Origin of the sequence: Streptomyces sp. NPDC005963 (assembly GCF_040638655.1) — a bacterium.
In the GTDB taxonomy this organism is placed as follows: Bacteria; Actinomycetota; Actinomycetes; order Streptomycetales; family Streptomycetaceae; genus Streptomyces.
In genome coordinates, this window is the sequence record NZ_JBEXVD010000039.1 from 1 (window position 1) to 56786 (window position 56786).

A 56786-nucleotide genomic window follows, 5' to 3' on the forward strand; every position below is an offset into this window, starting at 1 on the left:
GGGGTGGGGTGCGGGTGGTGGGGGTGCTTTCGGGCGTGACTCCTCACCGTCGGCGGCCCGAAGCTGATCCGTAGGCGTCAGCTCTGGATGCCGCCGACGCTTCCGGGGACACCCCCTGCGCGCCCCCAGAACACCAGCCAACAGCTATCGGGGTCCTCGGCCCGATCCACGAGCAGAGGTTCGGAAGAGTAACAGGGGCTCGCGTGGATGGAACCGGAGCCATCGGCCATGACCGGCTGGGCAGTTCGACGGTTGCCTTCCAAGGACCGTACGACGGGCAACGTGGTCGAAACGTGTCCTTGCACCGAACCGTCGACCAGACACTCGTGGTCCTGTTCACTGCGTGTCTCCGTGCGTGATGCGCACTGAGGGAGTTCGGGCTTGCGCTTTCCGCCGCGTCAACTTCTACGGTCGTCTGTGTGGCCGGAGAGACCGGCCGGGCGATGGGAGGCATGGCGATGGCCTGGTCAATCGCGGACGTGGCCCGGTTGTCCGGGGTGACGTCCCGGACGCTGCGGCATTACGACGAGATCGGCCTGCTTCCGCCTGCATGGATCGGGACCAATGGGCACCGCTACTACGAGGAGAGCGATCTGCTGCGGCTGCAGCAGATCTTGTTGATGCGGGAGCTGGACCTGGGACTGCGCGAAATCGCAGCGGTCCTGGACAGTCAGGTGGACCAGGTTGCCGTGCTCCGGGAGCACCGCCGGCGTCTGTTGGTAGAGCGGAACCGGCTGACCACGCTGGCCCGCACGGTCGGCCGCACCATCGCTGAGTTGGAGGAAAGAAAGGACGAGGACGACATGGCAAAGATCAACAGGCCGGAGAACCTGTTCGAGGGCTTTGACGTCTCGCGCTATGAGGCCGATGCACGCGAGCGGTGGCCGCAGGAGTATGAGCAGTCCCGGCAGTTCACCGACACGCTCACCGACCAGGACCAGGAGCGGATGCAGCGCGAGTCGACGGCGCAGATGATCCGCATGGCGGAGTTCATGGCGGCTGGTACACCCGTCTTCGACCCGGCAGTACAAACCGAGACGGATGCCCACTACCAGGGGATCTGCAGGTTTTGGACCCCGAACGCCGCCGCGTACAAGGGACTGGGGCAGACCTATACCGACGACCCACAGTTTCGCTCGGCCTACGACAAGGTCGCTGCCGGGCTGGCCGAGTACCAGCGCGATGCGATGGCGGCCTACGCCGATGCCCGGCTGAGCTGACCAACGGCTCACCCCGCCGGGGGCAACCCCGAGGACCCGGTAGTTGTTCAGGACCACCCTGACGCCAGCTCGGGGATCAGCCGGGGGGTTCCGGGCGCCGTGAGTGGTGTTCGGAGGCGAGAGCCCCCATCTCTCCCATACCTCTGCTCATGGATCGGGCCCGTGGGCAGTTCAGCCCTGGTGGGTGTGCCAGCCCATTTTGTGTCTCTTCCGTACCTCTGCTCGTGGATCGGGCCGAGGACCCCTGAGCCCTTGGCTGGTGTTCTGGGGGCGCGCAGGGGGTGTCCCCGGAAGCGTTGGCGGCATCCAGAGCTGAAACCAACGGACCAGCTTCGGGCCGCCGACGCTGAGGAGTCACGCCCGAAAGCACCCCCACCACCCGCACCCCACCCAGACCCGCACCCGGACCCCCCAAAGCCCAGCACCCCCAAACCCGAGCACCCCCAGCCTGTCCGGCGTTTGAGGACGGAACCCTCAGGTCCCCAGGGCTGGGCTCAAGGAATGGGCCTCGCCCGGAGCAAGTGAAGTGCCGCACCATCCGTACCTCAGCCCGGGCAAGGGCAAAACCCGAGCACCCCCAGCCCGTCCGGCGCTTGAGGACGGAACCCTCAGCCCCCCGAGGCTGAGCCCAAGGAACGGGCCCCGCCCGGAGGAAGCGAGAAACCAGCACCCCATACCCCAGCCCGGGCAAGGGCACACTCCGAGACACAGCTAAACCCTGTACCCCTCCAAGAACTCCCTCACCCGAGGGTTCCCCCTGTGCACCCGCAGCGTCGTCGCAGTGCTGGTCAGCGTTGATGCGATGCGTGTCGACTGGACCCCGTCCAGCAGTTCCAGTGCGCGGAGTCCGGCCCGTGCGGCTTCCTCCGGGGCGCCGGCGCGGGAGAGGTGGGCCGCCAACTCCGCGCGGTACAAGGCGAGATTGCGGGTGAACCGGCGGTCCTGGAGCGAGGATGCCCGGCGGGCGTGGTTGACCGCCTGTTGCCAGTCGCCGAGGGCTGCCCAGCACTGGCCTTCCAGCGCCTCCATCTCCGGCTCGCCGAAGAACGACATCCATTCCGGATCCTTCTCCACGGTGTCCTGCCCGAAGTGCTCCCAGGCCTGTCCGAGGGCTCGGGAACACTCGGATCGGTCACCAAGCCCCGCCCAGCCCCCGGCCTCGCGCAGTGCCAGCAGGGCGAGCAGCCGTGGCGATCCCAGGCCGCGGGCGGCGCCCTGCCCGGCCTGGGCGGAACGGACCGCTTCTCGATAGCGCCCGGCGTCGCGCGCCAGGAAGGAGGTGTTGGAGAAGGCGTGTGCTTCGAGCCCCCGGTCACCGGAGACGCGTGCGGTCGCCAGCGCCTCCGCGTAGTGGGAGCGGGCGTCGTCGAAGCGGCCCGAGTCATGCGCGAGCCACCCCACGGAGAGGGCGAGTTCACCGGCGCCCGAGTGCAGTCGGTCGGCGGTGGCGCGTCGGGTGGTGATGCCCGTGTCGAGCAGGGCGTACGCGGCGCGTAGCGGCTGGGCGGCGCGCTGGTAGAGCCCTTCCGCTCCGTACCGGTCGTCGAGCAGTCGAATGCGGCGTACCGCCTCTTCGAGGGCGGCGGCCTCGGGTTCACCGATCCTGCGGGGTGGTGGAGCGGATTCGGGCGTGCCGTCGTCCGCGGATCTCAGGAGGGCGCCGAGCCCGAGCCCGGCGCCCAGCCCGAAGGACGCGGCTGCCACGGTGGCCGAACCGCCTGTCATGAATGCGCGACGCAACACGTCGTTCTCCTCGTCGCCGTCGCTGTCGGTCTCACTGTCGATCGCCGTGCCGAACGGGTCCTGCTGTCGGCCCGGTTCGGCCGCGGGCTCTTTGCCGCGCCTTCCCCCGCGTACGCGTTCCCGCTCCGTGAACCCCAGGTCCTTGAGGGTGAGTCCGGGGTACATGTGCAGGAACACTCGTTCGTACGCGTAGTTGGGGCAGCGGATCTCGCCCGCTTCGACGCGCCCGATGTAGCGCGCGTCGCAGGACACCCGTTCGTTGATCTCCCGGGCGGCCTTGCGCACGGTCGCCGCGAACTCCCCCGGGGAGAGCTGCCCCCGCAGCCGTCGGAAGACGGAGTTGGGAACTGCCCCCGAGGTCTGTGACGACGCCATGGCCGAGCCCTCTCTTGCGTGCGGCCTTGCTCTCGGCGAGCCAAGAACGTACCGGCTGTCTCCAGTGGTCCACGCTGAGTTTGGCTACAAAAGGGATAACTCATCCCTGATCTGCCATGAACTGCCATCGTTTGGGCGGTGTGGCGCCGTAGCCCTTGACGCGAAGGCGCGTTGGACTCCTTGGAGGCGCAGTCCGTGTCCTTCAGCTGAGCGAGGAGGGGAGTCCCCGTGTTGGAGGTCGGCTTGGAGACCAACGCCGGTGACGGCGCCCGGATGCCCGCGACATCTGCCACGACGGCCGAGGTGGTGCCGTGCGGCACTTCCGTGCCGGCGACGGCCCCGCCGACACCCCGATCCACCGGAGCTCCTGTAGCCGGCTGCCCCCTGTCGCCGGGAGCCGTAGCCGCGCCCGTATCGGCGCCCGTGCCCGCGCCCGTACCGTGCGATCTGGTGACGGTGCCCGCTCGGCAGGGCCTCGAAGCCGTGGACATCCTGCGTCGGGCCGCCGCGCCGGCCGTCGGTCCGGTCCTCCACGACGGCACCTGCGACACCTTGGGATTTCTGGTGCCCCCAGGGACCGCGGATGCCTGGAACCTGCCGGGCAGTGCCTGTACGCAGACCTTCGGCCGCGGGTTGCGCGTCCCCGCGGAGCCCCCGGTCCGGGGCACCCGCTGGCTCCTGCCACCCGGTGAGGTGGACGAGGTCACCGATCCGGTACTGCTGCGGAGGGCACTCGGCGAGGCGGCCCGCCTGATCGAGGCCGCTGACAGCCGCTTCTGAGACCCCGCGACAGCACGGCGATGCGGGACCGGGGGCCATCAGGGACTGGGCGGCGGCCCTCGGCGGGGAAGGGCCGCGCAGCCTCTTGCCCACTGCCCCGCACCGCCCCTTGCGCACCCCTCCCGTCCGCCCCGGATCGGCCCCACGGGCGAAGGCCCTGCTCACCCGCTCATAATGGGCGGGTGAGCAAGAGCAAGCGGCGGCGCGGTGGCGGCGGCGAACCGGTCGTTGCACGGGTGGACGGCGGGATCGCCGAACTCGTTCCCGACCCCGAGCGCCCCCGTGCCTGGTCGCTGCTGATCGACGGAGCTCCTCAATCCCATATCGATCTCGACGATCCGGAGTACCTCTCCTTCGAGTACCAGCGCCGTATCGGCCATATCGTGGATCTCATTGCGCCACCCGGACGTGCGCTCAAGGTTCTCCACCTCGGCGGTGGCGCCTTCACCCTGGCCCGATACGTGGCGGCGACCCGCCCCCGGTCCACTCAGCAGATCTTCGAAATCGACGCGCCCCTGGTGGAGTTCGTCCGGGAGCGGCTCCCCTTGGACCCCGGGGCCCGCATCCGTGTGCGGACGGCCGATGCCCGCGCCTCGCTCGGTCGGATCCAGGACGGCTGGGCGGACATGGTGATCGCGGACGTGTTCAACGGGGCGCGTACGCCCGCCCATCTCACCAGTGTGGAGTTCATCGCGGAGGTGCGTCGGGTGCTCGACCCCGCCGGCCACTACGTGGCGAACCTCGCTGACGGACCGCCCCTCGCCCATCTGAGGGCTCAGATCGCGACGGTCGCGACCGTCTTCCCGAAGCTGGCGCTCGCCACGGACCCGGCGGTGCTACGGGGGCGGCGCTTCGGCAATGTCGTTCTGCTGGCCTCGGCCGTTTCGCTGCCGATCGCCGAGTTCACCCGCCGGGTGGCGGGCGATCCGCATCCGGGCCGGGTGGAGCACGGCCGGGGGCTCATCGACTTCACCGGTGGTGCGGTGGCCGTCACCGATGCCGACGCCAAACCGTCCCCTGCGCCTCCCCCCGACATCTTCCGCTGACCGCGGGACCGGGTGGGAAGGCGAACAACGGGCGGGCGCTTTCCGGCTACTTGTCGAAGAACTCAACGCTCGGCGCGCCGGATTCCCAGCGGCAGAAGACCGATGACTCCCGGCCTTCCTTGGTGAAGACCACCCTGATCCAATGGGTGTCCTTGTGCACTTCCATCCGCCAGCCGGCCTTCGGCATCGCCGACGCCAGTGTGGCCGAGGTGGGGCCGATGTCGAAGATGACCTTGCCGCCGTCGCGCGGGTACACCTCGGCACGCCGCGACGGATCCGAGGACGAGGGGCTGGTCGGCGGCTCGAACGACTCGGACGGCGTCGTCGTCTCGGGAGCGGGCGTGACTTCCTCGGACGTCTCCCGCGCATGGTCGTAGGGCGGTTCGGGGTCTTTCTGCGTCGGCTCGTCAGGCCGATCGTGGGAACTCGGCTCCGCCTTGTCCTCGGGCGGCTTTCCCGACGACGACACCTGGGGCTTCGACCCCTGTGTGGTGGGGGTGTCCGCATTGATGGGCAGAGCCCGCGGGCGGTCGTACACGGTTCCAGACATCACCGTGTGGACGCCCCACCAAGACAGCGTCACCGATGCCCCCGTGGCCAATGACCACGCGATGGCATGTACAAGTCCTCTACGCATCGAGGCCAATACTGCACCACGCACCGGCCATCTGTCCCCGGTGGAGACCAGCTGCTCGGCATCACTCGGTGAATTGCCACATCAGCGGTGGTGGAAGACTGTCTTCAGGGGTGCTGAGGGCCTGCCCGGGAGCGAGCGTATGCCGGCCTGGCTCATGTGCTGACTGCGGTGGCGACCGGGGCACTTCGCATGGCGTACGGTGCCGCTCATGGCAAGTGTGCTCGTCGTCGAGGACGACCAGTTCGTGCGCTCCGCCCTCATCCGGCACCTCACCGAGGCTTCCCACACGGTGCGAAGCGTCGGTACGGCTCTTGAGGCGTTGCGCGAAGTGGCCCATTACCGGTTCGACGTGGTCATTCTCGACCTCGGGCTGCCGGATCTGGACGGTTCTGAGGCGTTGAAGATGCTACGGGGTATCACGGATGTACCCGTGATCATTGCGACGGCGCGTGACGACGAGACGGAGATCGTCCGGCTGTTGAACGACGGCGCCGACGACTATCTGACCAAACCCTTCTCGGTTGAGCATCTGTCCGCAAGGATGTCGGCCGTACTACGCCGTTCGCGCGCAGCGGTGGGCGAAGCCCCGCCCTCGCGCGTCCTCCAGGTCGGCGGGCTGTCCATCGACCCCTTGCGCCGGCAGGCCGAACTGGACGGGCGAGCACTCGACTTGACACGACGCGAGTTCGATCTGCTTGCCTTTCTCGCCGGGCGCCCGGGAGTGGTCGTCCCGCGCAAGGAACTGCTGGCCGAGGTCTGGCAGCAGAGCTACGGCGATGACCAGACCATCGACGTCCATCTGAGCTGGCTGCGACGCAAACTCGGTGAGACCGCCGCACAACCGCGCTATCTGCACACGCTTCGCGGAGTCGGAGTGAAGCTGGAACCGCCGATCGGCCCCCGCCAGTGATGCCGGGGCCGCCGTACGGCACCCAACCCGGACACCAACGAGGACATCAAAATGAGATGGGCGCTGGTCAAGGTCTCCCTGGCCGTCACGACGATGGTCGTGGTTGCCTTCGCCGTACCACTGGGGCTCGTCATCAAGGAGATGGCCCGTGACCGGGCCTTCTCCAACGCGGAACGCCAGGCGGCGGCCATCGCTCCGGCTCTTTCCATCACCACCGACCCCCACTCCTTGAAGGTAGCCCTGCTGTCCACCCAGGCCGGTGAGGCGGGCCGGATGGCGATCCACCTCCCCGCGGACGCGCCGGGTGAGGAGATCGGAGAGATCATCGAGGTGGGCATCGGGCGTGCCCGGCAGGCCGACCTGCAAACCGCAGCCGGTGGGCAGGGCTCGATCACCGAGGTGCCCGGGGGGTCGTCGCTCCTGATGCCGACGGCTTCGCGCACCGATCCCATCGCGATCGTGGAGGTGTTCGTTCCCGCCGCCGACGTCACGCGGGGTGTGACCACGGCGTGGCTGGTGCTCGCCGGTGTCGGTGTCGCCCTGGTCGTCGGATCGGTCGCGGTCGCCGACCGGCTCGGGGTCCGGATGGTTCAGCCCGCCCAGCGGCTCGCCGGAGCCGCCCATGACCTCGGCGAGGGCGAACTGGGCGCGCGCGTCCCCGAGGAGGGCCCGACCGAGCTGCGGTCCGCGGCCATCGCCTTCAACGCCATGGCCGATCAGGTCGTACAACTCCTCGCCAACGAGCGCGAGTTGGCCGCTGATTTGTCCCATCGGCTGCGTACCCCGCTGACCGTGCTTCGGCTCAATGCCGCATCGCTGGGCGAAGGGCCGGCCGCCGACCAGACCCGGTCGGCGGTCGAGCAGTTGGAGCGCGAGGTGGACATCATCATCCGCACGGCCCGTGAGGCAAAGCCGCAGACCACGGCGCCGATCGGTCCCGGCGCCGGCTGCGATGCATCCGAAGTCGTACGGGAGCGCATGGACTTCTGGTCCGCGCTCGCCGAGGACGAGGGCCGCAAGGTCCGGGTCGCCGGCGTCGATCGTCCCGTACGCATCCCGGTGGCCCGTCCCGAGCTGGCCGCCGCGCTCGACGCCCTGCTGGGCAACGTCTTCCGGCACACGTCCGAGGGCACCGCGTTCTCCGTGGACGTCCACAACGGCGAGGACGCGGTCATCGTGCTCGTCTCCGACGCGGGGCCGGGCATCGCCGACCCGGCGGCTGCGATGGCCCGGGGCAACAGCGGCAACCGGGACGGTTCCACCGGTCTCGGACTGGACATCGTGCGTCGGGTCGCCGAGTCGACGGGCGGCGACGTTCGCATCGGCAGATCGGTGTTGGGCGGCACGGAGGTGCGGGTCTGGCTCGGCCTGGATGCACGCGGCCCGGGCGTGGAGGAGCGGCGCCGTGGCCACCGCGGCACCGAGAAGCGGCGCCAGCGGGTGCCGTCCCGGGCCAAGTCCCGGGTCGGCGGGGGCAACGACTCCTGATCACCGCGCCCCGGGCGTACGAGCGGATCGCTCATGCGCCCGGGCGGGCCTCGCAGCGCCCTTGAGCGGTCAGGGGCCCGACGGCCCCGGAGACGACGGTCTCGCCTCCTCCTGGTGCCTCCTGGGGCCACAGAGGCTGTTGAGGCGCAGGGCAGGCCCTCTGTGCGAGGCGGCGCCGCCCGCCCCATCGCGAAGACGCCGGGAAGTGACTGCGTCATGAAAGAAATATGACGCGAGCATGACGTGGCTATGACGCCCCCCTGATGGGCCCCAGGGTTAATCGGTTCCGATGCTGTCCTTAAGAGCGTCCTAAGAAGTACGGCTCAGACGTCGAATTAGTGTTTTGTCCCGTCCGGGGTCGCTAGCGTGCTCCCGCACCCAAGTTCCGTACGGACCCCACTCCGTACACCCCGCGCTGGTTCCGTGCGGACCCCACTCCGTACACCCCGCGTTCATCCCCCATACGTACTCCCAGAGGCAGGCGCAATGGCCAGCAGGACCGACCGACGCAGAGCGAGCGGCAGGGCGAACGCCCTCCGCGCGCTCTTCGCCGGTCACCCTGCGGGCACGGGCCCCACCCCGCAGCCCATCGGCCAGCCTGCCGCACAGCGCACACCCGCGACTCCTGCCCCTGAGCCGAAGGCGATTCGTTCGTCCACGCACAGGGCCCCCACGCAGGAGACCCCCACGCAGGAACCCCCCGCGGGGTGCGCGCCGTCCGGCCCGGTGGTCGGGATGGGCTCCAGGCCCTCCCGTAAGGCTCGCACCGTCACCGGGCCGGACGGCATTGCCGTGACCGAGTACGTCGGCAGGCCGCCGTTCGCGCCGTCCCTGCCCGCAGCTCAAACTCGGTGTTCCGGTGGCGGGAGGCCCGTTGCTCAGTCGGGCACTGCTGCCCTACGGACGTCCGTCGCGATCGCCAAGGCGCACGCGGCGGGCCCGTAGATCCCCCAGGCAACTCCTGCCCCCCACACGCGCGCCCCGGTCGGCTCCCCCCAATCCGACCGGGGCGCGCTCTTTCGTTTGGCAAAGGTTGCTCGCATTCCATGGTCACGGAGGCGGGTGAAGGGGTAAAAGAGCAGTCGGCCGCCCCCTCGCCACGTCACACCGAGTACGAGGAGTTGTGATGAACAGCCTGCCGACTGCACCCGTCGACGATGACGGCCGTCTCGCCCACGACATTGCGGGCGAGGGGCCGGCCGTCGTCCTGCTGCACGGCGATCTGCTCGATCTGACCATGTGGGACGAGGAGTTCGAGACGCTGGCTGCCGACTACCAGGTCATCCGCTACGACGCCCGGGGACACGGCAGATCCTCGTCGGTGACCGGCGACTGGTCGCACGCCGAAGACCTCTACGACCTGCTGTCCCACCTCTGCGTCGAACGCGCCCGGCTCGTCGGGCTCTCCCTCGGCGCCCGCACCGCACTCGACTTCGCCCTGCTCCACCCGGAACTCACCGAGTCCCTGGTGCTCGCCGCGCCGGGGATCAGCGGCCGGCCCTTCAGGGACCCGTATGTCATCCAGCACACCGCGGCCCAGGTGAAGGCGGTGAACAGGGGGGACTGCGGGGAGCTCTTCGTCGAGGAGTTCCTGCGCCTGTGGGTCGACGGTCCGTGTCGCAGTCCCGAGGACGTCGAGCCGGGCCTGCGGGGCAGGATGCAGGCCGCCGCCGCGGCGAACCTCCGCGCGCATCCCGGCGGGCTGTGTACGGGGCGACCGCGGGAGGTGGGGGCGGCGCAACGGCTGCACGAGATATCCGTGCCGGTACTGGCCCTACTGGGTGATCTGGACAGTACCGACATCGAGGGCAATGTGACGGCGCTGGCGGATGCCGCCCCGCAGACGCGGGTGGCACGCGTGCCAGGAGCCGGTCACATGGTGAACCTGGAGGCCCCGGAGGCTTTCCTCAAGGAGGTGTCGGCCTTCCTGGCCGCCTGAGGGCACCACGGGCGGCCTGTGGACCTCCTGGGCCCCACGGGACACAGCGGCTCACTCACGGCCGCCAGGAGCCTGCCGCCCGGCTGTTCCCACGGGAACCGCACATGACGAAGGGGCTGACCTGTCTTCACAGGTCAGCCCCTTCGGCCATCAGGGTGAGTGACGGGACTCGAACCCGCGGCATCCTGGACCACAACCAGGTGCTCTACCAGCTGAGCTACACCCACCATGACCGGCTTTTCCGACCGGCCGAGAAAAAGTGTACAGGGTCCGAGAGGGTGCTCGCGCCACAGTTTGTGAGCCGTTGTGACGGGGCGGTTCTCCGCCCGGGACCGACCTGACGGCAGGCCGTCTCCGGCCCACCCTCACGTCCGTCCGAGCGTGCCGAGCGGCCCTATTCCGCAGCTACGACGTGCTTGGCGGCGATGGACTTCGCCGTCTCGGAGTCGGGACCCGGCTGGGGGACGAAGACCGCCTCCCGGTAGTAGCGCAGCTCCGCGATGGATTCGCGGATGTCCGCCAGTGCCCGGTGATTGCCGCTCTTGTCCGGGCTGTTGAAGTACGCCCTCGGATACCAGCGGCGCGCCAACTCCTTCACGGAGGACACGTCGACGATCCGATAGTGGAGGTAGTCCTCCAGGGCGGGCATGTCACGCGCGAGGAAGCCGCGGTCCGTGCCCACGGAGTTCCCGCAGAGCGGTGCCTTGCCCGGCTCCTTCACATGCTCCCTGACGTACGCGAGGACCTGGGCCTCGGCGTCGGCGAGGGTGGTGCCAGCGGCCAGCTCGTCGAGGAGGCCCGAGGCGGTGTGCATGGTGCGCACCACCTCGGGCATTGTCTCCAGAGAGCTCTCCGGGGGGCGGATCACGATGTCCACCCCGTCGCCGAGCACGTTCAGTTCCGAGTCGGTGACCAAAGCGGCCACCTCGATCAGTGCATCGTCCGTCAACGAGAGCCCGGTCATCTCGCAGTCGATCCACACCATACGGTCGTTCATGCGCCTACCTTATGGCGCACTCCGCTGACCGGGCAGGCTCGGGCGACCGTGGCCCGCCGCATAGGGCTGGGGCGCGGGTCGGCCCAGCTCCGGTGGACCGAGCGAGGAGCCCGGTACGCCCGCCGTGGCGGCCCGCCGTGCCTGGATCGGCACCACGGAATCCACCACCGAGGCCGGTGCCGATTCGCTCTGGGGGCGTCGCACCCGGTAGGCGGCCCGGTACGCAGCCGGGGAGGAGCCCAGCTGTCTGCGGAAGTGGCCCCGCAGTGCGACGGGGGAGCGGAAGCCGCAGCGGCCCGCCACCTCGTCGACCGAGTAGTCCGAGGTCTCCAGGAGTCGCTGGGCCTGGAGGACCCGCTGGGTGATCAGCCACTGGAGCGGCGCGCTGCCTGTGAGCGAGCGGAATCGCCGGTCGAACGTGCGTCGACTCATGTATGCCCGTGCCGCCAGCGTCTCCACGTCGAATTGCTCGTGAAGGTGCTCAAGCGCCCAGGACACCACTTCGGCCAAGGGGTCCGACCCGATTTCCTCAGGTAAAGACCTGTCCAGATAGCGCTCCTGCCCGCCACTGCGGCGCGGCGGTACGACCAGCCTGCGGGCGAGTGCCCCGGCGGCCTCCGTACCGTGGTCGGTGCGCACGATGTGCAGACAGAGATCGATTCCAGCCGCTGTTCCCGCAGAGGTGAGCACATCGCCGTCGTCGACGAAGAGCTCGCGCGGGTCCACATGGACGGATGGGTAGCGCTTCGCCAGTGTCGGCGCGTACATCCAGTGGGTGGTCGCCGGACGGCCGTCCAGCAGACCCGCCGCTGCGAGTACGAATGCGCCGGTGCACAGACCGACTATCCGGGCTCCCTCCTCGTGCGCCCGGCGCAGTGCGTCGAGTGCCTCCGGTGGTGGCGGGGAGGTGATCGACCGCCAGGCCGGTACGACGACCGTGCCCGCTCTGCCGATGGCCTCCAGGCCGTACGGTGCGGTCAGTTCGAGCCCGCCGGTGGTCCGCAGCGGGCCTTCCTCGCCTGCGCAAACGAGCAGTCGATAGCGAGGAACTCCGGCGTCCTGACGGTCGATTCCGAACACCGAGAGCGGGATGGAACTCTCAAAGATGGGGCCGCCGCTGAACAGCAGTACCGCGACGACTTCCCGGCGCCGGCGCCCCGAGAGCTTTCGTGCTGCCTCCGGTGCGGCGGAGTCCTGATTCATGACGCTAAGCCCCCCTCGGTATTCGCGTCTCCCCGTTCGTTTCGGGCCTTTCGCTCCTGCACGTTTCCCCTCGGTTTTGCACGAGTCCCGAGCCTTCGATACTCATGATCGAATCTACTGCGTCCCGTGACGCCGCCGTGACAAGTTCGTCATGCCCCGCTATGTCTGCATGAGAACTTGGCGCGAAGCATTCGATCACGAAGGGTTCCACTCACGAGGCGCTCAGGGAAGTGCGTCTCACACGCATGGCCCGTCCCCGTAGGGTGCAAGCGCCGCGAATAGTCCTTTCTTGCCAGGTGACAAGGGGGTACACAGGCCATTTCCCCAAGGGAGGGGTGGTAGCGCGAAGTTGGCTGAAACTATACGGGTGCGCACGTGCGAACAGGTAAGCCCCCGGCCTGTATCGGGCCGTTCGAACAGCCCCCGACCCTGGCGGTGACCGCCTCAGCGTCGAACCCTCCCGGAGGGCCTACCGGCATGCGCCCGGTGCGCCTGTCCATCACCCTCGCGGACCCCTCGATCGCGCCCCGCCGGGCGCGCCTCGGCCGCGGCGGCGGTGCGCTCCGAGCGCCGGAGGAGAACCCGGCAGACCGCGGTCACGGCGACCAGGCCGAGTGAGGCTGCTGCTGCCCCGCCCAGGGAGGTTCCATACACGACGAGGACCACCGGTACGACGAGGCAACTGAACGCCGCCCAGCGGACCACGTCGGTCGCGGGGTCGTCGGGGCGGCGGGCTGTGTTCCGGTGGGCGCGGCGGGTCGTCCGGGGCGCAGGGGCGGGCGGGCGTGCGGACACGGAAGCTCCCTCGGGGCTGCGGGGTGACCGTGGTCCCAACGAGGCACCCGGTCCTGCGGTCACTGTGGGCCGGGCTCGGATCGGCTGGACCAGAGGCGGGGACCCAGTGGCGGGGACTCGGAGGTGGACCCAGAGGCGGGGACCCGGCTCACGGGGCGGCCGGAGGATCGGGGAGTGGTCTGCGGGTGTGGCCGTGACGGGGACGGCAAGGTGATGCGGGCCGTATCGTCTCGTCTTGATCGGCCGAGGCGCCAGCCGTGCGGGCCGGTGGCTTCACCGCTCGGCTCCGCCGGGGCCTATGCGTCGGTCGCGCCGCAGGAGCACCAAGTGCGCCCCGGACGCACGGTTCGGGAAGCGCGGACGTTAGGGAAGCGGCGACGGTTCTGGCGGGCCCCTTGCGGTCGACGGGTCCTCGGCCCGGGCCTGGTGCCCGGTGCTCGGGGCGGGCGCACGCCTCACACCAGACTGCTGTAGGCACCATCCGGCATTGCCATATGGGGACGGCTCAGGCATCCTCCCTTGAGCGCCCGAGTGAGGTATCGGGTGCTGGGCAGAAGAGGAGTGTCGCCGTACCCTTACGGGTATGGGCCAGGGAAGATGATTCCCGGACACAGCATCCGTCGCCAAGTCGTTCCCTCTCATTGAGGACTTCCTTCGCCGAGACACCCATGGCCGGTCACGAGATCCCCGAACCCGCGGACCGCAAGCAGGTAGCCGACCCGCTGTCGGACCCGCAAGCGGCGGAAGACGCGCGCCCGTCGTGCGACCCCGCCTTCCGGCACGGTGTGGTCGTCGGCTTCGACGGCTCCACTTCCAGCGAGCGTGCGCTGGCGTACGCCATCGGCATGGCTCGCCGTTCCGGCTCCGGTTTGATCATCGTCCATGTCGCCAACAGGCTGCCGACCACCGTGTGGGCGGGCTGTGAGCCGCCCGTGTTCGTGGACGTCCCGGACCACCGCACCGAGGTGCTCGGTCTGGAGTTGGCCTGTGCGGACTACCTCGCCGAAGTGCCGTGGATCCTGGTGGAGCGCGGCGGCGACATCTGTCATGAGTTGGAAGAGGTCGGTCGCGAGTACTCGGCCGATGCGATCGTGGTCGGCTCGACGCAGGGGATCGTCGGCCGCATCTTCGGTTCGGTGGCCGGTCGGCTGGCGCGACGGGCGCAGCGCCCGGTCGTTGTGATCCCGTAGCCCGTAGCCCGTAGCCCGTAGCCCGTAGCCCGTAGCCCGTAGGCAGGGTGGCGTGTGTCCCGAGGGTGGGGACTGCATCAACTCCCTTGGAAAGCAAGGAAATCTACCGGCGCGTAGAGGTGAATTGTTACCTTGTGAAGGGTACATAAAGGTCGTTGGTTCGCTCCACAACTGCCTTTCTCACAACTGCACAGGAGACGAAGGGAGCCCCGCCGTGGACAAGGAAGTCTCTGCGGGAAGCGCTACTACTTCCACTCTCGGCCATCTCGCCCTCGGGCTGACTCTGCTGGCGTTCGGCATCGCCAACACCGATGTGATCGACGGCGTGACGGTCCTGGACGCCACCGGTCTCGCCACCTGGGTCGGTGGCGTCGCCCTCTTCATCGCCGGACTACTCGAATTCCGCGCCGGCAACGGCGGTTCGGGTACCGCGTTCGCCGGTCTCGGCGCGTTCTGGTTCACCTGGGGTACCGGCGCGGGGCCCGGAGTCTCCTCGGAGGCAGCCGGACTGTTCCTGCTGCTGTGGGCGCTGCTCGCGCTGACCCTGACGGTCGCATCGGCGGGCAGCGGGATCTTCACCCAAGGGGTGTACGGCCTGCTCACGGTCTCACTGCTGCTGTTGGGCATAGCGGCGCTCGCCGAGAACAGCGGACTGACGAAGGCGGGCGGCTGGGTCGCCGTGGTGACCGGTCTGGCCGCTTGGTACGGGGCGACGGCCGCACTGGCGAAGTGGCCGACCTTCTCCGGACGCGCTGCCGGCCGGGGAGTGACGGCCACCGGCTGAGGCCGCGCCGGTCGGTGCGCTCTGGGCCGCGCGCCGACCACTGAAGTCCCCTCGCGCACAGGTGGCACGCGCGAGGGGACTGCGCTGTTCAGGGGCCCTTACGGGTGGGCCGCGCCGGGTCGGTAGGGCTCCGGTGGGCGCGTACCGACCCTCGGTCGGCGGACTACTCCACGGTCACGGACTTCGCCAGGTTGCGCGGCTTGTCGATGTCCCGACCCATGGCCAGCGCCGTGTGGTACGCGAAGAGTTGCAGCGGGATCCCCATCAGGATCGGGTCCAACTCGTTCTCGTTCTTCGGTACGACGATGGTGTGGTCGGCCTTCTCCTGCTCGCGGTGCGCGACGGCGAGGATGCGACCGCTGCGGGCCTTGATCTCCTCCAGCGCCGCCCGGTTCTTCTCCAGCAGGTCGTCGTCGGGCACGATCGCCACCGTGGGCAGCGCGGGCTCGATCAGGGCGAGGGGCCCGTGCTTCAACTCGGAGGCCGGATACGCCTCGGCGTGGATGTAGGAGATCTCCTTGAGCTTGAGGGACGCCTCCAGCGCCACCGGATAGCCGCGCACCCGGCCGATGAACATCATCGACTGCGCGCCGGCGTACTCCTCCGCGAGCTTCTTGATGTCGGCCTCGGACTCCAGGATCTCCGTGATCTGGGCGGGCAGCCGGCGCAGTCCGTCGATGATGCGCTTGCCCTCGGACACCGAGAGGTCGCGGATGCGGCCCAGGTGCAGGGCGAGCAGCGCGAAGGCGACCACGGTGTTGGTGAAGCACTTGGTGGAGACGACGCACACCTCGGGCCCGGCGTGGACGTAGGTGCCGCCGTCGGCCTCGCGGGCGATGGCGGAGCCGACCACGTTGACCACGCCGAGGACGCGGGCGCCCTTGCGCTTCAGCTCCTGCACGGCGGCCAACACGTCGTAGGTCTCGCCGGACTGGGAGACCGCGATGTAGAGGGTGTCCGGGTCGACGACCGGGTTGCGGTAGCGGAACTCGGACGCGGGCTCGGCGTCGGCCGGGATACGGGCCAGCGACTCGATGAGGCCCGCGCCGATGAGTCCGGCGTGGTACGAGGTGCCGCAGCCGAGGATCTTGACCCGGCGGATACCGCGGGCCTCGCGGGCGTCCAGATTGAGGCCGCCGAGGTGCACGGTGGAGAACCGGTCGTCGATCCGCCCGCGCAGCACCCGGTCCACGGCGTCGGGCTGCTCGCTGATCTCCTTGTGCATATACGTGTCGTGGCCGCCCATGTCGTACGACTCGGCCTCCCACTCCACGGTGGTCGGCGTGGCGGTCGTCGTGGAGCCCTCGGTGGTGTACGTACGGAAGTCGTCGGCCTTGAGGGTGGCCATCTCGCCGTCGTCGAGGGTGACGATCTGGCGGGTGTGGGCGACGAGCGCGGCGACGTCGGACGCGACGAACATCTCCTTCTCGCCGATGCCGAGGACAACGGGGGAGCCGTTGCGGGCGACGACGATGCGGTCGCTGAATCCGGCGTGCATGACGGCGATGCCGTAGGTGCCCTCGACGGCCTTCAGCGCCTGGCGGACCTTCTCCTCCAGGGTGTCGGCCTGGGAGCGGGCGATGAGGTGGGTGAGGACCTCGGTGTCGGTCTCGGACGCGAAGACCACGCCGTCGGCCTCCAGTCGCAGCCGCAGTTCGGAGGCGTTGTCGATGATGCCGTTGTGGACGACCGCGACGAGCCCGTCGGGGCTCAGATGCGGGTGGGCGTTCTCGTCGCTGGGTGCGCCGTGCGTGGCCCAGCGGGTGTGGGCGATCCCCGTGGTGCCGGTGAACCGCTTGGGGACGCGCGCTTCGAGGTCGCGCACGCGGCCCTTGGCCTTGACCATCTTCAGCCCGGACGCCTTCGGACTCGTGATCACGATGCCCGCGGAGTCGTACCCCCGGTACTCCAGGCGCTGGAGCCCTTCCAGCAGCAGCGGTGCCACATCACGCCTGCCGATGTATCCAACAATTCCGCACATAGGGTTGTTGCCCCTCCATTGATCGGGTGTGTGCCCGAGCCACGGCCGGCCCTGATCGGCCGTGGACGGCGCTGGGTCGCACGACCCTCAGCCGTAGACGATGCGGCGCAGCTGCCGGAGCGAGAGCTCCGGAGGCGCCACCGCGCGGTGCGGGAGCTCGTCCGCGATCCGCTCGAAGATCTCCGTGTTCACCAGGCCGCCCGACTGGAGCTCGCGGTGGCGGCGGCGTACGTAGTCCTCGGTTCTCTCGTCGAAGTACGCCAGCACATCGAGAACCACCCGGGCCGCTTCGCCGCGCTGGAGGGCGCTGCTGCGGACCAGGTGGTCGATGAGGTCGTCGTATGAGGGTGGACGACCGGGCCGGCGTTGTTCGAGCACCAGTAGATATTGGGGGGCCGAACGGGGCTAATGCAAGATTTCTGCCCGAATCCGGGCAGAATCTAAGAGGTGAGGACGGCTTTTCAGGTCGTGCGCGCCCTAGAGGCGTCGGAGGACGGCTTGCTTGGCGGTGGTGAACTCCTCCTCGGTCAGCACCCCGCTCTGATGGAGCTCGCCCAGTTCGCGCAGTCTCCGCAGCAGGGCGTCATGGTCGTCGTCCTGGTCCCGGGGTGCCTTCGCGATGCTCGGGGCGGGGGGCGTCGCGGCGGCCTCGGGCTTGACCGGGGCGAACGGATGGGGCATCCGGGCCACGACCGCCGCGGCCACCAGTGCCATCAGCGGATCCTTGCGGAAGCCCCACAGCTCCACGGCGTGCGGGTCGTACTTCGGCGGCGCGGTGGGTGCCGATCGTCCGACGTGGAAGCGCAGGTGACCGTTGCCCAGTCCGGACGAGGGGAGCCACTCCACCTCCTGCACCTCGCGCAGGAGGATCGTGCGGGGGCCGCCGGAGGACTTGGACTCCTCGGCCGTCCAACTCCAGGTCAGTTTGATCTGCTCCCCGTCGAAGGCCGCGGTTCCATCGCCCGCGCTGACGGTGATCGGAAGGCTCGGACCCGGCAGTAGATAGCGGTCGACGGGATCGGTGCCGATCTGCTCGATCAGCAGGGAGTTGCGCACCTCGTCGACGAAGTACTCGGCCACTCCGGTGCGGTCCCCGGACACGGTCAACTGGTAGGGGTCCGAGCCCTCTTCGAGCTTGCCGCCGGTGATCTGGAGGAGCGGATCGGCGCCGTCGCGCAGCCGTAGGCGCAGTTTTCCGCCCTTGCGTCCGGTGGCGAACGAGATCCCGGCAACCGCCCGCAGCGGTACGGCGAGTTCCCCCAGGGTCCTGCGCAGCAGACTCACCCCCTTGTCGGAGCCGGGCACGATCCGCACGGTGTCTCCGTCAAAGGTCCAGGTGCCGTCCTTCTGGATGATTTCTGCCATGGGGGGATTGTTCCACTGTGCTCGCGGTCCCCGGCGGGGTCGGTTCGGCGGCCGAGCGGTCGGCAGCGCGGTCGGCAGCGCGGCGGCTTGCGGGGTAGCGCCGGGGGCGCTCCGGCGCGTACGGCGATGAGCTGCGGTTTTGCGGCGATCCGGGGGCCGGGGGAGTGGTGGGGGCGGCGTCCGAGCGCGGTGAATGTGACCGTAAGCTCGGTTATTGGTCTATACCTTGACCCCCGTCTGAGGGCACGATACCCATGGTGGGCGTCCTCGTCGCGACGTCCTCGAAGGGAATCAGCCTGTGATAATGCCCGGAACGCTTCCCCGTCTGTTCGGTGCGCTGCTTCTCCTCGGAGGGGCGGGTGTCGGCTGCTCCAACAGTGATGACGATGCCAGCCCCTCGCAGAGCGAGGGCAAACCCGTGCACGCGCTCGGCCGGGTCATTCCCGCCCCCGCCTCGGTGGAGCCCGGCGGCAGCCCCTACACCCTGACCAACACCACCGCCATCCGCATCGACGACACGCAGGAGGTGCGGGCCATCGGCGAGTACCTCGCCGGGGTCCTCCGCCCCTCCACCGGCTATCCGCTGCCCGTCACCCCCGATCAGGGAGCGGACGGCATCGCGCTGCGCCTGAGCGAGACCGACGAGTCCCTCGGCGAGGAGGGCTACCGGCTGGAGTCGACGGGTGACCGGCTCACCCTGACCGCCCGCAAGCCCGCCGGTCTCTTCTACGGCGTGCAGACGCTGCGCCAACTGCTGCCGGCCGCAGTGGAGAAGGACACCGAGCAGGCCGCCGTGTGGGAGGTCCCCGGCGGCACGATCACGGACTCGCCGCGGTACTCGTACCGGGGTGGGATGCTCGACGTGGCACGGCACTTCTTCACCGTCGACCAGGTCAAGCGCTACATCGACCAGCTCGCCCTGTACAAGATCAACAAGCTGCACCTCCACCTCACCGACGACCAGGGGTGGCGTCTGGCCATCGACTCCTGGCCCAAGCTCACCACCGTCGGCGGCTCCACCCAGACCGGCGGCGGCGAAGGCGGCTACTACACCAAGGCGCAGTACTCGGAGATCGTCGAGTACGCGGGCTCCCGGTTCCTTGAGGTGGTTCCGGAGATCGACATGCCGGGGCACACCAATGCGATCCTCGCCTCGTACGCCGAGTTGAACTGCAAGGACACCGCCCCGCCGCTGTACACGGGCATCGACGTGGGCTTCAGCTCGCTGTGCGTGGACAAGCCGGCCACGTACGACTTCGTGGACGACGTGATCCGCGAGGTGGCCGCGCTCACTCCGGGCAAGTACATCCACATCGGCGGCGACGAAGCGGACAACACCAGCCACGAGGACTACGTCACGTTCATGGACCGGGCGCAGGCCGTGGTCCTCAAGTACGGCAAGACGGTGATGGGCTGGCACCAGTTGGCGGGTGCGGAGCCCGTCGCGGGTGCGGTCGCCCAGTACTGGGGCTACGACCGGACCGAGGCCGCCGAGCGCGATCTGGTGGCAGGCGCCGCGAAGAAGGGCACGCTGCTGGTGCTGTCCCCGGCCGACCGCACCTATCTCGACCACAAGTACACGTCGGAGACCGGGCTCGGACTCCAGTGGGCCGGTCTGGTCGAGGTCGACCGGGCCTACGACTGGGACCCGGCGACCTACCTCAAGGACGAGGGCGTCGAGGAGGACTCGGTGCTCGGGGTCGAGGCCCCCTTGTGGACCGAGACCCTCGCGACCAGTTCGGACCTGGAGGTCATGGCCTTCCCTCGGCTGCCGGGAGTGGCGGAGCGCGCCTGGTCGCAGGGCGGCGAGTGGGACGAGTACAAACTGCGGCTCGCGGGGCACGCGGCCCGCTGGGAAGCCATGGGGATCAAGTTCTACAAGTCCCCGGTGGTTCCCTGGCCCAAGTCCTGACCCGCTCCTGAGCCGGCCCGCTCCTGACCTGACCTGTGATCTGGGCGGTCCGGCTTCCTGATCGGGTCGGCTGAGGCCCCGGGCCACAACGGGCCCGGCGTGATCCGGAAGACGGGCCCGAGGCAAGGGCCGATCGAAGAACGGGCCGATCGAACACACCGGGCCCCGGCCACTGCCGCGGCCCGGTGTCGTTCCCGGGGCCCAGGTGTCAGTTCGGCAGCCCCAGTTCCCGGGCGATCAACATGCGCTGGACCTCGCTCGTGCCCTCGCCGATCTCCAGGATCTTGGAGTCGCGCCACATGCGGGCCACCGGGTACTCGTTCATGAAGCCGTAGCCGCCGTGGATCTGGGTGGCTTCGCGGGCGTTGTCCACGGCGACCGTCGACGAGTAGAGCTTGGCGATCGCCGCCTGCTTCTTGAACGGCTCGCCCTGCACCAGTCGGGACGCCGCGTCGCGCCACCCGATCCGCGCCATGTGGGCCCGCATCTCCATGTCGGCGATCTTGAACTGGATGGCCTGGTTGGCGCCGATCGGGCGACCGAAGGCGTGCCGCTCGCCCGCGTACTTCACTGACTCGTCCACACACCCCTGGGCGAGGCCCGTCGCCAGGGCCGAGATGGCGATGCGGCCCTCGTCGAGGATGCGGAGGAACTGGGCGTAGCCGCGGCCCTCCTCGCCGAGCAGGTTCTCCAGGGGTACGCGGACGTCGCTGAAGGAGAGTTCACGGGTGTCCGAGGCGTTCCAGCCGACCTTGGAGTAGGCGGGGGCGACCGTGAAGCCCGGTGTGCCGGACGGGACGATGATCGAGGAGATCAGCGGCTTGCCCTCGGGGGTGCGACCGGTGACGGCGGTGACCGTGACCAGGCCCGTGATGTCCGTACCCGCGTTGGTGATGAAGCACTTCGAGCCGTTGATCACCCACTCGCCGGCCGCCTCGTCGCGTGCGGCGGTGGTCTTGGTGCCGCCCGCGTCGGAGCCGCCCTCCGGTTCGGTCAGTCCGAAGGCGCCCAGCACCTCGCCCGAGCAGAGCCGGGGCAGCCACTCCTGCTTCTGCGCCTCGGTACCGAACCGGTAGACCGGCATCGCACCGAGCGAGACGCCCGCCTCCAGGGTGATCGCGACCGAGGAGTCCACCCGCGCGAGCTCCTCCAGGGCGATGCCGAGGGCGAGGTAGTCGCCGCCCATCCCGCCGTACTCCTCGGGGAACGGCAGTCCGAACAGACCCATCCGGCCCATGTCCCGGACGATCTCGTAGGGGAACTCATGGCGTTCGTAGAGATCGCCGATCTTGGGGGCGATCACGTCGTGGGCGAACTCCTCGACGGTACGCCGCAGTTCCTCGTGCTCGGATGCGAGCCGGTGGTCCAGGGGCATGGTCACTCCTTGTGGGAGAGGGCGCGAACGGTACGGGAGGGGCTGGGGCGGCCCAGCCGGTCGGCCATCCACACGCTGGTGGCGGTGAGACGGTCGAGGTCGACGCCGGTTTCGATGCCGAGGCCGTGCAGCATCCAGACGAGGTCTTCGGTGGCGAGGTTGCCGGTGGCGCTCTTGGCGTAGGGGCAGCCGCCGAGACCGCCCGCGGAGGCGTCGACGGTGGTCACGCCGTGCTGGAGCGCGGCGAGGGTGTTGGAGAGCGCCTGGCCGTAGGTGTCGTGGAAGTGCACGCCGATCACCGAGACCGGCACCCCTTCGGCCACGAGCGCGGTGAGCAGCGCCCCCACATGGCCGGGGGTGGCCACGCCGATCGTGTCGCCCAGGGAGAGTTCGTCACAGCCCAGTGCGATCAACTGCCGTGCCACGGTCACCACCTGGGCGACGGGGACCGGGCCCTCCCACGGATCGCCGAAGCACATCGAGAGGTAGCCCCGGACCCGTACGTCCTGCTCTCGGGCCCTGGCGACGACCGGGGCGAACATGGCGAGCGACTCGGCGACGCCGCGGTTCAGGTTCTTCCGGGCGAAGGTCTCGGTCGCCGAGCCGAAGACGGCGATGCGGCGCGCACCGAGGGCCAGGGCGCGGTCGAGTCCGCGCTCGTTGGGGACGAGGACGGGGAGCGCGATGTCCGCGAGGTCGTCGAGCAGGGGCAGCAGGTCCTCGGCGTCGGCCAGTTGCGGCACCCAGCGGGGGTGGACGAAGCTCGTCGCTTCGATGGTGGTGAGCCCGGCGGCTGCGAGCCGATGGATGAACTCGGCCTTCACCTCGGTCGGTACGACGGTCTTCTCGTTCTGGAGACCGTCGCGCGGCCCGACTTCATGGATGCTCACCCGGGCGGGCAGCCCGCCCGCCGGGATCTGCATGGGCAGTCCGTCAGCCATGGTCGGCCTCCCCGGTAGGGGACTGCTCGGCTGCGGGGGAGTCTTCGTCCGGGGCGACCACGGCCAGGACCTGATCCATGGCCACGGTGGATCCGGGGGTGACGTCCAGTTCGGTGACCGTGCCCGCGTGGGGTGCGGACAGGACGTGTTCCATCTTCATCGCCTCGACGACCAGCAGGCTCTGGCCGGCCTCGACCCGGTCACCCACGGCGACCTTGACCACGGTGACGGTGCCGGGCATCGGGGCGGCCAGGGTGTCCGCGCCGCCGTGCGCACCACCGCTGAGAGAGGCCGCCACCGGGTCGAAGTCCTGTACGCGCCAGGAGTCGCCGTCGCGCCCGAGCCAGTCGCCCGCGTGGTGGAAGGTGTGGACGATGCCGTCGGCGGTGATCGTGACGGTGTTCCCGTGGACGGTGGAGTCCATGGGCGCCTCCTGGACGACGGGGTCGAGCCCGGCGATGCGCAGCGGGAAGGCCAGGGGAGCCGGGGTGCCGCCGAGCCGCCAGCCGTTGGGCACCGAGAACGGGTCGCTCCAGCCCTGGCCGTTGGTGGGGGAGAGCCGCGCCCTACGCAGGGCAGCAGCAGCCGCGTACACCTCGTCGGGGACTTCGGCCGGGACGAGTTCGGCCGCATCGCGCTCCACCAGCCCGGTGTCCATCTCGCCCGAGACGACATCGGGGTGTGCCAGGAGCCGACGGAGGAAACCGGCGTTGGTGGGGACGCCCAGCGTGACGGTGTCGGCGAGCGCCGCGCGCAGTTTGCGCAGGGCGGTCGGCCGGTCGGGGCCGTAGGCGATGACCTTGGACAGCATGGGGTCGTAGAGGCTGGAGACCTCGGCGCCCTCGCTCAGCCCGGAGTCGGTACGGATGCCGTGGCCCCGGGGTTCGTGCAGGGCGAGGACCGTACCGCCGGAGGGGAGGAAGCCCCGGGAGGGGTCCTCGGCACAGATCCGGGCTTCGACGGCGTGCCCGGTGAGGGTGATGTCCTCCTGTGCGTACGGCAGCGGTGCTCCGGCGGCGACGCGCACCTGCCACTCCACCAGGTCGATGCCCGTGATCAGTTCGGTGACCGGGTGTTCCACCTGGAGGCGGGTGTTCATCTCCATGAAGTAGTAGGCGCCGCGGTCGCCACCGGGGACGATGAACTCGACCGTGCCCGCGCCCACGTAGCCGCAGGAGCGGGCCGCTTCCACGGCCGCCGCACCCATCGCCGCCCGCGTCTCGTCGTCGAGCAGGACCGAAGGGGCCTCCTCGATGACCTTCTGGTGGCGGCGCTGGAGGGAGCACTCCCGCTCGCCGAGGTGCACCACATGGCCGTGGGCATCGGCGAGCACCTGGATCTCGATGTGCCGGGGCCGGTCGATCCACCGCTCCACCAGCAGGGTGTCATCGCCGAATGAGGAGCTGGCCTCACGGCGGGCCGCCGCGATCTCGTCCAGTAGCTGCGACTCGTGCCGGGTCAGCCGCATCCCCTTGCCGCCGCCCCCAGCGGACGGTTTGAGGAGTACGGGCATCCCGATCCCGCGTGCCGCGGCGGCGAGTTGGTCGTCGGTCAGCCCCGAGCCCGAGGAGCCGGGCACGACCGGTACGCCAGCGGCGCGGACGGTCTCCTTGGCGCGGATCTTGTCGCCCATCAGCGCGATGGCCTCGGGCGGCGGGCCGATGAAGACCAGTCCCGCATCGGTGCAGGCGCGGGCGAAGGCGGCGTTCTCGGCGAGGAAGCCGTAGCCGGGGTGGACGGCCTGTGCGCCCGTCCGTGCGGCGGCTTCCAACAGTCGGGGTACGGACAGATAGCTCTCAGCGGCGGGCGCCGGTCCGATGTGGACGGCGGTGTCGGCCTCGCGGACGTGGCGTGCGTCCGCGTCGGCGTCGGAGAAGACGGCGACCGAGCGGATTCCCAGCTCTCTGAGGGTCCGGATCACCCGGACCGCGATCTCACCCCGGTTGGCCACCAGGACCGTGTCGAACAGGGCCGGTGCCGTCGCCTCGGTGCGGGCCGGTCGGGCCGGGCGGGCCGGATCGTGCGGGTGCTGCATCGTCACGGTGTGTCCTCACATCCGGAAGACGCCGAAGCCGGGCTCACCCAGCGGCGCATTGGCACAGGAGGTCAGGGCGAGGCCCAGCACCTGACGGGTCTCCATGGGGTCGATCACGCCGTCGTCCCAGAGTCGGGCGGTGGCGTAGTAGGCGCTGCCCTGCTGTTCGTACTGGGCGCGGATCGGGGTCTTGAAGGCTTCCTCGTCCTCGGTGGCCCAGGACTCACCGCGCGCTTCCAACTGGTCCCGTTTGACGGTGGCGAGGACGGACGCGGCCTGCTCGCCGCCCATGACGGAGATCTTGGCGTTGGGCCACATCCACAGGAAGCGGGGGGAGTAGGCGCGGCCGCACATCGAGTAGTTGCCGGCGCCGTAGGAGCCGCCGATGACGACGGTCAGCTTCGGCACGCGCGCGCAGGCGACGGCGGTGACCATCTTGGCGCCGTGCTTGGCGATGCCGCCCGCCTCGTAGTCCCGGCCGACCATGAACCCGGAGATGTTCTGGAGGAAGAGCAGGGGGATGCCGCGCTGGTCGCACAGTTCGATGAAGTGGGCGCCCTTCTGCGCCGACTCGGCGAACAGGATGCCGTTGTTGGCGACGACACCGACGGGGTGACCGTGGATCCGGGCGAATCCGGTGACCAGCGTCTGCCCGAACTCGGCCTTGAACTCGGCGAACCGTGAGCCGTCGACGATCCGTGCGATGACCTCGCGCACGTCGTAGGGCGTACGGGAGTCCACCGGAACCGCGCCGTACAGTCCGGCGGGGTCGGCCTTGGGTTCGTCGATCGCCGTGACCGTCCAGGGCAGGGGACCACGGGCGGGCAGGGTGGCGACGATGTTGCGGACGATCCGCAGGGCGTGGGCGTCGTCCTCGGCGAGGTGGTCGGTGACTCCGGAGATCCGGGAGTGGACTTCGCCGCCGCCGAGTTCCTCCGCGGTCACGACCTCCCCGGTCGCGGCCTTCACCAGGGGCGGACCGCCCAGGAAGATCGTGCCCTGGTTCCGTACGATCACGGCCTCGTCGCTCATCGCGGGCACGTACGCGCCGCCCGCCGTGCAGGAACCGAGGACGGCCGCGATCTGGGGGATGCCGGCGCCGGACAGCCTGGCCTGGTTGTAGAAGATCCGGCCGAAGTGGTCGCGGTCGGGGAAGACCTCGTCCTGGAGGGGCAGGAAGGCACCTCCGGAGTCCACGAGGTAGACGCACGGCAGCCGGTTCTCCAGGGCGATCTCCTGGGCGCGGAGGTGCTTCTTCACCGTCATGGGGTAGTAGGTGCCGCCCTTGACGGTGGCGTCGTTGGCGACGACCAGCGTTTCGCGCCCGCTGACCCGCCCGATCCCGGCGATCACTCCGGCGGCAGGGGCCTGGTCGCCGTACATTCCGTGGGCGGCGAGCGGGGCCAGCTCAAGGAAGGGGGAGCCGGGGTCGAGCAGGGTGTCGACGCGGTCGCGCGGGAGCAGTTTGCCGCGGGCGGTGTGCCGGGCGCGGGCCTTCTCCCCGCCGCCGAGCCGGGCGGCGGCCAGCTTGTCGCGCAGTGTGTCCACCAGCTGTCGGTGCGCCTCATCGTTGGCCTGCCAGGCCGCTGAGGAGGGGTCTGCCGTGCTGGTAAGCACGGGTGCCTGCTGCATCGTGTCGAGCCCCCTTGCCCGGACGACGGGCCCGTACGCCTCCGTACGCCGTCGTTCGACCACAATCGAAAGGATCATTGTGAATTTGGTGGGTCTGTACTGGCCTGTTCCATGGAAATGCAGTTAATGAGCGTTAACGTCACCTGTTAGGTTAACGATCGCTAACAGCGTTGTCTAGAATCTGATGCATGAGCACCAGGACGGATGCCACGACCCGCCGTGAGCAGATCCTCAAGGAAGCTGCCCGCCTCTTCGCGGAGCGCGGCTTCCACGGCGTCGGCGTCGACGAGATAGGGGCGGCCGTCGGCATCAGCGGCCCCGGTCTCTACCGCCACTTCGCCGGCAAGGACGCCATGCTCGCCGAACTCCTCGTGGGCATCAGCGAGCGACTCCTCAGCGGTGGCCGCCTTCGGGTCGAGGAGTCCGCCACCGACGCGGAGGCGCTCCTCGCATCGCTCATCGACGGCCACATCGACTTCGCCCTCGACGACCGCCCCCTGATCACGCTCCACGACCGGGAGCTCGACCGGCTGCGGGAGCGTGACCGCAAGCTGGTGCGCCAGCTCCAGCGGCAGTACGTGGAACTCTGGGTGGCGGCCGTACGGGAACTGCACCCGGGGATCGAGGAGGCCGAGGCCAGGGCTGCTGTCCACGCCGTGTTCGGCCTGCTGAACTCCACCCCGCACCTGGGGTCCTACGGCGACGGGCTCCCCGGGCGCGCCGCCACCGAATCGCTGCTGCGCCGCCTGGCGCACGGCGCCTTCGCCGCCCTCACGCCCTGAGTGCCCACACCGGACGTCCTTCCGCCGTGGTGATCCATGCCCCAAGCCCTGTGGGGGCGTGTCATCCGGGGTCTGACGGCACAATGGGTCCATGCCGATACCGAGCCGTGCCGCCCTCGTCGAACACCTCGTCCGCACCCGTATCGCAGGGAACGTCGCGACTCCGCGCGACAACAACCTCTCCCACTACCGCTTGCTCGCCAACGGCGATCGCCACTACTGGCTCGGACTGGAACTGGGAGACCGTTGGACCGACGAACAGGACGTCCTGGCGGTGATGGCCGAGCGGTGCGGGGTCAACGACGACCCGCAGCACCGCAGCGGGCAGGACACCATCGATCCGGAGCTCACCGTCGCCGCCCTCGACCGCTTCGCCGCGCGACTGCGCAAGGCAGCGGCCGGCCGGGAGCGGGTGCTGTTCGCGACCGGCCATCCCGGGGGCCTGCTCGACGTCCACCGACAGACCGCGGACGCCCTGCGCGCCGCGGGCTGCGAGATCGTCCGCATTCCCGGGGGAGTACGGGCGGACGAGGGCATGGTGTTCCAGTTCGCCGACGTGGCCATGTTCGAGAGCGGGGCGACGCTCTGGCACACCCACTCGCCCGCGCCGATGGCCGCCATCCTGGACGCGTTGGAGCACGAGGGCAGACCCCAGCCCGATCTGGTCGTGGCGGACCACGGCTGGGCCGGTTGCGCAGGTCAGCGCGGACTGGACGCCGTGGGATACGCCGACTGCAATGACCCGGCCCTCTTCATTGGAGAGGCGGAGGGCACCCTCCAGGTGACGATCCCGCTCGACGACCATGTGATGGACCCGCGGTACTACGACCCGATGGCGGACTATCTGCTGGATGCCGCGGGGCTGCTGTAGGGCGCCCGTCGAGCGCGACATGACCCCGGGAGGGTGCCGGTTGCCCGGACCGCCCTCCCGTACGGTCACGGTGGTCACGGTACGGAACTGCGGAGGGAGTCGTGGTGCAGCGGAACCAGAGCGGGTCCGATGACCGCGCACGGCGGGCACGGGCCCTGCGGCGGGTGCAGTTCGGGCTGTTCGCGCTGGTCGTGGGCCTGGTGGCCTTCCGTCTCACGAACGACGATCTCGCCCCCGCCGACGAGTCCGCCCTGTTCGGTCTGACGGCCGCGGCCGGTCTGCTGATCGGAGTCCTGGAACGCTACCGGGCGGGTCTGGCGAAGCGGCCCCGATGACGCCTGTGCTCTCCCGATGACGCCCGTGCCCTGCCAGGCCCCGGCGCCCGGTAGCGGTCACTCCTCCGTGACCGTCCAGCGCTCGGAAGCGACCGGCAGCCCGAGGTAGCGCTCCGCCAGTCGGGTGACCACGCCCGTGAGCAGGGACCCGTCGTCCACCGCGTCAGGTCCGCTCTCCGACGGCCCCCAGTCGATGGTCACGTACTTCTCGGCCGCCCAGCTCTCCACGGACCACGACATGTTCCCGAACACCTCGAAAGCGGGCAACACCTCATCGGGCGGGTCCGTGTGCGGATAGGGCAGGTTGATCGAATTGCCCCGCAGTTGCAGCCATCGTGACTCGTCCTCGCTGTCGCTCGCGGTGACGGTGAAGTCGAAGTGCTCCGCCGCGACCTCCTCGAAGAGGCGAGCCACGAGGTGTTGGGGTTCCAAGGCCATGTCGTTCGTCCGCTCAGTTCGCCGGGTCGGGAGTGATCGCAAGCCAGGGGTGATCGCAAGCCGGGGGTGTCAGACGTTCTGCTCCGCACGTCGGCGCAGACCGACGTGGCGGCGCCAGGCCACCCAGGGAAAGAACGTACCGGCGACGAACAGCCCCAGGGAGAGGATGACGGACCCCTTCGACGTGCCGTTGGCGAGGGCCGCGACGATGCCGAAGGGTGCGCCGATCGTCAGCCCGAGCACGTTCCGCCAGTCCCGGGTGTACGCCTTCCACAGGAAGCCGCCGCACAGGACGAGACCGGAGATCATGACGGCCGCGAAATAGCCGTGGCCCCCTTCCGGTACGCCGCACTCGTTGGGTTGTGAGGGCTCACAGCCCAACTCCACCGCGCCGGCCGCGCCCCAGCCGAGGACGGCCACGGCCACGGCGTTGATCGTCGCTCCCACCCATATCCGATGCACCCGTCGATCCTAGAAGGCCCGTCGACGGTGGCCGATAGTCATGGGGTGAATGCGCCGTCCGACTGCGCTTCCGCGTTCGCACTCCTATGCTGAAACCGAGCGTGGAGACTACCTGGGGGGCATGTCCCATGAGGGCAGCAAGCAGGAGCGCGTCACTCGTGAAGTCCGGGGTCAAGCGGCTCTTGGGGCGTGTTGGGTTCGACATCGTGCGCAGCACCAACAACCTGGGGGGCGTCGACGACTTCATCCCGTTCGAGGCGACGATGCGGGCGGCCCGGGCGGCCGGGATGTCGGTGGGCGACCACATCGACGCGGTCATGAACGGGACACCCGGCGCGACCCAGTCCACCATCGACGAACTGCGTGACCTCGGCGTCTTCGCTGACGCCCCGAGCACCTTGCTGGAGATCGGCCCCGGGTCCGGGCGGTATCTGGAGAAGACGCTGAAGGAGTGCTCACCGGACCGCTACGAGATCTACGAGACGGCAGAGCCCTGGGCCAACTACCTCGTGGACACGTTCGGCGTGGTCGCCCGGCCGACCGCGGGATCCAGTCTTGCGCCGACCGCCGACGACAGCGTCGACCTCGTCCAGGCCCACAAGGTCTTCAACACCGTGACCTTCCTCTGCGCCTCCCGCTACTTCTTCGAAATGGCGCGCGTCACGCGCCCCGGTGGCCGGATCGTGTTCGACGTCATGACCGAGACCTGTTTGGACCCGGCCGCTGTACGCACCTGGGCGACGGAGGGCGGCACGGGGCACGGCTCGTACCCGGCGGCCATGCCCCGCCGGACGTGCGTGGACCTCTTCGAGACCCTCGGATGCAGCCTGGAGGCCAGCTTCCTGGCACCCATGGGCATCGCGTCCACGGAGGTGCTCGTCTTCCGTAAGACGGCCTAGGTTCCAAGCCTAGGTTCCCAGAGGAGGGGCTCGGCTTCCGGGAGTCGATCGGAGCGGCCGTGGGCGCCCCCGAGTTCCGTCCCGCGAGCGGATGCGACCGCGTACGAGACCGGTCTAGCGGATGGTGGATTCGGGGTGGCGCGCGTCCCACTCCTCGCGTGAGCGGGCGATCGAATCGCGGTGTGCCGCCGACCAGTCGGCGAGGGCCTTCACCAGATGAGTGAGGCTGTGACCGGTCTCAGTGAGCGCGTACTCGACCTGTGCGGGCACTGTCGGATACACCGTTCGAGCCACCAACCCATCGCGTTCCAGCCGCCGCAGGGTGAGCGTCAGCATCCGCTGGGAGATACCGGGGACGGCCCGTTGGAGCTGCCGGAAACGGCGTACGCCCTGGGCCAGTTCCACCACGGCGAGGACCGACCACTTGTCGCCGATCCGGTCGAGTACCTCACGGATTCCGCAGTCCTCGTGTTCCGCACCGCAGCTGACGACCGGTTCCCCGGTTACCTCCGTGTGCCCCACTGACATCGAAGTGCCTCCTTATGTCCGGGTGAACATCCACCGCACGATGTTCCAGGTTACTGAAGAGAACCTCTAGCCATCGGAGAAGCGATGATCTTGGTTACCGGTGCTACCGGCGCCCTGGGCTCCCTGGTCGCGGCGCGGTTGGCCGACCGCAGCGACACCATCCTCGGCACCCGCGACCCCGACCGGACGACGACCGGCCTACCGGTTCGCCACATCGACTTCGACGAACCGGACACCCTGGCCCGGGGCTTCGACGGGGTGGACGTACTGCTGATGATCTCCGCCGGAACCGGCGAGGACGACACCGTCATCGCCCGACACGGCGCCGCGATCGACGCAGCCCGGAAGGCGGGCGTGGGGCATGTGGTCTATACGAGCCTGACCGCGGCGGGTGACCACCTTCCCTACGCCCTGCCGCACCGATGGACCGAGCGGAGGTTGCTGGAGAGCGGCCTGGAGTGGACGCTCCTGCGCAACGGTCTGTACGCCGAACTGCTCGGCGGGCTCGCGGCGCCGTCAGCGGACGGACGGATCACGGCTCCGCTGGGTACGGGCGCGCTGGCCGCAGTCGCCCGCGCCGATCTCGCCGAAGCGGCGGCCGAAGTGGTCGTGAACGCGTCGGAGCACATCGGGCGCGTCCATGAACTCGTCGGCGAACGGGTGGTCAGCGGCGCCGAACTGGCCGCGGCCCACGGCCCGCACATCAGCTATGAGCCGATGACGCTCGCCGAGGCTCGGGCGGGCCTCGCCGCCTCCTCGGCCGAACCGTTCCAGGTGCCGATGCTCGTGGGCACCTACTCGGCCATCGCCGCCGGAATGCTCGCGGCCACCGGCGGCGATCTGCGCGCGCTGCTCGGTCGCGCCCCGAGCTGCCCGCTCTCGGCGGCGCTCGCCCAGCATCGGGCGGGATGACCGGGGCCGGTCCGACAGCCCCTCAGACGGCCGGTTCCCCGCTGGGGGGCTGCTCCGAGGTCGCACCGGGGGAGAGCTCGGCCAGTTCGACGTAGGTGGCGAGCTCGGTCGCGGAGGTGAGCAAGGCCAGCCGGCGGCGGGTGAGGCGCTCGTGCCAGCCGCGGAGGGCGACTTCCAGGGCGGCCACTCCACCGGCGTTGCGCACCTGCTCCAGCAGGGGCGCGATCTGTTCCAGCGGATAACCCCCGCGGCGCAGTTGCCGAACGAGATGGGCATCGCGCACATCGGCCGCCGCATACGTGCGGTAGCCGGTGGTCCGGTCCCGGCCCGGCCGGACCAGTCCGGCCCGCTCCCAGGCGCGCAGGGTCGCCGGCCGTACGCTCAACTGCCGGGCGAGCGGGCCGATGAAGCTGTCCGAGCCTTCGGGAGTGCGCTCGGGATCGGTGCCTTCGGGAGATCGCCGGGGATCGGTCGACGTCAGATCGACCAGGGCGACTTCGACCGCGGCGAGCGTCGCCCGGTCCTGGCGGAGTTGGCCGTGGGTGTCGTCGACCAGGGTGAGGGCCGCATCGAGGTCCCCGGCGTTGAGTTCCCGCAGGATCTGAGCGGCCTGCTGGTGACCGTGGCCGGGGACGAGCGCCATGAAGGTGCGCAGCGCCTGGGCGTGCAGTCGGGTGTAGAGGCGATAGCCGTGCACGGTGCGCCGGGCGGCGGGCAGGATGCCTTCGTCCTCGTAGTTCCTGACCGCCTGGGTGGACAACCCGTGCTCGCGCGCCAGGTCCACCGGCCGTAGCCCCTGCTTGCCCATCGGTTTCCCTCTTTGAAGGTTTCATTCCATCGATGCAGCTGAAAAGAGTGCTGGAGAGAGTAAAAGTCTCCAAACGGTTTCAATAGTGGGGTTGATGGTAGCGAGATCGGGACAAGGCGCGCTCACTGTGTGCGGCGGGTCGACGCCGATGAACTGAAGGGGGGCGCCCGTGCCGCTCCGGGCGCGCACGAGCACCCCGCCCCCGTGGGTGGAGTTCCTAGGCGACGTCGATGCCGTGGTCCTGTACGAGTGCCTCCAGGCCGCCCGGATAGCCCTTGCCGCCCACCACGAACTCCCAGTTGCCGCCCGCACGACGGCGGAACGAGCCGAGGACCAGCGCGGTTTCCCCCGGACGTCCGTCCGACACCGTCAGTCGGTCCAGTTCATCACCCGCCAGGTCCCGCAGTACGATTCCCGCCCGGGTGAAGCCGGAGAGATCGGCTGCGGGGTTCACCTCGGGGTCCACGGCCGCCGCGATCACCAGCCGGTCGGCCTGCGCGGGCAGATCGTCGAACGCCACGCGCAGGGCAGCCTTGTCGCCGGCCGCCGTCGCCGGCACGGACCGTACGGAACCGTCCGGAGTGCGCAGATTGTTGAAGAACACGAAGTGGTCGTCGCTCAACACCCGGCTCCCGCGGCAGACCAGGGCGCACACGTCCAATGACACCGCACCCGCCCAGGTCATCCCCAGCAGATTGGCGTCCTCCGAAGCCGAAGCCGAAGCCGAAGCCGAGGCCGGCGGCGGTGTTCGTTGGGCCGGCACCGTCGTCCCCGTACCGAGCCGTCCGCGCAGCCCGTGCCGGCCGAGGAGATCCACCAACTCCTCCCCGGTGACCAACGTCAACGGCTTGCCGTTGGCGAAGGTGTACGAGCCCGGCCCGAACCCGGACGTCGTCACCAGCACGCCCTTGTTGGCGCCCGACCCCTGCACCGTCCCATAGAGGTCCCGTACGGCACTGGGCGGCACGGTGTTGCGGTACCGCTTGACCTGCACGATGATCCGGCCGCCGCTGATCGGGTCGGGGTCGTACGCCTCCACGTCGACACCGCCGTCATTGGACCGCTGGGTGGTGACCGCCTGCATCCCCCGCGCCCGGAACAGTTCGGCGACCAGCCCTTCGAAGCCCACCGGGTCCATCTCCAACAGGTCCGGGACATCGTCGCCGCCGTGCGAGACGACCCCGCCGCCGACGTCCTCCGGCACCCGCCCCGGCCGGACCGCGATCCGCTGGTCGGGCTTGGCGGAGAGTTGACCCCGCATCCCCTCCAGACACTCGATCGCGCCCACCTGCCCCAGGTTCAGCCCGCCGAAGTCAGCGCGGGACACCGACACCGTGCTCAGCACGATGTCCTTGCGCTGCCCGGTCGCCGGGTCCACATCGTCGACGAAACCGTTGAGCGCCACCGAATCCAACACCCCGAACTCGTCCGCCGCGAAGAGGTCCCGCAGGGCGAGCAGTACGCACTGGGCGAGCACGTCCCGGTAGAGCGCCCTGCGCTGCCCCACCGGCCGGGGGCTCTCCTTCTCCTGGTCCGAAGAAGCCACGTAACGCACCGACTTGGCCTCGGGAACGACATCGAATCCGGGCAGCTCCCAGTTCAGCACCAACTGCCGGGCCGCCCGGTCGAAGGCGGCCACCACCTGCCGTGGCAGCCCCTCGGGCCAGGTCGTCGACGCATACAGAGCGGCGGAGAAGTACTCCACCACCGTCTCCGGGTCCCCCGCGCGCAGCGCGTTCACCATCCCGACGATGCCGTTGTTGTGCTGCTGGATCTCCGTGCGGCGGGCCCGCGCCCAGGCGTCGTACTGGCTCCGGTACTCCGCCAACTGCCGCACCCGCTGTGCCTCTGCTGCCTGGGCCCGCCCCAGATCGTTCCGGTAGCGGGCCTGGGCCTCCTGCTCGGCCGCAGCTCGCCGAGACGCCGTCCAGCCGCCCTGCGCGCGGTAGTTGTGGGGATCCGGCATGGGGACGGGGTGCACCAGTTGCCCCGGCGAGAACGGCTCGATCTCCTCCTGTCGGGTCAGCATTCCGGTACGGAACGCCTCCCCTCGGCATCCGGTGGCCAGCAGACCGGTCAGCTCCGCGACCCGCGTTTCCAACTCGGCCGTCCGATCCCTCGCATCCGCCTCCCGCCGCTGCTTGTACGCGGCCTGTTGTTCACGGTGCATCCGGGCCATGTCCCTCTGATGGAGACGCTGTTGGCGCTCTTGCTCGCGCTGCGCCCGGATCGTGGCGCGATAGTGGGCCTCCGCTTCCCGCTGCTGCCGCCTCTGCGCTTCCGCCCATGCTCCGATCAACCCGCTAGAGCGACGACTCATCTCGCCCCTCGCCTCCCCACAGGGCCACTCAGCCCCCCAAGACATAGGAAAACGTCAGTCTCTCGAACCTGAGGGGCAATAGCGCTGTTTTCGCCGACCTTGGCGGTAGGGATGTTGCGCACCCAGCACCGCCAGAACCAGGGTCACGGTGATCGATCCGGCTGCTACCCGTGGGTGCCGGACACGGAGACCGCCCGCTCCCACAACGTCAGCCCGGCGCGCAGGAGTTCGTTCACCGCCGCGGTCTCCTCTTCCGTCCAGGCCTCGTCACTGTCGTCCGGGGCGAGCGGATCGCCTGCGTAGATCTTCTCGTACGCGCTGTCGTGCACCGGCCCCTGCGCGGGGAGCGAGGAGCGGCCCTCCAGGGAGTGGGAGAGGTCGTCGAAGAAGTTCCACGCGTCCAGCAGCAGCCCAGCCGATGCCGAGCGGAGGCGCGGTTGTTCCACCCACTCCCGGACGAGGCACAGATCGAGGGAGTCGTCCGCCTCCGAGACGAGCGTCCAGCGGTTGCGCTCCCCCTGCTCCTCCACGGCCTGGACGTCGTCGAACACCAGCAGCCGGCCGTGCTCGTCGACGACGAACTCATCGGGGTCGTCGTCGCTTCCGGGCTGCCAGACGACGAAGAGGTCACCACTCTTGGTGATGATTCGGTACGGATAGTGATCGGCCATGCGAGGTCCCCCAACAATCGTGTGGCGACACCGCCACGACACCATCCTGCCTGCGGGGATCACCGTACGGTGACGCCGGTTCGGTCCTGCGACCCGCCCTCCGGGCGGACGGCGCTACTTCGCAGGCACTCCCTCGACCGCGCAGACGATGTCCCGGGCGGGCAGGGTCCCGTGGAGCAGGTAGGCGTTCACGGTCTCGTTGACGCAGTCGTTGGGATAGTGGACGTAGATCGTGTGGGCTCTGACGGGCACGGTCACCAGTCGGGAGGCACGCATCGCCCGATGCATCTGGAGCCCCGACTCATAGGTGGTTCGGCTGTCGCCGGTCGCCTGCACCTGGAGGGCCGGGACCTCGTTGTCGATCTGGGTCAGGGGCTCGCGCGGCCCCTCCTGCCAGAACGCGCAGGGGAGCGGCGCATGGGTCATGGGTCCGAAGACCGGCTGTGCCGCCCGGGTTCGCTGGACCGCCTGCCAGTAGTGCTCCGGATCACGGGGCATGGCCGCGTCGGCGCAGAAGATGCCCAACTGGGCGGCGTAGTCGGCCGCTCGGTCCGATCCGCTGGACGCGAAGAGCAGGTCCAGGATGCCCTGGAGCCACGGCGGTACGGCCACCGGCTGGCCGTCGGCCGCGTCCGACAGGAGCCGCAGTAGTTCGGCGAACGCCGGATCAGCGGTGTCATCGGTGATGGACACGTAGAGCAGGAGCGGCAACTCATGGTCGCTGAGCCGATGCCCGCCGATGCGGATCGGGGCGCTCCGAGCCCGCTCGATCAGCGTCTCCACACCGGCACGGACCGCGGCGGGTGTGGCACCGAGCCCGTACGCGCCGTCGCGTGGTGCCGCCCAGCGCGCGAAGTCGTCGAGGGCCCGCTCATTGGCGGGGCCCGTGCGCCGCAGCGTGCGCAAGGCGTTCTCGGCGGGGGCGGGCGCACTGTCCAGGACCAGCCGATCGATCCTGTGCGGGAACATCTGGGCGTAGGTGGAGCCCAGGGTCGCCCCGTACGAATGCCCGAACCACGAGGTCTTCTGCTCGCCCAGGGCACTGCGGACGATGTCCACGTCCCGGGCGATATTGCGGGTCGACAGATACGGCAGCAGATCGGCTTGCTCGTCCCAGCACCTGCGGGCGTCCTCGCGGGACAGCCGTACGCTCTCGTCGAACCCGGCCCGGTCCGCCCCCGGCGCGTACAGGAGCCAGCTGCTCCGGTCCAGCCCGCACTCCACGGGCGTGCTCTCGCCGATCCCTCGGGTGTCCATGCCGACGATGTCGTACGCAGCCGCCGCCCCGGGGCTCATCACCCTCCGCAGGTCCCTCGGCATGTCGAGGCCCCGGACGCCGGGGCCGCCCGGGTTGGTCTGGAGGATGCCGCGGCGCTTCGTCGGATCGTGCGAAGTGATCCGGGAGACCGCGATCTCGATGGTGCGCCCGTCCGGTCTGGCGTAGTCGAGGGGGACGGTGATCCGTGCGCACCGCGTGCCGCTCGCGGCGAGCGAGGCGTCCTTGCACGCTCCCCAGTCAACGGACTGATGCCGAAACCGGTCCAGGCCGGGGCTTTCGGCGACCGTAGAGGCGGTGACGGGCGTCCCGGCGGCCAGGGCGAAGGCGGCGAACGACAGGGCGATCGCACCGAGAGCGGCGGTTCTCTCCATGATCCCGAACGCTACTGGTGGCGCACCGGACCACGCCCGAGCCGCGGGAACGTGTCGCCGTCCGGAATGTTTCGCCGTCGCGGACCGCTTCGATGCCGTCGCGAAGATGGCCCGCACACTGCCGGGCTCCGGCATTGTGGCGCCACCGCGTGCCTGACACCATCACCGGTGTCGAGTGGAGAACACACCGGGGGAGGGGCACATGGCGACGGTCTTTCTCGTGATCAGAATCGTCCTGTCGTTGACGTGTGTGGCGGCCGGCATATGGGCCATGGCCACCGGACGCATCGCCTTCCCCTGGCTGCGCCGAAGCGTGCACCGCCCGGGCATGTGGGGTGCCGGCGCCCTACTGCTGGGGTCGGCCATCGGACTGTAACCGTTCCTCCCCTTCGAGGTTCAGATTCCGATGATGCTCTGCGGCCTGCTGTTGATGGGGCTCTCCCAGGTCTGGTGGCGACGAAGGATCTCCGGGACCGACTGAACGGGCGGTCCTGTTGGGTGCGCCGCCTTCGCCGATGAGGCGTGTTCACGAAGAAGCGTGTTCGCGAGGAAGCGTGTCGGTTGCCGGGAGCGGGTCACCGGTGCACAACAGGGGCCATACGTCGGTACGGGCGTCAGCCGTGGGGGGCGTCGAGGGCGCGGAGTTCGGCGGCGGCTTCGCTCTGGAGCGGGTGGTGGTGTTCGGTGAGCGTGTGCAGGGCGGCGGCCAGGGAGGTACGGGCCTCCTCGGCACGGTCGAGGTGACGCAGAACGCGTCCGAGTTCCAACTGGGCGGGCCCCGACCACCCCGGCATATCCGTCTCGTCGAAGGTGTCCCGTGCGCTGCGCAGCGGCCCTTCGGCCTCCTGCCACCTGCCGAGCGCCGCGTAGTCGTTGCCGAGGTGTTGCAGGGTGACGGCCCGGTAGAGGGCGAGGAGGTGCGGCGCCCGGCAGGCGAATCCCTCGTTGCAGATCGCCAGGCTGTGGAGGTGGTGTTCGAGGGCCTGGTCGGCGCGGCCGTGCGCGCGCAGGGTCTCACCGAGGGCGTTGAGCGTGGTCAGTTCGGCGAGTCTGCCCGGGGTGGAGGGATTGTTGCGGTGGCAGGCGGCTGAAGCGCGGAGCCGGGCGATGGCCTCGTCCGTCCGCCCCAGACGGCGCAGCGCGCCGGCGCCGTACCCGAGGGCCCAGCCCGTCTGGAGCTGGTCCCGGCAGGCACGGGCGACGGCGAGTGCGGTGTCCGCGGCTTCGAGTGCGGCGTGGGGGTCATGGGCGCACCTGCTGTGCGCCCAGGCGAGGTAGTTGAGTTGGGTCGCCTCCTCGCGAGGGTCGTCCAGGGCCCGGGCGGCAGCGGTGCCGCGTTGGAACACAACGGTCCACTGTTGCCAGTGCTGGGTCAGGTCGGAGAACCAGTGCATTGCTTCGGCGGCATCGAGGACCTGCCGGTGTCGACCGGCGGTGTGGGCGTGGTCCAGGGCGGCGAGCCACTGGTCCCGTTCGGCCTCCAGCCAAGCGCGGGCCCGGTCGCGGCCGGTCGGGGCGGTGGCGGCGTCGGGGTCACCGGCCGGTGCGCTGTGCCGCTCGGCGTCGAAGTGGAGCGCGGCCGTGGTCGCCCGGGCCAACATCCAGTCGGCGGTGCGGTCCAGGGCGGCGCCCTGGGTCGCCGAGTCGTCCTCGGCGGCCAACTGCTCGGCCGCGAAGAGCTTGAGGAGGTCGTGGAGCCGGTAGCGCTCGGCCGTGGCGTCTGCCTGGAGCAGTCCGCGGTCGCAGAGTTCCTCCAGCCGGAGCCCGGCGTCACGGAGCGGAATTCCCGCGAGGAGCGCGGCGGTCTCGGGGCTGACGTCCGGTCCCGCAGCGAGCGCACAGCGCCGCAGGAGGAGCCTGGACGGGGCGTCGAGCTGTTGGTACGAGAGCGCGAAAGCGGCCCGAACCCTCAGGTCCCCCGCTTGGAGGGTGTCCAGTCGTCGTTCTTCCCGGTCGAGTTGTGCGGCCAGTTTGCGGAGGCTCTCGTGCGGCCGGGCGGCGAGGCGCTGGCCGGCGATCCGCAGGGCCAGCGGCAGTCGTCCGCACAGATCGGCCAGGTCGCGGGCGGCCTGGGCCTCGCGCGTGACGCGCTCGGCGCCGACGATACGGCTGAGCAGTTCCACCGCTTCCTCGCGGCGCAGCAGGGCGAGGTCGACCCGGTGCACGGCCTCCAGGGCGGTGAGGCTGCTGCGGCTGGTGACGATGGCGAGACTGGTGCCGGCCCCGGGGAGCAGCGGGCGTAACTGGCCCTCGTCGGCGGCGTTGTCGAGCACCAACAGCAGCCGCCGGGGTGCGGCGAGGGAGCGGAACAGGCCCGCCCGGTCTTCGAGGCCGGCGGGCACCATCTGCTCGGCCACCCCCAGGGCGGCCAGCATTCGGGCCAGGACCTCCTGTGGGCGGGCCGGCTCAGCCGCCATGCCGCGCAGGTCGAGGTGTAGCTGTCCGTCCGGGAAGTAGGGCGCGAGGGTGTGCGCGGCGTGTACGGCGAACGCGGTCTTGCCCAGCCCCGGCTGTCCGCAGATCACCGCGACCGCCGGGTGGGCGGGGTCGGGGTCTTCAGCCAGTGCGAGGAGCCGGGCCAGGGCGGGGCCGCGGGCGGTGAAGTCGCGGAGGTCGCGGGGGAGGGTCAGGGTGTGCCCCAGGACGGGACCGCTGGTCGGTGCGGCGGTCGGCTTCCCGCTCTGTCGGGGGCGCCCGAGGCTGGCGGCCTGTTCCAGGGCGAGGGCGGTGGTGACGTCCAGGCCCAACGCGGTGGCAAGAGCTTGGACGGTACGCCGCTGGGGCCCCCGGGACCGGCCGCGTTCCAGGTTGGACAGGGCCCGCACGCTCACTCCCGCGGCGTGCGCCAACTCCTCCTGGCTGATTCCGGCGTTGACCCGCAGTGCGTGCAGACGCGCGCCGAAGTCGCCGGTGTTCGACGTGCCGGTGCCCATGCCTGGATTCCTCTGGTCAGCATGGTTCGGCTGGAACGCCGAACTCCTCCGGCAGAAGTATGCAAGACGCAACTTCTAGCGGAGGAAAATGCCTGGTGCGCGGCGCCTCTCCGCCGCCGTGAGCGCACTCACCCACGCGAAACGCTCGACCGGGGAGGCCCCCGGCCGAGCGTCTGTCCCGACTGCTCGCCGTCACATGTTGGTGATCAGCAGCACAATCAACCTGCCTTCCCCTGAAGGGAGTTGTAAGAGGTCAGATGCGGACGCGGTGACCGGGTACGCCGACGCCCGTGGCGATCGTGCCCTGGTCGGTCCACCTGATGGCGCCGGTGGTGGGGTCGGTGGTGTTGAGGAAGGAGCGGATGGCCCCGTTGTCGTCGATGATCAGGAACTCGGGGCGGGCGTCGCCGCTGACGTTGGCAAAACGAACCTGGCTGCCCAGCCAGTTGGCCGAACCCGTGGCGATGACGCCCTTGTCGGACCAGCCTCCGTGACCGTCGCCGCCGGTGTTGACGAAGGCACGCGTGGCGCCGTTGTCCTCCACGACGAGGTAGTCGGCGTTGGCGTCGCCGCCGATGTCGGCGAACCGTACCTGGCTGCCCGTCCATGCGGTCGAGCCGGAGGCGATGGTGCCCCGGTCGGTCCACTTGATGACGCCCGTGGTGGCGTTGGTGGTGTTCAGGAACGCCCGCGTGGCGCCGTTGTCGCCCACGACGAGGTAGTCGGCGTAGGCGTCGCCACCGACGTTGGCGAACCGTACCTGGCTGCCCGTCCAGGCCGAGGATCCGGTCGCGATGGTGCCCTTGTCGGACCAACCACCACGGCCGTCACCACCGAGATTGACGAACGCGCGCACGGCACCGCCGGGCTCCACGACGAGGTAGTCGGCACGGCTGTCCCCGCCGATGTCGGCGAAGCGCACCTGGCTGCCGGTCCATGCCGACGAACCGGATGCGATGTAACCCTGAGCGGTCCATCCTCCCGAACCGTTGTTGAGCCAGGCCCGGGTGGCACCGTTGTCGTCGACGGCCAGGTAGTCGGCCAGCCCATCGCCGTTGATGTCGACGTTGTAGTCGCCGACGCTGGTGGCCCGCTTCGGCGGCGCGGGCTTGACCACGACCGTTTCCTTGATCCAGCCCTTGTCGGCGATTTCGCGGACGCCACCGAGGAACGCGTTGGCCATCTTCGTGTAGCCGGCGTTGTTGGGGTGCAGGTTGTCGTTCAGATCGGCGGTGGTCAACCCGCCCATGCTGACCTGGGCGATCTTGTAGCCCAGGGCGGCCCGGGAGGAGACGATGCCGGGAATCGCCGCGTTGTACGTGTTGACGCGGGCCTGGACGGCCGGGTCCGTGGCCGGGACCAGGGACGCGACCACAACGGCGGTGTCGGGCGACGCGGTGTGGATCTGGTCGATCAGCGTGCCCAGTCGCTGCGGTGCGCTGGCGACCTGGTAGTCGCGGTTCATGTCGTTGGTGCCGATGTGCAGCGTGACGATGTTCGGCTTGGCAGCGGCCAACCAGGTCTCGATCTCGGCCTGGAGCTGGTCGATGCGCCAGCCCGAGTGCCCCTCATGGCGGGTCACCCCGTCGGCGTCGACCTGCGAACCTACGAACTCCAGGGTGGTGGCTTCCTTGCCGAGTGCAGCCGCCAGGGCCGGCCGGTAGCCGGTCCGTGCATTGCTGCCCACTCCCAGGGTGATCGAGTCACCGAGCGGCATGACCGCCATGCGCACCACTTTGGCGCGGGGAGGCGGAAGGGTCGCATTGGCGGCGAGGATCGAATCGATCAGCGCGCCGCCCGGGTAGTCCATGATCACCACCCCGGTACGGTTCGCGCTGCCGGCCTGGAGGTAGTTCAGGGCGAATTCGTTGACCCCTCGGAAGCCGAGCTGACCGCCGGCGACGGAGTACGGGTAGGCCAGCACGCTGGCGCCGCTGAGGTAGTTGAGGTAGAGGGAGTTCTGGTCGGGATCGGCGTTGATCCTCTCGAAGTGCCTCTTTGCCTTTTCCCACTTGTTCGAGATGTCATCGAGGCTCGATACGTAGTCCTCGTCCTGGATGTAGTGAGCTCGGTCCGTATCGGAATAGAGCTGGGTCAGCCCCAAATTGCCGAACGGGCCGCCGCCCGGCCCTCGGAACTGGGTCAGGACCGCCTTGCCCCGCACCTGGCCCAGACTGGGCATGGCGATCGTGCCCGCCCCGGAGACGGACGGCTGGTAAAGGACATCACGATTGGGGTCGTTGTCCCGGTACCACTCGAAGATCCGGCGTCTGTCCTCCCCCGTCGTGGTATCGGGCTCGTCCGTGCAGGACGGCCATGAACCCGTGCACTCGGCCTTGAGGTTCAACAGGACGGTCTCGGTGGGCCGTGCCGTGAGGAAGGTCTTCAGTTCCAGAAGCACATCGGAGAAGTTCGCTTCTTGGTAGAAGGTGCCGTGGTGGATCGTGAATCGGTCGCCGATGACACGGACACGGATGTCGATGGAACGGATACCGGCATCGAGCTGAGCTCTCAGCGTTTGACCGCTGACGCCGAAGTCCTCCTGCGTCTCCGCGATATCACCGCCTCGAATGGCGAGCGTGTCATGCGTTCCGGGAACCGAGAGCCGACCGAGCGAGACGTCGTCGTTGATCCTCGACATCCAGTCGGGATGGTGGGCATCCTTCAGGCTCTGGTAGTACGGCGTCCGCCTCGCTGCCTCAGCCTCAGTGGGGAAGAGTCCTTCCGTCGTCACACCGATGGCCATGGTGAACACCAGAACCGCTACGCCTCTTTGCCGGAGCCACCGTGACGCGGCCCTCATATGCCCAGACGTTCTTCGCTGTTGTCTCATAGGTCTTCCTTCCATCCCGGACCGGACCAGCCCCGATCCAACAGCAGCCCCCTTTCGCTCGACCAGGAACTTCCACCGGCAGAATTAGCGGGGCGGTAGTTGTGCCGGGGGCGGCGGAGGCATGGTCGTCTCTGGGGGAGGTTGACCCTTGGAGTCGCTGGTCAGTCGAGCTACCGGCATCGACGAAACACGCCCGACGACGTCGTACGTATGGTCTCTGGACGCGCCGATGCGGAGTGCTCCGCCCTGGTGGTCCGGGAGAGCACTCCGCATCGGGTTGTGCGGTTTCAGGGTGTGGTCGTTGCTAGCGGGCGATGAAGGCTACGAAGGTGTTCCACGTGGTGGTAGGGACGAGGAGCGCTGGCCCCTGCTTGTTCTTTGAATCGCGGATGCCGACCTGATTCGTCAGGCTGGCGATCTCAACACAGGCTCCGCCCTGGCTGTCGCTATGGGAGGACTTCTTCCAAGTGTGTTTGGGCGCCGACTCTGGCGCCCTCATCTCATTGGACACGGGGAACATCTCCTGCGCTAGTTCGTGTATCTCCAGTTGTTCCAGGAGTCCAGAAGACTTTCGCGCAAGCACAATATGTCGCAAGTGCGCCTGCTAGTGGACTAGGAATGCCACGAAGGCGCTCCACGAGGTGGCAGGGACGACGATTGTGAAGCCGTTTCGATCCTTGGAGTCGCGGATGCCGACCTGGTCAGCCAGGCTTGCAACTTCCACACAGCTGTTGCCGGTTCCGCCGCTGTAGGAGGACTTGAACCATGCGCATTCGGACGCCAGATCGGTAGCTCGGGTAGGTGAATTCATGGTTTCTACTGCCTTCCGGCTAGTTTCGCTAGGAATTCGATGGTCTCTTCGACCTCAAGGGCCACACCCAGCATTGCGTTGAAGCGGCGGGTGAACCGGTCCACCTCGCGGGGTTTGTCCGAGGTAGAGATCGCTCCCCATGCGTTGTCGGACTGGACACGGGGCGGCAGGTCGCCAAGGGTCAGGATCGCGAAGTCACTGATCGAGCGGTACCCGCGACGGAAGGGCATGACCTGTATCGATACGTGGTCCTCGCGTGCCAGATCGATGAGTGCCTGATACTGCTCGCGCATCACGGCGTCATCGCCAACGGGGATTCGCAAGGCGGCTTCGCCCAGGATGATACGCAAACGAAGAGGTTCCTCGCGGGTTAGTACTCTTCGCTTCCGCTCCATCCGAAGTTCCACATTGCGCTTGACGAACTCGGCAGTGGTGTCTTCGACCGGCCTCTCCATTTCGAAGATCGCTTTCGCGTAGCCTTCGGTCTGGACAAGGCCATGGACAACCGTTGGGTGGTAGGCCGAGATTGCGCTGGCCTCCGCCTCCAGACCGACGTAGTGCGGCATCCCCGTCGGCATGAAACTGCGGTACTGGGTTAGCCAGTCCTCGTTCGGGGCTTCCCTGTTCAGCTCTACGAGCTGTTGGACCAACTCCGGGTCAGTGACCCCGTACCGCTTCAGCAAGGTGCGCAGGTTGCCCACGTTGCGACGGAAGTTCAGTTCTCCTAACTCGATCCGTGCGAGCGTTGCCTCAGAGATGTCCCGCAGGCCCCGGATGGCCTCCTTGCGGGTCATTCCCGTGAGTCGGCCCTCCTCGACCCCAGGGCAGTTCTCGCGAAGCTGCCTGAGCTGGATACCTAGTTCGAGACGCCTTCCGGTCGCCCCGCGCTTTGCTGCCACCTGTGCACCCTCCAAGTGCCACTGTGCTCGTTCAGTATCGCCCTGCGCAGCGATCTGCGTCCCCTGCGCAGGCACCCCAACCTCTTGCGCACCTGTGTGCATAGTCCACTTTGAGGCTTCGCTGAATTTTCATCGGCGATCTGGTTGCGATGCATTTCCTCTACGCGTCACCGTAGTTGAGAGAACGAGCGCGACGGTGGTCTTGTTGGACCTCTCAGCCCTTTTGAGGGATCGAGCGCTGTGTTCGCGCCATCGACCCCCTGGACGCGGAGGCTGATTCATGACGATCAGAACCACACCCCCACCCACCCCCACCGTGCGCCACACCGGCACCTTCACCCCGTACCTCCCACCTCCCACCCCCGGTTTTGAGATCCGGTTCGGTCGGACCACTGCGCCCGGGGAGCAGCTCAGTGCGTTGGATCGGGCGCGGCCCGGGCAGGTGCGGGGGCTGGGGCGGGTGCAGCTTCAGTACTGGGGGATGGAGGGGCTCGCCGAAGACGCCGAGTTGGTGATCTCCGAGCTGGTGACCAATGCCTTTCAGCACGGCAGCGGGGACAGTGTCCGCGTATGGCTGGGGCGCACCGCAACCCATGTGCGGATCGAAGTCGGCGGTGGTGGCAGTGGGCCTGAGCTTCGGTCGCGGCAGGCGGGGCCCTGGGAGGAAGGCGGTCGGGGGCTGTATCTGGTCGATGCGCTCGCCGAGTCCTGGGGAGTGGCCTCCTCCGACGGGCGCGTGTGGTGTGCGCTCGCCCTGCCGCGGGAGTCCTGATGCCGACGGCGAGTCCCGACATGGTCGACCTCGCCCGCTGGGTACGGGCGCTGAAGGGCCTGGACGACTTACGGGATCGGCGGGGCGTCGGCGTCGGGAACATCAGGGCCGTCAGCTGGAACCTCGACCTCGGCGGGGTGGACGGTGTTCTGGAACGGCGGCTGCGGGGACAGGCCGCCGTGTTGGCCGACCTCGATCCCGATGTGCTCGCGCTCCAGGAGTGCACCTTCTGGGACGCGGACGAGGAACGCCGGCTGTTCTGGATGGCGGACGTGCTCGGCATGGTTCCGGTGCGGATGGAGCGCTCCCGGTTGGGAGACGGCCGCAATCACACGGCCCTCCTCTACCGACCGAGCGCGCTCCGGCTGATCGGCCGGCGCACCCTCGGCGCGGGGGTGTACCACCATGCGTTGATCAGGGCCCGGCTGCGCCCCGTCCACATCCGGGACGATCGCCATGACGTGCTCGTCTTCGCCACTCACCTCACCCATCTCGACGGCGAGCGCCGGCTCGCCGAGGCACGTTGTCTGACCGACTACGCGGGTCCCCTTCCTGGGATGCCGGATCGCGCCCTTCTCCTGGGGGACCTCCACTGTCGGGCCCGAACGACGTCGAACCGGTGGAGTGGGAGCGCGTACCCCGGAATCTGCTCGCCCGATATCGACTCGTCGCCCCTGATGGGAGCTTCGGCCCCATGGATCGACGGGCCCTGGCCGTCCTCCTCAACGCCGGCTGGGTCGATCCGCAGTCGCTCATCGGCCGGCCCGGTGCGGCGACCGTGGGACACGGGGGCGACGGGCTCGCGCTACGGCTGGACCACATCCTCGTACGGGGGCTGCCGGTCGATTCGTACCGTACCCATGACACTCCCGAGGCCCGGGCGGTCTCCGATCATCTGCCGGTGGTGTTGGACACGAGCCTCATGGCGCCCCGCCTCCCAGGCCGGGAGTCGGAGCCTCGTCCCCCAGACCCGGTGTCGGGTCGAGGTACACCCGCCTGATCGCGGGGAAGCGTTCGCGGAGTTGCTCCTCCGCCTCCTCGCAGGCCCATTCGACCTGGCGGGCACTGGAGGCGTCCCGGAAGTCGACCTTCGCCGCGATCAGGATCTCCTTCGGGCCCTGGATCAGGGTGGTCAGCTCCAGTACGGCCACGATGTGCGGAACGGTGAGGATCTCCTCCACCACCGCTTCCCGCATCCGCCGGGGGAGTGCGCGGCCGATGAGGAACTGGGCGTTGCTGCGGCCCAGTTCCCAGGCCACGTACACCAACAGTGCTCCGATGAGGATCGACGCGACTCCGTCGAAGACGCCCGAACCGCTGAGCTGCGCCCCCAGCAGGCCGCCGGCCGCCAGCAGCAGTCCGGCGAGGGCCGCCGTGTCCTCCATGACGACCGCTTTGACCGCCGTGTCCGGCGTCACCTTGAGGTAGTGGCCGGCGGGCGTGCCGAGGAGGGCGGCCTCCGCGCGGACCTGGCGCACTCCCGTCCGCAGCGAGAAGCCTTCGAGGAGGAAGGCGATCGCGAGCACGATGTAGGAGACGAGAGGGTCGCCCAACTCCTCGCCGTGGGTGAGGGTGTGGATCCCGTCGTAGATCGCGAACACCGCCCCGCCGACGAAGGTGGCGACCGAGGCGAGCAGCGCCCAGACATAGCGCTCGGGCCCGTACCCGAGGGGATGCTCCTCGTCCGCCGGTCGTTCGCTGCGCTTTAGGGCGGTCAGCAGGAGCAGTTCGGTGACGGTGTCGGCCACCGAGTGCGCGGCCTCCGACAGCATGGCGCTGGAGCCGCTGATGATCCCCGCGACCGCTTTCGCCACGGCGATGCCCAGATTGGCGACCGCCGCCACGATCACGGTGAAGGTGCTCTCGGTGGGAACGGCCGCCCCGCTGTCCGGTTCGCTCATGTAGGCGACCGTATGCACTGTTCCGTATGGGGCGAGGGATCCTCGCGCGGAAGTCCGCTCACCTGTGCTGCATACGGTCGAAGGGGCGGGTGGTGCTCCGAGCCGGGGCCTGTGACGGGCGGCGGGCAGGACCTCAGCGCGGGACCCGTATCACTCCCTCCTGGATCACCGACACCGCCAGCCGGCCGTCCTCGGTGTAGATACGGGCCTGGCCCAGGCCCCTGCCGCCGGAGGAGGACGCCGACTCCTGGTCGTACAGCAGCCATTCGTCCGCGCGGAACGGGCGGTGGAACCACATGGCGTGGTCGAGTGAGGCGCCCACGACGTCGCCGACCGCCCAGCCGCCCCGGCCGTGCGCGAGCAGGACCGAGTCGAGCAGGGTCATGTCGGACACGTACGTCACCAGGCAGATGTGCAGCAGCGGGTCATCGGCGAGCTTGCCGTTGGCGCGGAACCAGACCTGGGAGCGCGGTTCGCGCGGGTCGCCGACACTGGCGAACGGCGGGGCGTCCACATAGCGCAGGTCGACGGCGGCCCTGGCCTCCAGGAGGCGTTCGGCGACGTTCGGGTCGATGACGCCCGCGTACGTCGGAAGCATCTCCTCCGCCGTGGGCAGCGACTCGGGCGGAGGCGCTGCGGGCATCGGCGCCTGGTGCTCCAACCCCTCCTCGTACGTCTGGAAGGAGGCCGAGAGGTGGAAGATCGGCTGGCCGTGCTGGACGGCGACGACCCGGCGCGTGGTGAAGGAGCGCCCGTCGCGGATGCGGTCGACCATGTAGACGATCGGGGCGCCCGCATCGCCCGTGCGCAGGAAGTAGGCGTGGAGCGAGTGGGCGGTGCGGTCCGCGGGGACGGTGCGGCCCGCGGCCACCAGGGCCTGGGCCGCAACCTGTCCCCCGAAGACACGGGGGATGACCGCAGGGCGGGACTGCCCGCGGAAGACGTCCTGCTCGATCCGCTCCAGATCGAGGAGGTCGAGCAGTTCGTCGAGTGCTGTGCTGCTGCTGTTCACGATGGCTACAGGCCCATGGACTTGGCGATGATCGACTTCATGACTTCGCTGGTGCCGCCGTAGATGCGGTTGACGCGGTTGTCGGCGTAGAGACGGGCGATGGGGTACTCGTTCATATAGCCGTAGCCGCCGTGCAGTTGAAGGCACTTGTCGATGACCCGATGGGCGACCTCGGTGCAGAACAGCTTTGCCGATGCGGCCTCGGCGGCGGTCAGCTCACCGGCGTCATGGGCGTCGAGGGCACGGTCCACGACCGCTTCCGCCGCATCCACCTCCGCCTTGCAGGCGGCCAGTTCGAACTTCGTGTTCTGGAAGGAGGCGACCGTCTTGCCGAAGACCGTGCGGTCGGTGACGTACTGCTGGGTGAACCGGATCGCGGCGCTGGCCTGGGCGTAGGCGCCGACCGCGATGGCCAGGCGCTCCTGGGGGAGGTTCTGCCCGAGGTAGGAGAAGCCCTTGTTCTCCTCGCCGAGAAGGTCTTCGGCCGGGACCTTGACGTCAGAGAAGGAGAGTTCGGCCGTGTCGGAGGTCTTCAGGCCGAGCTTGTCGAGCTTGCGGCCGACCGCGTACCCCTCCGCCTTGGTGTCCACCACGAAGAGGGAGATGCCGTGGCGGCGGTCCTCGGGGGTGGAGGGGGCGGTACGGGCACAGACGATCATCTTGTCGGCGTGGACGCCACCGGTGATGAAGGTCTTCGAACCGTTGAGGACGTAGTGCGTACCGTCCTCGGAGAGCTTGGCCGTCGTCTTCATCCCGGCCAGGTCGGAGCCGGTGCCCGGTTCGGTCATGGCGATGGCGTACATGGCCGCGCCGCTGACGAAGTCGGGCAGCCAGCGCTTCTTCTGCTCGTCGGTGGCATAGCCGATGAGGTACGGGAGGCAGAGCGCGACATGGACGCCCGAGCCGCCGAAGGAGACGCCCGCACGGGCCGACTCCTCGGTGATGACGGCCTGGAACTTGAACGATTGCTCACCGGCCCCGCCGTACTCCTCGGGCACCTCTATGCCGAAGATGCCCAGCTCACCGAGCTTGTAGTAGAAGTCGCGTGGCGCTTGGCCCGCCGCGTACCACTCGTCGTAGACGGGGACGACCTCGGCTTCGATGAAGGCGCGCACGGTCTCCCGGAACGCCTCGTGGTCCTCGTTGTAAACGCTGCGGCGCACTTACGCCTCCCTCGATGAGATGTCTAAGCGCTTGCTCAGTCGAAGTTACCGGGTGGTTCTCAAAGCTGTCCAGGGAGGGGGAGGCAATGTGCGTCACACCGATGTGGGCGGATCCGCCCGTACGGCGACCGGTGGTGGTCGGCCAACGGTCGTCGGTACGGGCGGGGTGGTGGGCAGCTGTCGGTTGTCATGTGGGCGGTGGTGGACAGCTGTCTGTTGTCGTACGGGCGGTGGTCGTCAGCTGCCGCAGGAGCAGGGCGCTGCCTTCGTCTGTGGTGGGGCCTCCGTGCAGCAGGTGGCGGCCTCTTCGGGGGAGGCGCCCTGGCCCGGGCGGTCGGTCGCTTCGAGTGCGGGCCCCTTGCCCATGCGGTCGGCGTCGGCCTTGACGACGTACACCTCCCAGGGCTCCTGGCCGGGGCCGTGGACCCAGACCTTGTCCTGGAGGGCGTAGCAGCAGGAGGTGTCGTTCTCCTCAAAGGTGGCGAGCCCCGCGTCCTTGAGGCGGGTGGCGGCGGCGGAGACCTGGTCGGTGGAGGCGACTTCCACGCCGAGGTGGTCCAGGCGGGTGGCCTGGCCCTCCTCGCCCTCGATGAGGACGAGCTTCAGCGGCGGTTCGGCGACGGCGAAGTTGGCGTACCCCGGTCGGCGCTTGGCGGGCTCGACGCCGAACAGTCGGGAGTAGAAGGCCACCGACGCTTCGAGGTCGGCGACGTTCAGGGCGAGCTGGACGCGTGACATGACGGTCTTCTCTCTTCTTGTATCGAAGTTTCTCGATTCAAGGTTGCATCCTGGATCGATGAACGTCAACATAGAAGTATGTCGAAACAAGAACTTCCGGTGATCGGGCAGAGCGCCACGGGTCCGGAGTGCTGCCCCGGATTGCTCACAGCGCCGCTGGACGAGGAACAGGCCGTGGTCCTGGCGAGGGTGTTCAAAGCACTCGGAGACCCGGTGCGGCTGAGGCTGCTGTCGATGATCGCCTCGCGTGCCGGCGGTGAGGTCTGCGTCTGCGACCTCACGCCTGCGTTCGACCTCTCCCAACCGACGATCTCCCACCATCTGAAACTGCTGAGGGAGGCCGGACTGATCGCCTCCGAACGGCGGGGGACGTGGGTGTACTACCGGCTGCTGCCCGAGATGACCGACACCCTGGCCGGCATCCTCACCCGACCTTCGGGCGAACCGCTCCCCGGTGCCGCCGGGATCACCGCATGATCGAACGGGGGGTGTCTGCCCGGCTGTCGTTCCTCGACCGCTACCTCGCCCTGTGGATCCTCGGGGCGATGGCCGCCGGTCTCGGTCTCGGCCGTCTCGTACCGGGATTCGGGGACGCGCTGGCGCGGGTCACCGTCGCCGGAGTGTCACTGCCGATCGCACTCGGGCTACTCGTGATGATGTATCCGGTACTGGCGAAGGTCCGCTACGACCGGATCGGCGCCGTGACCCGCGACCGGCGCCTCCTGGTCTCCTCGCTGGTGCTCAACTGGATCGTCGGCCCGGCGCTGATGTTCGCCCTCGCCTGGGCCTTCCTCCCCGACCTGCCCGAGTACCGCACCGGACTCATCATCGTCGGGCTCGCCCGCTGTATCGCCATGGTCATCATCTGGAACGACCTCGCCCGGGGTGACCGCGAGGCCGCCGCCGTCCTCGTGGCCCTGAACTCGATCTTCCAGGTGATCGCCTTCGGACTGCTCGGCTGGTTCTACCTCGATCTCCTGCCCGGCTGGCTCGGGCTCGCGACCACCGGTCTGGACGTGTCCTTCTGGGAGATCGCCCGTGCCGTCCTCGTCTTCCTCGGCATCCCGTTGGCGGCCGGATTCCTCACCCGCCGCATGGGGGAGAAGGCGCACGGCCGTGACTGGTACGAGACGAAGCTCGTGCCGCGCATCGGCCCCTTCGCCCTGTACGGACTGCTGTTCACCATCGTGGTCCTGTTCGCACTCCAAGGCGACGCCATCACCTCCCGGCCCCTGGACGTGGTGCGGATCGCGCTCCCGCTGCTCGTGTACTTCACCCTGATGTGGGGCGGCTCCCTGGCGCTCGGAAAAGCCGTCGGGCTCGACTATCCGAGGGCGACGACGCTCGCCTTCACCGCTGCGGGCAACAACTTCGAACTCGCCATCGCGGTCGCCATCGCCACCTTCGGAGCGACCTCCGGCCAAGCACTCGCCGGGGTCGTCGGCCCCCTCATCGAGGTACCGGTCCTCATCGGCCTCGTCCATGTCGCACTCGCCGTACGCCGCTACTTCCCCGAGCAGTCCGCCGAGGGAGAGCCGGCCTTCGCCGTAGAGGGAGCCTCCCGTGGCTGAGCCCAAGCCGTCCGTCCTCTTCGTCTGCGTCCACAACGCCGGACGCTCCCAGATGGCCGCCGCCTTCCTGAACCGTCTCGCCGAAGGGCGGATCGACGTCCGCTCTGCGGGCTCCGCGCCCGCCGAAACCGTCAATCCCGCCGTCGTCCTGGCCATGGCCGAGCGCGGTATCGACCTCCACGCCGAGGTGCCCAAGATCCTGACTGCGGCAGCGGTCCGGGCATCCGACGTGGTGATCACCATGGGATGCGGCGACACCTGCCCCGTCTTCCCCGGGAAGACCTATCTCGACTGGCGGCTCGACGACCCGGCCGGGCAGGGGCTGGGCGCGATCCGACCCATACGGAACGAGATCGAGCGGCGCGTCCGCGATCTGCTCGACCGACTCCTGCCGCCCGTCTCCTGACTCACGGCCCCGGTTTGTGACTCGCCGCCCCGGTTTGTGACGAGCGGTGGTCTCGTGACGAGCCGGGGCGTCGTCCTCGTGATGCGCGCCGCGCTCGACTCCCGGCGCCCGCACCCGCGCTCTCGTCGTCTCCGTCTCGTACCCGTTCCTGTTCCCGTTCTCGCTCCCCTCCCCCTTCTCCCCTCGCCGTTCCCGTTCTCGCCTCGTACGCGTTTCTCGTCGGCTGTCGGCACCCGCCCCCCATACCGCAGGTGCACCCTTCGCTTCGATATTCGAACCCCTGCCCTTAAAGTCGAAAAAGCAACGAAGCGCAGGAAGAAGCAGGAAGAAAAGGCAACGGATATGAGCAGCAGCACCGAGCAGCCGCGTGGGCCCGTCGACTCGTCCCGCATCCCGCGGTACGCCGGACCCGCGACGTTCGCCAGGCTGCCGCGGCTCGACGAGGTCGACAGCACCGATGTCGCCGTCGTCGGAGTGCCCTTCGACGCAGGAGTCTCCTACCGGCCCGGCGCCCGCTTCGGCGGCAACGCCATCCGTGAGGCGTCTCGGCTGCTGCGCCCCTACAACCCCGCTCAGGACGCATCACCCTTCGCCCTGGCCCAGGTCGCCGACGCGGGCGACATCGCCGCCAACCCGTTCAACATCAACGAGGCCGTCGAAACCATCGAGGCAGCCGCGGACGACCTGCTGGGCACCGGGGCCCGGCTGATGACTCTCGGCGGTGACCACACCATCGCCCTGCCGCTGCTGCGCTCCGTCGCCAAGAAGCACGGGCCCGTGGCCCTGCTCCACTTCGACGCCCACCTCGACACCTGGGACACCTACTTCGGCGCCGAGTACACCCACGGCACCCCCTTCCGCCGTGCCGTCGAAGAAGGCATCCTCGACACCTCCGCCCTCTCCCACGTGGGCATCCGTGGGCCCCTGTACGGCAGGCAGGACCTGACCGACGACGAGAAGCTCGGCTTCGGCATCGTCACCTCCGCCGACGTCTACCGCCGCGGCGCTGACGAGATAGCCGACCAACTGCGCCAGCGCATCGGTGACCGACCGCTGTACATCTCCATCGACATCGACTGCCTCGACCCTGCACACGCACCCGGCACGGGCACCCCCGAAGCCGGTGGCATGACCTCCCGCGAGCTGCTGGAGATCCTGCGCGGACTCGCCTCCTGCAACCTTGTGTCGGCCGATGTCGTCGAAGTCGCGCCCGCCTACGACCACGCCGAGATCACCGCGGTCGCCGCATCCCACACCGCGTACGAACTGACCACGATCATGACGCGGCAGATCGCCGCTGCGAGGGACGGACAGTGACCCACGACCACGACGTCGAACTGAAGCCCACCGCGCGGCAAACCGAAGCGGCGCTCAACCCGCCGCCCGGGCGCACCGGCGGTGACCTCGTCATCGAGACGCTGCGAGGACTGGGCGCGACCACTGTGTTCGGGCTGCCCGGACAGCACGCCCTGGGCCTCTTCGATGCGCTGCGTCGCTCCTCGCTGACGTACGTGGGGCTGCGGATCGAGAACAACGCGGGCTTCGCCGCCGACGCCTACGGCCGGATCACCGGCGAGGTCGCCCCGCTGCTCCTCTCCACCGGGCCGGGCGCACTGATGTCGCTGGCCGCACTCCAGGAAGCAGCTGCGGGCAGTTCCCCCGTACTCGCGATCTCCAGCCAGATCCCCTCCGCCGGGCTCGGCGGAAGGCGCCGCGGCTATCTCCACGAACTGCGCGATCAGCAGGCGTCCGCCCGTGACCTGGTGAAGTCGGTCCACACTGCGCACACCGCTTCCCAGATCCCGTCCGCCGTCGCCACGGCCTGGCAGTCCGCGCTGACCGCGCCGCACGGGCCGGTGTGGGTGGAGATCCCGCAGGACGTCCTGCTCGCGGAAACCGTGCTGCCCCAGGTCACCGCCGTCGACGCCACCCCCGACGACCTCCTGCCCCGACCGGAGTTGACGGCCGTGGCCGCGCATCTGCTGGCCGGAGCGGAACGCCCCGCGATCATCGCGGGCGGCGGAGTGGTCCGCTCCGACGCGGCGGGGAAGCTGCGCGCACTCGCCGAGCGCATCAACGCGCCCGTCGTGACCACGTACGGCGGCAAGGGCGCGTTCCCCTGGACGCATCCGCTGTCCCTCCAGTCCTGGATCGAGGACCGGCACACCACCGACTTCCTGGAGGACGCGGACGTCCTCCTCGTCGTCGGCTCCGGCCTCGGCGAACTCTCCTCGAACTACCACACCTTCGCCCCGCGCGGCCGGATCATCCAGATCGAGGCCGACGCTGGAAAGCTGGAATCCAACCACCCGGCGCTCGGCATCCACGCCGACGCCAGGATCGCCCTCTCTGCCTTGCTGGAGACGGTGGACGCCCGGCCAGACGCAAAGGCACCCGAGCGGGTACGGGCGGTGCTCGACCAAGTCGGCGCACGCATCGCGGCGCAGGACCGGACGCTCGAACAGTCGCTGCTGACCGCTGTGCGCCTGGCCCTGCCCGATGCAGCGCCCAGCTTCTGGGACATGACGATCCTGTCGTACTGGGCTTGGGCCGCCTTCGACGCGCGGCGCCCCAACACCATGCACTCGGCCCAGGGCTCGGGCGGTCTCGGCTATGCGCTGCCCGCCGCACTCGGTGCGGCCGTGGCCGACCCCACCCGTCCCGTACTGGCGGTCTCGGGCGACGGTGGCGCCATGTACTCGATCGCCGAACTGGCCACCGCCAAGCAGTACGGACTGCCGGTGACCTGGCTTATCGTCGACGACGGCGGATACGGCATCCTCCGTGAGTACATGACGGACGCCTTCGGCGAGGCATCGGCCACCGAACTCGCCCGACCCGACTTCGTGGCGCTGGCCGAGTCGTTCGGGGTGCCTGCCGTTCGTACGACCCCCGAGGCGCTCGCCGACGATTTGACCAAGGCACTGGCCGAGCCCGGCCCCTCGGTGGTAGTACTCCCGGTGCTGCTGAAGATGTTCGCGCCCACACACCTGTGAGATCCGGGGGTGGGCCCGGTCCTTCACACGGCTGCCAGGGCCGCCGTTCCGGACCCGCCCCCGTACCTCACTCCCATATCTCACTTCTGTATCCCTCTCCCGAACTCCGTCCTCCGGATCCCGCTCCTGGTGGGTCCCGCCCCCCTCGAACCTCACCACCGACCCCCGAAGGGCTCAGGCCGGGGCCACGAACCCCGATTCGTATGCGGCGATCACCGCCTGTGTACGGTCACGGGCTCCCAACTTCGCCAACACCGCGCTGACATGGGTCTTGACCGTCTCGGTGCCCACGACGAGTTGCGTCGCGATCTCCGCATTGGACATCCCTCGCGCCATCAGCCGCAGCACTGCCGCCTCACGGTCCGTCAGTGCCGCCCGCTGCATGGCCGTGCGGGCGGTGCTGGTGCCGTACTCGGCCGCCAGCGAGCGCACGGCGGCCGGGAACAGCAGCGACTCGCCCTCGGCGACGAGTCGCACTGCGTTCACGATCTCCACCGGACGTGAGCGCTTCAGTAGAAAGCCGTCCGCGCCTGCCCGCAGGGCCTCGTACACGTACTCGTCGTTCTCGAAAGTGGTCACCACGATGATCTTGGGCGGATCATCAACGGTACGCAGGACAGCCCGGGTCGCCTCGATGCCGTCGAGCAGCGGCATTCGCACGTCCATCGCGACAACATCGGGCCGCAGTTGCCGTACGAGAGGGATGACCGCGGCACCATCGGCGGCCTCACCCACCACCTCGATGTCCGGCTGCGCCTCAAGGACGGCACGCAGACCAGCACGTACGAGGGGTTCATCGTCAACGAGGAGAACGGAGATGGGCACCGGGAGAACCTAGGGCCTTTCTTTCGGGTCTTGCCGGGGGTGGGCTTGCTGGGGTCGGGTGCCGGTCGGTCGTCTGAGCCGGGGAGCCTGGTCGGTGCGGTCGGTGCGGTCGGTGCGGTCGGTATCGGGTTTTGTGTGTTGGGTGTTGTGCGCCTGGCCGGTGTCATGCAGTGGGTGCCTGGGCTGGGTGTCTGACGCTGCTTCTCCGGCACCGGGTGTCTGGTGTCTGGGCTGGGGTGTCTGGTGTCCGGGTCGGGCGTCGGGGTCGGGCGTCCGTAGGAAGGGTCCCGGGCGGTCACTGACGACGGGTCCACGGTGCCTGGCTTACCACGGACCTCACGGCAGAACTCACGGCAGACCTCACCGGAGGGCATCCGCGGACAGGTCCAACGGGAGGCGCACCCGGACCTGCCACTCACCCCGGTGCGGCCCGGTCGTGGCATCCCCGCCCAGCAGCGCCGCCCGCTCCCGTATGCCCCGCAAACCGCTGCCGCCGTTGCGCCCGTGCACACCGGCAGTACCAGACAGCGGATTGAGAACCTCCAACTCCAACGTGCCGCCCACGACGGCGATCCGTACCCGGGTCGGCACCGGCCCCGCGTGCCGCAGCACATTGGTCAATGCCTCCTGCATGATTCGGTACCCCTCCCGCGACACGGGACCCGGGACGGCCCCTATCGGACCTGTCACCTCCGCCCGGACCTCCGCGCCCGAAGCACGGGCCGACTCCAACAAGCGGTCCGTGTCACCGAGCGTGGGCCGACTGCTCACCGGCTGGCCCGACTCGCGCAGCACCGCCAACACCCGTTCCAGATCCTCCAAGGCCGCCCGTCCCGTCTCCTCAATCGCGGTCAGTGCCCGCTCGGTGAACTCTGCGTCTCCCGTCGTCCTGGCTGCGCCCG

General features: G+C 69.2%; 51 protein-coding genes, 1 tRNA gene and 1 pseudogene (1 of these 53 running past the window's edge). 22 read left to right on the forward strand and 31 right to left on the reverse strand.

The genetic code is table 11. From position 1 onward, the window contains the following. Window positions 1–458: 458 nt before the first annotated feature. On the forward strand, window positions 459–1220 hold the full coding sequence (locus ABZ348_RS32370) for a MerR family transcriptional regulator (RefSeq protein ID WP_358939274.1): 762 nt from the start codon (window positions 459–461) through the stop codon (window positions 1218–1220). A 711-nt stretch (window positions 1221–1931) separates the two neighbouring features. Here the strand turns inward: ABZ348_RS32370 and ABZ348_RS32375 are convergent. After that, window positions 1932–3338, reverse strand: coding sequence for a tetratricopeptide repeat protein (locus tag ABZ348_RS32375; protein ID WP_358939186.1), 1407 nt, complete (start codon window positions 3336–3338; stop codon window positions 1932–1934). A 228-nt stretch (window positions 3339–3566) separates the two neighbouring features. Here ABZ348_RS32375 and ABZ348_RS32380 point away from each other — a divergent pair, with 228 nt between their 5' ends. Together ABZ348_RS32380 and ABZ348_RS32385 are read left to right on the forward strand one after the other, a co-directional pair. After that, entirely contained in the window at window positions 3567–4118 is a 552-nt protein-coding gene (locus ABZ348_RS32380; protein WP_358939188.1) for a hypothetical protein, read from the forward strand. 182 nt (window positions 4119–4300) lie between these two features. After that, the gene (locus ABZ348_RS32385; RefSeq protein WP_358939190.1) at window positions 4301–5164 is read left to right on the forward strand and encodes a fused MFS/spermidine synthase; all 864 of its coding nucleotides are present in this window, start codon (window positions 4301–4303) and stop codon (window positions 5162–5164) included. Window positions 5165–5210: 46 nt separating this feature from the next. On the opposite strand, the gene ABZ348_RS32390 is transcribed toward ABZ348_RS32385, so the two are convergent. Next, complete coding sequence (locus ABZ348_RS32390; protein WP_358939192.1) at window positions 5211–5714, reverse strand: hypothetical protein; 504 nt, start codon at window positions 5712–5714, stop codon at window positions 5211–5213. Window positions 5715–6009: 295 nt separating this feature from the next. Between ABZ348_RS32390 and ABZ348_RS32395 the strand changes: the two genes are divergently transcribed. From ABZ348_RS32395 to ABZ348_RS32405, 3 genes are all read left to right on the forward strand, one after another. Beyond that, the gene (locus ABZ348_RS32395; protein WP_358939194.1) at window positions 6010–6711 is read left to right on the forward strand and encodes a response regulator transcription factor; all 702 of its coding nucleotides are present in this window, start codon (window positions 6010–6012) and stop codon (window positions 6709–6711) included. Window positions 6712–6762: 51 nt separating this feature from the next. Continuing rightward, a complete protein-coding gene (locus ABZ348_RS32400) occupies window positions 6763–8199 on the forward strand; it encodes a HAMP domain-containing sensor histidine kinase (protein WP_358939196.1) in 1437 nt (478 codons plus the stop codon). A gap of 1126 nt (window positions 8200–9325) precedes the next feature. Next, a complete protein-coding gene (locus ABZ348_RS32405; protein WP_358939198.1) occupies window positions 9326–10138 on the forward strand; it encodes an alpha/beta fold hydrolase in 813 nt (270 codons plus the stop codon). A 154-nt stretch (window positions 10139–10292) separates the two neighbouring features. Here ABZ348_RS32405 and ABZ348_RS32410 read toward each other — a convergent pair. From ABZ348_RS32410 to ABZ348_RS32425, 4 genes are all read right to left on the reverse strand, one after another. Further along, a tRNA-His gene (locus tag ABZ348_RS32410) sits at window positions 10293–10365 on the reverse strand. 167 nt (window positions 10366–10532) lie between these two features. Continuing rightward, window positions 10533–11135: an oligoribonuclease gene (gene orn, locus ABZ348_RS32415; protein ID WP_358939200.1), complete on the reverse strand. Its 603-nt coding sequence runs from the start codon at window positions 11133–11135 to the stop codon at window positions 10533–10535. Window positions 11136–11144: 9 nt separating this feature from the next. Further along, entirely contained in the window at window positions 11145–12338 is a 1194-nt protein-coding gene (locus ABZ348_RS32420) for a helix-turn-helix domain-containing protein (protein ID WP_358939202.1), read from the reverse strand. A 444-nt stretch (window positions 12339–12782) separates the two neighbouring features. After that, window positions 12783–13043, reverse strand: a complete 261-nt coding sequence (locus ABZ348_RS32425; protein WP_358939276.1) for a hypothetical protein — start codon at window positions 13041–13043, stop codon at window positions 12783–12785. Between the two features lie 758 nt (window positions 13044–13801). On the opposite strand from ABZ348_RS32425, the gene ABZ348_RS32430 reads away from it, so the two are divergent. Together ABZ348_RS32430 and ABZ348_RS32435 are read left to right on the forward strand one after the other, a co-directional pair. Further along, window positions 13802–14323, forward strand: coding sequence for a universal stress protein (locus ABZ348_RS32430; protein ID WP_329019360.1), 522 nt, complete (start codon window positions 13802–13804; stop codon window positions 14321–14323). Window positions 14324–14537: 214 nt separating this feature from the next. Beyond that, entirely contained in the window at window positions 14538–15107 is a 570-nt protein-coding gene (locus ABZ348_RS32435; RefSeq protein ID WP_358939203.1) for an acetate uptake transporter, read from the forward strand. Window positions 15108–15270: 163 nt separating this feature from the next. Here ABZ348_RS32435 and glmS read toward each other — a convergent pair whose 3' ends face one another. From glmS to ABZ348_RS32450, 3 genes are all read right to left on the reverse strand, one after another. Further along, the gene (gene glmS, locus ABZ348_RS32440; protein WP_358939205.1) at window positions 15271–17088 is read right to left on the reverse strand and encodes a glutamine--fructose-6-phosphate transaminase (isomerizing); all 1818 of its coding nucleotides are present in this window, start codon (window positions 17086–17088) and stop codon (window positions 15271–15273) included. A gap of 87 nt (window positions 17089–17175) precedes the next feature. Further along, window positions 17176–17466, reverse strand: coding sequence for a hypothetical protein (locus ABZ348_RS32445; protein ID WP_358939207.1), 291 nt, complete (start codon window positions 17464–17466; stop codon window positions 17176–17178). Between the two features lie 99 nt (window positions 17467–17565). Continuing rightward, complete coding sequence (locus tag ABZ348_RS32450) at window positions 17566–18453, reverse strand: DUF4429 domain-containing protein (protein ID WP_358939209.1); 888 nt, start codon at window positions 18451–18453, stop codon at window positions 17566–17568. A 304-nt stretch (window positions 18454–18757) separates the two neighbouring features. Between ABZ348_RS32450 and ABZ348_RS32455 the strand changes: the two genes are divergently transcribed. Further along, the gene (locus ABZ348_RS32455) at window positions 18758–20365 is read left to right on the forward strand and encodes a beta-N-acetylhexosaminidase (protein ID WP_358939210.1); all 1608 of its coding nucleotides are present in this window, start codon (window positions 18758–18760) and stop codon (window positions 20363–20365) included. A gap of 208 nt (window positions 20366–20573) precedes the next feature. On the opposite strand, the gene ABZ348_RS32460 is transcribed toward ABZ348_RS32455, so the two are convergent. The 4 genes from ABZ348_RS32460 to ABZ348_RS32475 form a co-directional block, all read right to left on the reverse strand. Further along, the gene (locus tag ABZ348_RS32460) at window positions 20574–21740 is read right to left on the reverse strand and encodes an acyl-CoA dehydrogenase family protein (RefSeq protein WP_358939212.1); all 1167 of its coding nucleotides are present in this window, start codon (window positions 21738–21740) and stop codon (window positions 20574–20576) included. Window positions 21741–21742: 2 nt separating this feature from the next. After that, window positions 21743–22681 carry a hydroxymethylglutaryl-CoA lyase gene (locus ABZ348_RS32465; protein ID WP_358939214.1) on the reverse strand — a complete coding sequence of 313 codons (939 nt, stop codon included), beginning with the start codon at window positions 22679–22681 and terminating at the stop codon, window positions 21743–21745. Beyond that, on the reverse strand, window positions 22674–24650 hold the full coding sequence (locus tag ABZ348_RS32470) for an acetyl/propionyl/methylcrotonyl-CoA carboxylase subunit alpha (protein WP_358939278.1): 1977 nt from the start codon (window positions 24648–24650) through the stop codon (window positions 22674–22676). Before ABZ348_RS32470 ends, ABZ348_RS32465 begins: the two co-directional genes overlap by 8 nt. Before the next feature lie 81 nt (window positions 24651–24731). After that, window positions 24732–26348, reverse strand: a complete 1617-nt coding sequence (locus tag ABZ348_RS32475) for a carboxyl transferase domain-containing protein (protein ID WP_358939280.1) — start codon at window positions 26346–26348, stop codon at window positions 24732–24734. Window positions 26349–26536: 188 nt separating this feature from the next. On the opposite strand from ABZ348_RS32475, the gene ABZ348_RS32480 reads away from it, so the two are divergent. From ABZ348_RS32480 to ABZ348_RS32490, 3 genes are all read left to right on the forward strand, one after another. Continuing rightward, window positions 26537–27130, forward strand: coding sequence for a TetR/AcrR family transcriptional regulator (locus ABZ348_RS32480; protein WP_358939216.1), 594 nt, complete (start codon window positions 26537–26539; stop codon window positions 27128–27130). Window positions 27131–27221: 91 nt separating this feature from the next. Then, entirely contained in the window at window positions 27222–28001 is a 780-nt protein-coding gene (locus tag ABZ348_RS32485; RefSeq protein ID WP_358939218.1) for a phosphatase, read from the forward strand. A 104-nt stretch (window positions 28002–28105) separates the two neighbouring features. Then, complete coding sequence (locus ABZ348_RS32490; protein WP_358939219.1) at window positions 28106–28336, forward strand: hypothetical protein; 231 nt, start codon at window positions 28106–28108, stop codon at window positions 28334–28336. A 57-nt stretch (window positions 28337–28393) separates the two neighbouring features. Here the strand turns inward: ABZ348_RS32490 and ABZ348_RS32495 are convergent, their stop codons facing one another. Together ABZ348_RS32495 and ABZ348_RS32500 are read right to left on the reverse strand one after the other, a co-directional pair. Then, complete coding sequence (locus tag ABZ348_RS32495) at window positions 28394–28774, reverse strand: hypothetical protein (RefSeq protein ID WP_358939221.1); 381 nt, start codon at window positions 28772–28774, stop codon at window positions 28394–28396. Between the two features lie 69 nt (window positions 28775–28843). Further along, entirely contained in the window at window positions 28844–29236 is a 393-nt protein-coding gene (locus ABZ348_RS32500; RefSeq protein ID WP_358939223.1) for a hypothetical protein, read from the reverse strand. 128 nt (window positions 29237–29364) lie between these two features. Between ABZ348_RS32500 and ABZ348_RS32505 the strand changes: the two genes are divergently transcribed. Beyond that, the gene (locus tag ABZ348_RS32505; protein WP_358939225.1) at window positions 29365–30135 is read left to right on the forward strand and encodes a methyltransferase domain-containing protein; all 771 of its coding nucleotides are present in this window, start codon (window positions 29365–29367) and stop codon (window positions 30133–30135) included. A 114-nt stretch (window positions 30136–30249) separates the two neighbouring features. Here ABZ348_RS32505 and ABZ348_RS32510 read toward each other — a convergent pair whose 3' ends face one another. Then, the gene (locus tag ABZ348_RS32510; RefSeq protein WP_358939227.1) at window positions 30250–30663 is read right to left on the reverse strand and encodes a helix-turn-helix domain-containing protein; all 414 of its coding nucleotides are present in this window, start codon (window positions 30661–30663) and stop codon (window positions 30250–30252) included. 84 nt (window positions 30664–30747) lie between these two features. Between ABZ348_RS32510 and ABZ348_RS32515 the strand changes: the two genes are divergently transcribed. Beyond that, window positions 30748–31575, forward strand: a complete 828-nt coding sequence (locus ABZ348_RS32515) for an NAD(P)H-binding protein (protein WP_358939228.1) — start codon at window positions 30748–30750, stop codon at window positions 31573–31575. 22 nt (window positions 31576–31597) lie between these two features. On the opposite strand, the gene ABZ348_RS32520 is transcribed toward ABZ348_RS32515, so the two are convergent. The 4 genes from ABZ348_RS32520 to ABZ348_RS32535 form a co-directional block, all read right to left on the reverse strand. Continuing rightward, on the reverse strand, window positions 31598–32383 hold the full coding sequence (locus tag ABZ348_RS32520; protein WP_358939230.1) for a MerR family transcriptional regulator: 786 nt from the start codon (window positions 32381–32383) through the stop codon (window positions 31598–31600). Between the two features lie 217 nt (window positions 32384–32600). Beyond that, window positions 32601–34703: a restriction endonuclease gene (locus ABZ348_RS32525; RefSeq protein WP_358939232.1), complete on the reverse strand. Its 2103-nt coding sequence runs from the start codon at window positions 34701–34703 to the stop codon at window positions 32601–32603. A 164-nt stretch (window positions 34704–34867) separates the two neighbouring features. Beyond that, the gene (locus ABZ348_RS32530) at window positions 34868–35374 is read right to left on the reverse strand and encodes a hypothetical protein (protein ID WP_358939234.1); all 507 of its coding nucleotides are present in this window, start codon (window positions 35372–35374) and stop codon (window positions 34868–34870) included. Window positions 35375–35488: 114 nt separating this feature from the next. Beyond that, entirely contained in the window at window positions 35489–37024 is a 1536-nt protein-coding gene (locus ABZ348_RS32535) for an alpha/beta hydrolase (protein ID WP_358939236.1), read from the reverse strand. 202 nt (window positions 37025–37226) lie between these two features. Here ABZ348_RS32535 and ABZ348_RS32540 point away from each other — a divergent pair, with 202 nt between their 5' ends. Beyond that, window positions 37227–37400 (forward strand): hypothetical protein, encoded by a 174-nt coding sequence (locus ABZ348_RS32540; protein ID WP_358939238.1) that lies wholly within the window; start codon window positions 37227–37229, stop codon window positions 37398–37400. A 238-nt stretch (window positions 37401–37638) separates the two neighbouring features. On the opposite strand, the gene ABZ348_RS32545 is transcribed toward ABZ348_RS32540, so the two are convergent. From ABZ348_RS32545 to ABZ348_RS32565, 5 genes are all read right to left on the reverse strand, one after another. Then, a complete protein-coding gene (locus tag ABZ348_RS32545) occupies window positions 37639–39957 on the reverse strand; it encodes a helix-turn-helix domain-containing protein (protein ID WP_358939239.1) in 2319 nt (772 codons plus the stop codon). 253 nt (window positions 39958–40210) lie between these two features. Further along, window positions 40211–42703, reverse strand: coding sequence for a phosphatidylinositol-specific phospholipase C domain-containing protein (locus ABZ348_RS32550; protein WP_358939241.1), 2493 nt, complete (start codon window positions 42701–42703; stop codon window positions 40211–40213). A gap of 391 nt (window positions 42704–43094) precedes the next feature. Beyond that, window positions 43095–43310, reverse strand: coding sequence for a DUF397 domain-containing protein (locus ABZ348_RS32555; protein ID WP_358939243.1), 216 nt, complete (start codon window positions 43308–43310; stop codon window positions 43095–43097). 84 nt (window positions 43311–43394) lie between these two features. Further along, window positions 43395–43601 (reverse strand): DUF397 domain-containing protein, encoded by a 207-nt coding sequence (locus ABZ348_RS32560; RefSeq protein WP_358939245.1) that lies wholly within the window; start codon window positions 43599–43601, stop codon window positions 43395–43397. A gap of 5 nt (window positions 43602–43606) precedes the next feature. Further along, complete coding sequence (locus ABZ348_RS32565; RefSeq protein ID WP_358877491.1) at window positions 43607–44500, reverse strand: DUF5753 domain-containing protein; 894 nt, start codon at window positions 44498–44500, stop codon at window positions 43607–43609. A 280-nt stretch (window positions 44501–44780) separates the two neighbouring features. Here ABZ348_RS32565 and ABZ348_RS32570 point away from each other — a divergent pair, with 280 nt between their 5' ends. Beyond that, the gene (locus tag ABZ348_RS32570; protein ID WP_358939247.1) at window positions 44781–45272 is read left to right on the forward strand and encodes an ATP-binding protein; all 492 of its coding nucleotides are present in this window, start codon (window positions 44781–44783) and stop codon (window positions 45270–45272) included. A gap of 20 nt (window positions 45273–45292) precedes the next feature. After that, window positions 45293–45949: pseudogene (locus tag ABZ348_RS32575) on the forward strand (endonuclease/exonuclease/phosphatase family protein); the annotation flags it as partial. Between the two features lie 243 nt (window positions 45950–46192). Here the strand turns inward: ABZ348_RS32575 and ABZ348_RS32580 are convergent. From ABZ348_RS32580 to ABZ348_RS32595, 4 genes are all read right to left on the reverse strand, one after another. Further along, on the reverse strand, window positions 46193–47173 hold the full coding sequence (locus tag ABZ348_RS32580) for a cation diffusion facilitator family transporter (RefSeq protein ID WP_358939249.1): 981 nt from the start codon (window positions 47171–47173) through the stop codon (window positions 46193–46195). A gap of 133 nt (window positions 47174–47306) precedes the next feature. Then, entirely contained in the window at window positions 47307–48185 is an 879-nt protein-coding gene (locus tag ABZ348_RS32585; protein WP_358939251.1) for an acyl-CoA thioesterase II, read from the reverse strand. Between the two features lie 5 nt (window positions 48186–48190). Further along, on the reverse strand, window positions 48191–49348 hold the full coding sequence (locus ABZ348_RS32590; RefSeq protein WP_358939252.1) for an acyl-CoA dehydrogenase family protein: 1158 nt from the start codon (window positions 49346–49348) through the stop codon (window positions 48191–48193). Between the two features lie 237 nt (window positions 49349–49585). Next, the gene (locus tag ABZ348_RS32595) at window positions 49586–50086 is read right to left on the reverse strand and encodes an ArsI/CadI family heavy metal resistance metalloenzyme (RefSeq protein WP_358939254.1); all 501 of its coding nucleotides are present in this window, start codon (window positions 50084–50086) and stop codon (window positions 49586–49588) included. A 78-nt stretch (window positions 50087–50164) separates the two neighbouring features. Here ABZ348_RS32595 and ABZ348_RS32600 point away from each other — a divergent pair, with 78 nt between their 5' ends. The 5 genes from ABZ348_RS32600 (at window position 50165) to ABZ348_RS32620 (ending at window position 55059) form a co-directional block, all read left to right on the forward strand. Next, complete coding sequence (locus ABZ348_RS32600; protein WP_358939256.1) at window positions 50165–50563, forward strand: metalloregulator ArsR/SmtB family transcription factor; 399 nt, start codon at window positions 50165–50167, stop codon at window positions 50561–50563. Continuing rightward, complete coding sequence (gene arsB, locus ABZ348_RS32605) at window positions 50560–51657, forward strand: ACR3 family arsenite efflux transporter (RefSeq protein WP_358939258.1); 1098 nt, start codon at window positions 50560–50562, stop codon at window positions 51655–51657. Before ABZ348_RS32600 ends, arsB begins: the two co-directional genes overlap by 4 nt. Further along, window positions 51650–52063: an arsenate reductase ArsC gene (locus ABZ348_RS32610; RefSeq protein WP_358939260.1), complete on the forward strand. Its 414-nt coding sequence runs from the start codon at window positions 51650–51652 to the stop codon at window positions 52061–52063. Before arsB ends, ABZ348_RS32610 begins: the two co-directional genes overlap by 8 nt. A 342-nt stretch (window positions 52064–52405) precedes the next feature. Further along, window positions 52406–53380: an agmatinase gene (gene speB, locus ABZ348_RS32615; protein ID WP_358939262.1), complete on the forward strand. Its 975-nt coding sequence runs from the start codon at window positions 52406–52408 to the stop codon at window positions 53378–53380. After that, entirely contained in the window at window positions 53377–55059 is a 1683-nt protein-coding gene (locus ABZ348_RS32620; protein ID WP_358939264.1) for a thiamine pyrophosphate-binding protein, read from the forward strand. The genes speB and ABZ348_RS32620 overlap by 4 nt, the downstream gene beginning before the upstream one ends. Before the next feature lie 174 nt (window positions 55060–55233). Here ABZ348_RS32620 and ABZ348_RS32625 read toward each other — a convergent pair whose 3' ends face one another. Both ABZ348_RS32625 and ABZ348_RS32630 read right to left on the reverse strand, forming a co-directional pair. Further along, a complete protein-coding gene (locus ABZ348_RS32625) occupies window positions 55234–55884 on the reverse strand; it encodes a response regulator transcription factor (RefSeq protein ID WP_358939266.1) in 651 nt (216 codons plus the stop codon). 360 nt (window positions 55885–56244) lie between these two features. Then, window positions 56245–56786 carry the 3' end of a histidine kinase gene (locus tag ABZ348_RS32630; protein WP_358939268.1) on the reverse strand. The gene runs 646 nt beyond the window's last position, so only the last 542 of its 1188 coding nucleotides appear in the window; the start codon falls outside the window, past its right edge; it ends in the stop codon at window positions 56245–56247.

Coding starts and splice junctions, on each gene's coding strand:
- ABZ348_RS32370 (WP_358939274.1), top strand. CDS start 459: ATGGCCTGGTCAATCGCGGACGTGGCCCGGTTGTCCGGGGTGACGTCC.
- ABZ348_RS32375 (WP_358939186.1), bottom strand. CDS start 3,338: ATGGCGTCGTCACAGACCTCGGGGGCAGTTCCCAACTCCGTCTTCCGA.
- ABZ348_RS32390 (WP_358939192.1), bottom strand. CDS start 5,714: ATGTCTGGAACCGTGTACGACCGCCCGCGGGCTCTGCCCATCAATGCG.
- ABZ348_RS32395 (WP_358939194.1), top strand. CDS start 6,010: ATGGCAAGTGTGCTCGTCGTCGAGGACGACCAGTTCGTGCGCTCCGCC.
- ABZ348_RS32400 (WP_358939196.1), top strand. CDS start 6,763: ATGAGATGGGCGCTGGTCAAGGTCTCCCTGGCCGTCACGACGATGGTC.
- ABZ348_RS32405 (WP_358939198.1), top strand. CDS start 9,326: ATGAACAGCCTGCCGACTGCACCCGTCGACGATGACGGCCGTCTCGCC.
- orn (WP_358939200.1), bottom strand. CDS start 11,135: ATGAACGACCGTATGGTGTGGATCGACTGCGAGATGACCGGGCTCTCG.
- ABZ348_RS32420 (WP_358939202.1), bottom strand. CDS start 12,338: ATGAATCAGGACTCCGCCGCACCGGAGGCAGCACGAAAGCTCTCGGGG.
- ABZ348_RS32430 (WP_329019360.1), top strand. CDS start 13,802: ATGGCCGGTCACGAGATCCCCGAACCCGCGGACCGCAAGCAGGTAGCC.
- glmS (WP_358939205.1), bottom strand. CDS start 17,088: ATGTGCGGAATTGTTGGATACATCGGCAGGCGTGATGTGGCACCGCTG.
- ABZ348_RS32450 (WP_358939209.1), bottom strand. CDS start 18,453: ATGGCAGAAATCATCCAGAAGGACGGCACCTGGACCTTTGACGGAGAC.
- ABZ348_RS32455 (WP_358939210.1), top strand. CDS start 18,758: ATGCCCGGAACGCTTCCCCGTCTGTTCGGTGCGCTGCTTCTCCTCGGA.
- ABZ348_RS32460 (WP_358939212.1), bottom strand. CDS start 21,740: ATGCCCCTGGACCACCGGCTCGCATCCGAGCACGAGGAACTGCGGCGT.
- ABZ348_RS32465 (WP_358939214.1), bottom strand. CDS start 22,681: ATGGCTGACGGACTGCCCATGCAGATCCCGGCGGGCGGGCTGCCCGCC.
- ABZ348_RS32475 (WP_358939280.1), bottom strand. CDS start 26,348: ATGCAGCAGGCACCCGTGCTTACCAGCACGGCAGACCCCTCCTCAGCG.
- ABZ348_RS32480 (WP_358939216.1), top strand. CDS start 26,537: ATGAGCACCAGGACGGATGCCACGACCCGCCGTGAGCAGATCCTCAAG.
- ABZ348_RS32485 (WP_358939218.1), top strand. CDS start 27,222: ATGCCGATACCGAGCCGTGCCGCCCTCGTCGAACACCTCGTCCGCACC.
- ABZ348_RS32495 (WP_358939221.1), bottom strand. CDS start 28,774: ATGGCCTTGGAACCCCAACACCTCGTGGCTCGCCTCTTCGAGGAGGTC.
- ABZ348_RS32505 (WP_358939225.1), top strand. CDS start 29,365: ATGAGGGCAGCAAGCAGGAGCGCGTCACTCGTGAAGTCCGGGGTCAAG.
- ABZ348_RS32510 (WP_358939227.1), bottom strand. CDS start 30,663: ATGTCAGTGGGGCACACGGAGGTAACCGGGGAACCGGTCGTCAGCTGC.
- ABZ348_RS32515 (WP_358939228.1), top strand. CDS start 30,748: ATGATCTTGGTTACCGGTGCTACCGGCGCCCTGGGCTCCCTGGTCGCG.
- ABZ348_RS32520 (WP_358939230.1), bottom strand. CDS start 32,383: ATGGGCAAGCAGGGGCTACGGCCGGTGGACCTGGCGCGCGAGCACGGG.
- ABZ348_RS32525 (WP_358939232.1), bottom strand. CDS start 34,703: ATGAGTCGTCGCTCTAGCGGGTTGATCGGAGCATGGGCGGAAGCGCAG.
- ABZ348_RS32530 (WP_358939234.1), bottom strand. CDS start 35,374: ATGGCCGATCACTATCCGTACCGAATCATCACCAAGAGTGGTGACCTC.
- ABZ348_RS32535 (WP_358939236.1), bottom strand. CDS start 37,024: ATGGAGAGAACCGCCGCTCTCGGTGCGATCGCCCTGTCGTTCGCCGCC.
- ABZ348_RS32540 (WP_358939238.1), top strand. CDS start 37,227: ATGGCGACGGTCTTTCTCGTGATCAGAATCGTCCTGTCGTTGACGTGT.
- ABZ348_RS32545 (WP_358939239.1), bottom strand. CDS start 39,957: ATGGGCACCGGCACGTCGAACACCGGCGACTTCGGCGCGCGTCTGCAC.
- ABZ348_RS32550 (WP_358939241.1), bottom strand. CDS start 42,703: ATGGCCATCGGTGTGACGACGGAAGGACTCTTCCCCACTGAGGCTGAG.
- ABZ348_RS32555 (WP_358939243.1), bottom strand. CDS start 43,310: ATGTTCCCCGTGTCCAATGAGATGAGGGCGCCAGAGTCGGCGCCCAAA.
- ABZ348_RS32560 (WP_358939245.1), bottom strand. CDS start 43,601: ATGAATTCACCTACCCGAGCTACCGATCTGGCGTCCGAATGCGCATGG.
- ABZ348_RS32570 (WP_358939247.1), top strand. CDS start 44,781: ATGACGATCAGAACCACACCCCCACCCACCCCCACCGTGCGCCACACC.
- ABZ348_RS32580 (WP_358939249.1), bottom strand. CDS start 47,173: ATGAGCGAACCGGACAGCGGGGCGGCCGTTCCCACCGAGAGCACCTTC.
- ABZ348_RS32595 (WP_358939254.1), bottom strand. CDS start 50,086: ATGTCACGCGTCCAGCTCGCCCTGAACGTCGCCGACCTCGAAGCGTCG.
- ABZ348_RS32600 (WP_358939256.1), top strand. CDS start 50,165: ATGTCGAAACAAGAACTTCCGGTGATCGGGCAGAGCGCCACGGGTCCG.
- arsB (WP_358939258.1), top strand. CDS start 50,560: ATGATCGAACGGGGGGTGTCTGCCCGGCTGTCGTTCCTCGACCGCTAC.
- speB (WP_358939262.1), top strand. CDS start 52,406: ATGAGCAGCAGCACCGAGCAGCCGCGTGGGCCCGTCGACTCGTCCCGC.